Source organism: Azospirillum baldaniorum, assembly GCF_003119195.2.
GTDB classification, from domain to species: domain Bacteria; phylum Pseudomonadota; class Alphaproteobacteria; order Azospirillales; family Azospirillaceae; genus Azospirillum; species Azospirillum baldaniorum.
The window spans coordinates 458,272-514,989 of record NZ_CP022255.1 but is presented as its reverse complement, the minus strand read 5'-3'; the positions used below and the strand labels follow the sequence as shown (position 1 = coordinate 514,989).

Genomic DNA, 56,718 nt, shown 5'->3' with positions numbered 1-56,718 from the left:
GGAAGGATAGGGTGAGGGCAGCCGCTTGGGGCATCCCGCTCAAATACACCGTTGCGCTGACAGTTGGCGCGCGTTACATTCTCGATGAAAAATGACTCATGGTTCATTCAAAAAGGCGAGGCAGCACGCTCCGCCGCATAAGGGAGGGAAAAGCGCCATGCACCGTCGTTCCGTCATCCGCTTGCTCGGGGCCGCCGTCACGCTGACCTCGGCGCTCGCCCTGTCCGCCGGTTCCGCCGCCGCGCAGGACACCATCAAGATCGGCATGACCTCGGCTCTCACCGGCCCCTACAACGAGTATGGCGAGGGCGGGCGGCGCGGCGTCGAACTCGCCATCGAGAAGTGGAACGCCAAGGGCGGCATCAACGGCAAGAAGGTCGAGCTGGCGATGCTGCTCGACGACCAGCTCGTGCCCGACCGTGCGGTGCAGAACATGCGGCGGCTGCTCGACAACAAGGAGCTGGTCGCCATCATCGGCCCGGCGGGCAGCGGCCCGACGCTGGCGGTGATCGAGATGGCCGCCGCCGACGGGCGCCCCTACATGAACCCGGTGGCGCAGACCCCGACCGTCACCTACCCGGACGGCGGCAAGCCGCGCCCGAACGTCTTTTCCTTTGCGCTTCAGAACGACGTCGAATCGATGGTGCTCGGCCGCTACGTCGCCACCCAGTTCAAGAAGCCGGGGCTGGTCCACGAAAGCACGGCCTACGGCGTGTCCGGCGCCGACATGATCGCCAAGGAGCTGAAGGCGGCGGGCGGTGCGGCTGTGGCGACGGAGACCTACAACCAGCGCGCCCAGGACGTGACGGCGCAGATCGCCCGTCTCCAGCGGGCCGGGGCCGACGTGGTGGTCTGCGTCGGGCTGGGCGCCGATCTGGCGGTGATCCGCCGCACCATGGCGCGGCTGAATTTCAACGTGCCGCTGGTGGCCTCCAACGGCGCCCTGTCGATTCCCTACCAGGAGGCCGCCGGGGATCTGGTGACCGGCACGCGCGGTTCCATGGTCTACGTCTTCGGCGAGGAGACGCTGAACCCGGCGGCCCAGGGCTTCGCCGACGCCTACAAGGCCAAGTACGGCACCGACCGCTGGTGGGGCAACGACCCGCAGCGCCCGCAGATCTTCATGTCGCTGTCGGTCAGCAACGCCTACGACGCCGCCGACGTGCTGTTCGAGGGCATCAAGCGCGCCAACTCCACCGATCCCAAGGCCATCGCGACGGCCATCGAGGGCATCCAGGGCCTGCGCGGGGTGAACGCGACCTATTCCTTCTCCGCCACCAAGCACCACGCCATCGCGCCGGAGGATGTGGCGATCTTCGAGTACGTGAAGACCGGCGACAAGATCGGGCTGACGATCGTCAAGAACTGATTGGGTTCCCCTCTCTCCTTCTTTCGTCTCCGGAGCGATCCCCCTCTCCCCTCTGGGGAGAGGGTCGGGGTGAGGGGGATATCGGGGGACGGAAAGCGCAGGCGATGCGGGCCCCCCTCACCCTAACCCTCTCCCCAGAGGGGAGAGGGGACTCAAAGGCGGGTGCTGCGACGGGGGAGAGGGAAGAAAAAGGACGACGCCATGCATTTCGTGCTGCAACTCGTTTTCGCCGGCGTCTGCGTCGGCGCGGTCTACGCGCTCATCGCCATGGGGCTGTCGCTGACCTTCTGGACCACGCGGACGCTGAATTTCGGCCAGGGCTCGCTGCTGATGACCGCCTCGGTCGCGACGGTGGCGATGCTGGCGGCCGGGATGCCCGCGGCCCTCGCCGTGCCGCTGGGCATCCTGCTGGCCGGCGGGCTGATGGTGGTGGCGGAGCGGATCGCCATCCGCCCGCTGCTGAAATCCGGCGACAGCATGGGCTGGGTGGTGTCCACGCTGGGGCTCGGCATCTTCCTCCAGGGCTTCGTCTCCACCGTCTTCGGGTCGCAGGCCATCGCCTTCCCGTCGCTGGTCTTCGACAGCCTGGATTCGGTGGACGTCGCCGGGGTCCAGGTGTCGTCGCAGTATCTTGCCGTGCTCGCCCTGTCGCTCTCCCTGATGGTGGCGATGGAGCTGTTCCTGCGCCGCTCCGCCTGGGGCCGCGCGGTGCGGGCGGTGTCGCACGACGCCGACGCTGCGGCGCTGGCCGGCATCCCGGTGCGCCGGGTGATCGTGCTGTCCTTCGTCGCCAGCGGCGTGCTGGCCGGCATCGCCGGGGTGATGGTGGCGCAGATCACCGGCACCGTCGATCCCAGCTTCGGCTTCAACCTGATGGTGCTGGGCTTCGTCGCCGCGGTCTTCGGTGGCATGGGCAACACCGCCGGCGCCCTGGTCGGCGGCATCGCTCTCGGCGTCATCGAGAAGCTGGTCGGCGGCTACGTCTCCACCGCCGCCGAACACGGCATGGCCTTCGCCATCCTGATGGTGATCCTCGCCATCCGCCCGCAGGGCCTGTTCGGCCGCAAGGAATTCACGAAGGTGTAAGGGCCAGCGATGCGGAATCTCCTCTCCTTCCTCACCCGGACCCCGGTGGTCGCGGCCCTGCTGGTGGCGCTGGGCGTCGCGGCGGAGTTCGTCAGCGGCGCCACCGTGCAGATCTGGTCCTTCCTCCTCGTCAACGTCCTGCTGGCCCAGAGCATCAACCTGCTGACCGGCGTCGCGGGTCAGATCTCGCTGGGCCACGCCGGCTTTCTCGGCATCGGCGCCTACGGCTCCGCCCTGCTGATGAAGAACTTCGGTCTTCCGCTGCCGCTGACCCTGCTGGCCGGGGCGGCGATGGGGGCGGTGAGCGGCTGGCTGCTGTCCTTCGCCGCCGGGCGGGTGCGCGAGTTCTACCTCGCCATGATGACGCTCGGCTTCGGCATGATCTTCTACGAGGTGGTGCGCGAGTGGACCTCGGTCACCGGCGGCATGATGGGGCTGAGCGGCGTGCCGTCGCCCGGCCTGCGGACGCTGACCCTGTTCGGCTGGTCCGTCGGCCCGACCGCCTATTTCCAGATCATGCTGGCGGTGGTCGCGGGGGTGGTGTGGCTGCTGCGGAACTTCGTCACCAGCCCCTTCGGCCGCGCCTTCTTCGCCATCCATGTCAGCGAGGTCGCTGCCGGCAGCATCGGCGTGCCGCGCGCCCGCACCAAGCGCAACGCCTACATGCTCAGCGCCGCGCTGGCCGGGCTGGCGGGGGGCTTCTACGCCCATCTCGTCGGCTATCTCGGGCCGGAGACCTTCGGCCTGCACCGCTCGGTGGAGGTGCTGGTGATGGCGGTGGTCGGCGGGCTGGGCACGCTGGCCGGGCCGGTGCTGGGCGCCGTCGTCTTCACCTACCTGCCGGAGAAGCTCCAGATCTTCGCCGAGTACCAGTTCATGGTCTACGGCCTGATCCTGCTGCTGTCCTTCGTCCTGCTGCCGCGCGGACTGGCTGGGCTGCTGCTGCCGCGTCCGCGTTTCGCCAAGGACGTGACGCCGCTGCCCGCCGCGCCGCCCGCCGCGCCGAAACCATCGGGGAGCGGGCCGCTGCTGAGCGCGGAGGGGGTTTCCATCAGCTTCCTCGGGCTGCGGGCGCTCGACAACGCGTCGGTCACCGTGGGGGTGGGGGAGATCCTCGGCCTCGTCGGGCCGAACGGGTCGGGCAAGAGCACGCTCGTCAACATCATCAGCGGCATCTACCGGCCGGGCGACGGGCGCGTGACTTTCGACGGCGCCGCCATCACCGGACTGCCCGACCACGCGGTGGCCCGGCGGGGCGCGCTGCGCACCTTCCAGGACCCGCGGCTCGTCCCCGCCTTCACGGTGCGCGAGAACGTGCTGCTCGGCGGGCACCGGCTCTACCGGCAGAACCCGCTGGCGGCGGCGCTGAACCTGCCGGGCGCCCTGCGCGAGGACGCGGCGATGCTGGGCCGCGCCGACGCCATCATCGCCATGGCCGGCCTGTCGCATCTGGCCGACACGCCGGTGCGCGACCTGCCCTACGGCGACCAGCGGATGACCGAGTTGTCGCGCGTCATCCTGGCCGACCCGCGCCTCGTCATGCTCGACGAGCCGGCGGCGGGCCTGTCGGAGGTCGAACTGCAACGGCTGGGCGGGCTGGTCCGCCATCTGAAGGAACGGGGTGTCGGCGTGATCCTGATCGAGCACCACATGGATTTCCTCAACGAGCTGGTCGACCGCGTGGTCGTGCTGGACAGCGGGCGGGTCATCTACCAGGGCGGCATGGCCGGCATGTACCGCGACCCGGCGGTGGTCGCCGCCTATCTCGGCACCGAAACCCACCCGGGGGAGGCCGTCCATGCCTGACATCACGGGACTTGAGATCCACGGGCTGGAGGTCCGCTACGGACCGGTGGAGGCGGTGCGCGGCGTCACGCTACGGGCCGAGCCGGGGACCATCACCGCCATCCTGGGCGCCAACGGGGCCGGCAAATCCTCGCTGATGAAGGCGATTTCCGGCTTGGTCCCGGCGACGGCGGGGCGCATCACGCTGGACGGCGACGACATCACGCGGCTTCCTCCGCACGAGCGGGCGCGCCGCGGCCTGTCGCATGCGCTGGAGGGGCGCCGGCTGTTCCACCGCATGACGGTGGAGGAGAACCTGAAGGTCGCCTGGGACTTCCGCAACCGCGGCGGCAACTTCCGTGCGGTGGCCGACCGCGTCTACGAGCAGTTCCCCATGCTGGCGCCGCGGCGGCAAACCCCGGCGGGCATGCTGTCGGGCGGCCAGCAGCAGATGGTCATCCTGTCGGCGGCGCTGATCCACGAGCCGCGCTACCTGCTGCTCGACGAACCGTCGCTGGGGCTGGCCCCGGTGATCGTGCAGCAGATCTTCGGCTTCATCGAGTCCGTCTGCCGCGAGCGCGGCACCACCATCCTGCTGTGCGAGCAGGTGGCGGCCATCGCCCTGCGCGTCGCCCATTCCGGTTGCGTGCTGCGGCGCGGGCAGGTGGTGCGCGGCGGTCCGGCGGTGGAACTGGCCGCCGACCCGGCGCTGTCGGCGGCGTATTTGGGCGGGTGAAGGTGCGGCAGCCGCGTGCCCCCACCCCGGCCCTCCCCCGCTGACGCAGGGGAGGGAGAATGGTCCCCTCCCCTGCGCAGCGGGGGAGGGTTAGGGTGGGGGCCAGTGTGCCCATGCCGGATCAATCAACGACGGGAGGGAACCACCATGCAGTCGGGTGTCTACGAGTTCCTGGCGCAGGATCGCGTCATCTACGGCCGCCCGGCGGCGGAGGCGGTGTCGGAAACCATCGCCAAGCTGGGAAAGCAGCGCGCGCTGATCGTGGCGAGCCGGACGCTGAGTCGGGGAACCGGCGTCGTCACTGCCATCCGCGGCGCGCTGGGCGCGACTTGCGCCGGTGTCTTCGATTCCTGCGTCGAGCATGTGCCGCGCGCTTCCGTCCTGGCGCTGGCCGCGGAGGTGCGGCGGCTGGAGCCGGACCTGATCGTCACGGTCGGCGGCGGCACGCCCATGGACACGGTGAAGGTCGCCCTGGTCGCGCTGGCCGAGGACATCACCGACACCGCCGGATTCGACGCCGTGCGCATCCGCGTCGCCGAGGACGGAACCCGCATCGTTCCGGCGGTGAAGGACCCGCCGCTGCGCCAGATCATCGTGCCGACCACCCTGTCGGGCGCCGAATTCTCCAACCTGGGTGGCGCCACCGACCCGGCGCGGCAGGTCAAGGACCTCTACACCGGGCGGTACATCGGCGGGCAGGTGGTCATCCTCGACCCCGCCGTGACCGTCCACACGCCGGAGCGGCTGTGGCTGTCCACCGGCATCCGCGCCGTCGACCACGCGGTGGAGACGGTCTGTTCGCGCAAGCCCCAGCCCTTCACCGACGCGACCTGCCTGCACGGGCTGGCGATGCTGGCGCGCTCCCTCCCCGCCAACCGGGAGAGGCCGGACGATCTCGACGCGCGGCTGGACAGCCAGCTCGGCGTCTGGCTGGCCTCGACCGGGCTGGGCCGGGTGGAGTGGGGGGCCAGCCATGGCATCGGCCACCAGCTCGGCGCCGTCGCCAACGTGCCGCACGGTCATTGCTCCTGCGTCATGCTGCCCAGCGTGCTGCGCTGGAACCACCCGGTGAACGCCGACCGCCAAAGGCTGGTGGCGCAGGCGCTGGGGCGGGAGGACGGCGACGCGGCGGCGGCCGTCGCCGATCTGGTGCGCGCCCTGGGGCAGCCCGACAGCCTGCGGGCGGTCGGCGTGACTCGCGACCATTTCGCCGCCATCGCCGCCGGGGCCATGCAGAACATGATGGTCCGCAGCAACCCGCGCCCGGTCACTGGGGAGGATGACGTCCGGGAGATCCTCGAACTGGCCTGGTGATCCGCAGGCGCCACCACTCTGCGCCGCCACCCTGCGGCCCGAACGGCCCCGCCCCTCCCGGCGGGGCCGTTTTGCGTTCGGGACGCGGAGGGGAGCAGCCGTGCAAAATGACTATGGGGGTATGCATTCCAAACAATGCCAAGGACAGATAATTCGTTTGACCAACAATATTTGCGCACTCATAATCTTCATAGAAAATAGAATTCTCAATAGAGAACGGAGAGCGCGCCATGCTCACCGATGACCAGGACCGGGAGTCCTTCACCCTTTCCACGACCTTCAACGCCGGCAAGCCGGTCGGCGCGGTGGTCAGCGCCTTCGCGATCCTGCGCCATCTGGCGGCGCAGGACGGGGCGGTGTCGAGCGCGCAGGTCGCCCGCGCGCTCGGCCTCAACCCGAGCACCTGCTTCAACATCCTGAAGACCCTGGCCGCGGAGCGGGTGGTCCAGTTCGAGGAGGTCGGCAAGGCCTACCGGCTGGGCGCCGGGCTGCTGGAACTGGCGGGCAGCGCGCTCGATCAGGTCGGCTACACCCGGCTGCTCCATCCGGAGCTGGAACGGCTGGCCGCCGCGTGGCAGACGCCGATGACGGCGTGGCTGCGGGTCAGCGACCACCGCGTCATGCTGGTGGATCAGGCGGTGTCCAGCTCGGCCATCCAGATCCACATGCGGATCGGCCACCGGCTGCCGCTGCTGGTCGGCGCGCTCGGCCGCTGCATGGCGGCGCACGCCGGCCTGCCGGTGGAGGAGATGCGCCGCCAGTACGCCGCCGTCCGCCAGGACAACCCGCCGCCCTTCGAGCAATTCCTGGCCGAGGTGGAGGAGGCGCGGACCGCCGGCTACGCGGTGGACCGCGACGGCTTCACGCGCGGCGTGACGACGGTGTCCAGCCCGATCCTCGACGCCGAGGGCCGGCCCTTCCTGGCCCTGTCGGCGGTCGGGCTGACCGCGCAGTTCTCCGACGAGCGGGCCGCGGCGATGGCCGCCGACCTGCGCGACACCACGCGGCGCATCGGACGGCAGCTCGCCGGGCCGGGCCGGGCCGCCCCCCTTTCCCCACGGGAGACCACGCGATGACCCCGGTGATCTCCGGAGCCGCCGACACCGCCGTCGGGCGGCTGGACGGCAGCGGCTGCATGGCGCTTCACGCCGAAGCGGCGTCCGCGGCGCTGGCCGACGCCGGCCTGCGGGCGGACGAGGTGGACGGCGTGCTCTGCGCCTATTCGCTGGCCGAGCCGCATCTGATGCTGTCGTCGGTCTTCAACGAGTATTTCGGAATCGCGCCGTCCTACAGCGCCGCCGTCCAGGCCGGCGGGGCGACCGCCTGCGCGCTGGTGATGCAGGCGGCGGCGTTGGTGCGGGCGGGCATCTGCCGCAACGTCCTGGCCGTCTGCGCCGACAACCGGCTGACCGGGCTGGGGCGCAACGGCGCCGTCGCCGCGCTGGCCGAGGTCGGGCATCCGCAGTTCGAGCGCCCCTACGGCATGTCGATCCCGGCGGCCTACGCGCTGGTCGCCCGGCGCTGCATGCATGAGCGCGGCGTCACGGCGGAGCATCTCGCCGCCATCTCCGTCACCCAGCGCGGCCACGCGCGCCGCCACCCCAAGGCCCAGGCCCGCGACCCGCTGACCATGGAGCAGGCGCTGTCCGCCCGCATGATCGCCGACCCGCTGCGGCTGTTCGACTGCTGCCTCGTCTCGGACGGTGGCGCCGCCCTGGTGGTCAGCGCCGCCGACGCGGCGGCCGACCATACGGACCGCGCGGTGTCGATCCTCGGCTACGGCCAGATGAACACGCACGAGCACGCCTTCGCCATGCCCTCGCTGACCGATTTCGGCTGCCGGCAATCGGCGGCGCAAGCCTTCGCCATGGCCGGGCTGACCCCGGCGGACATCGACGTGGCCGAGATCTACGACAGCTTCACCATCACCCTGCTGGCCGAGCTGGAATCCATCGGCTTTTTTCCGAAGGGGGAGGCCGGTCCGGCGATCCTCGACGGCGCGCTGGAGCTGGACGGGGTCCTGCCCTGCAACACTCACGGCGGGCTGCTGTCCTACGGCCATTCGGGGGCGGCGGGCGGCATGTTCCACATCGTCGAGGCGGTGCGGCAATTGCGCGGCGAGGCCGAGGCCCGGCAGGTGGCGGGGGCGGAAACCGCCTTCGTTCACGGCGACGGCGGCATCCTGTCCGCCCACTGCTCGCTGATCCTGGGGAGGGCGTGAAATGACCTCGACCGATGCAGCTCCCGCAAAGCCCGTTCCGCTGGTCACCGCGGACACCCGCGCCTTCTGGGACGCCTGCGCGGAGGGGGCGCTGACCTTTCAGCGCTGCGCCGCCTGCGGCCATGTCCAGTTTCCGCCGCGGCCCTTCTGCACCGAATGCCGGGCCGCAGGGCCGGGGACGGAGCGGTCCGCCGGGCTCGGCACCATCCACAGCTTCACCATCGTCCACCGACCGCCGACCGCGGCCTTCAAGGCGGACACACCCTACGTCCTGGCGTTGGTCGATTTCGACGAGGGCTTCCGCCTGATGGTCAATCTGCGCGGTTGCCCACCCTCGGAGGCCCGCATCGGCCTGCGCGTCTGCGTCCTGTTCGAGCCGTTGGCCGGTGGCGGCGCGCTGCCGCAGGTCCGGCTCCTGGTGGAGTGAACCCAACCCTTCGGAAGGGACCATCCATGCATCTGTTCGACACGCTCCGGGAGGGCGCCGCCTTCGGCGCCGAGGAGCTTCACCTGTCCGACGCGCTGATGGAGCGCTGGACCAGCCTCTACCCCGACGACCCGCCGGACGGGCGAATGCCCGCCGGGATGATCGCGGTGGCCACCATGCGGGCCTATTCCAGCCTCGTCGTGCCGCGTCCGCCGGGGAATATCCACGGCTCCCAGCGTTACGAGATGCTGCGCCGCCCGGCGGTCGGGGAGCGTTTGACCACCCGCATCGCCTGCGCCGGAAAGGAGCTGAAGCGCGACCGCCGCTGGGTCCATTTCGACACCGAGACGGTGGGGGAGGACGGGACCCCCTGCTTCCGCGGCCGCATGACCATCCTGTGGGCGGCCTGACCATGGCGGACGGGACGATCACCATCGACCGCCTGACCCCGGTCACCAAGCGGATCGACCGCGCGGCGATCCGGCTCTACGCCGAGCTGACCGACGATTTCAACCCGATCCACGTCGATCCCGACTTCGCGGCGACGACGCCGATGAAGGGCATCATCGCCCACGGCCTGCTGTCGGTGAATCTGCTCTGGCAGTCGGTCCGGCACAGCCTGGGCGAGGCGGCGGTGTCCGACGCGACGCTCGACATCCGCTTCCTGCGCCCGGTGCGCGAGGACGACGTGGTGACCGCGGGCGGCCAGCGCCGCGCCGACGGCGACGGCTACGACGTCTGGATCGACAACCAGCATGGTGAAACGGTGATCGCCGGACGCATCCTGCACGGGCCGGGGAGGGCTGCGTCATGACCGGCACGCTTCTCGTCCGCGACGACGGCGATCTGCGGCGCATCACTCTGAACCGCCCCGCGAAGATCAACGCGCTCGACACCGCGACCCTGCGGGCGCTGGCCGAGGCCGTGGACGGCGCGCCCGCCGACGGCGCGGCCCTGGTGGCGATCGATGGCGCCGGACCGCGCGGCTTCTGCGCCGGCGGCGATGTCGCCGAGATGAGCCGCGGTGCCGAGGCCTTCGCCGCCCAGGAGGAGGCGCTGCGGGCGGCGATGCAGGCGCTGCATGGATCGGCGGTGCCGGTGATCAGCGTGGTCCACGGCCGGACGCTGGGCGCTGGCTGCATCGTGGCGTGCCTCAGCGACCTCGTGCTGGGCGCCGACGATGTGCAGTTCGGCTTTCCGGAGATGCGCTTCGGCCTCTACCCGGCCTTCGTCCACGCCGCCCTGACGGAACGGCTGCCGGCGGCGCTGGCCTTCCAGATCCTGGCGGGGGGTCGGATGATGGACGCGGCGCAGGCCTACGGCTTCGGCTTCCTGACGGAGATCCTGCCCGCAGACGGCTTTGCCGAGACGGCGGAGGCGCGCATCGCCTACTACCGCGACCGACTGGACGCCCTGGCGGCGGGCCGGCGCATCCTGCGGATGGAGGACCGCCCATCGATGGCGGAAAAGACCGCGCGGCTGGCCCCGCTGCTGGCCGAGAACCACGCGGCGCCGTCCGTCCGGCGGCTGCTGTCCGGGCTGTCTTTTGCCCGCTGATTTCTTTTGAAACGGCAACGAGTCCCGCCAACGGGACCGCGTCACCCCCGAACAACGGATTCCTGGGAGGGAACGATGTCGAAACGCACCCTGTTCGCCGCGCTCGTGCTGAGCAGCGCGCTCACCAGCGGCGCCGCGCTGGCCGCCGACCCGGCGGTCTACAAGATCGGCGGCATCTTCGCGATGACCGGCGCCTCGCCCCATTACGGCAAGGTGATGAGCGCCGGGGCGCAGCTTGCGGTGGACGAGATCAACGCCCAGGGGGGCATCGACGGCATCAAGCTGCAGCTGGTCATCGAGGACCACAAGAGCGGCAGCGCCCAGGCGGCGGTCGCCGGCATGAACCGGCTGGTCGACGTCGAGGGGGTGAAGGCGGTACTCCCCTCCTTCTCCACGGTGACGCTGGCCACCATGCCCATCGGCGACCAGAAGAAGGTGATGATGATCAACGGCGGCGGGGTCAGCGCCCAGACGGTCGGCACCTCCCCCTACATGTTCAACATCCGCTCCATGGCGTCCGATCTGGCCGCCGGCATCGCCCACCGCGCGGCCGAGCAGGGGGCCAAGAAGCTCGCCCAGATCGCCATCAAGTCGGAGTTCGGCGACGCCACCATCGCCGCCACCACCAAGGCGTGGGAGGGCATGGGGCTGAAGATGGTCGCCGCCGAGCAGTTCCAGGCCGATGCCGCCAACATCGACACCCAGGTCGCCAAGCTGCGCGCCTCCCAGCCCGACGCCATCGCCAACTGGCCGACCACGCCGCAGGCCGGGCTGGCGGTGAAGCGGATGCGCGAGCTGGGCATGAAGCAGCCGGTCTACTGCATGGAATGGACCGCCGAGGACACCAAGGTCGCCGGCAAGCACGCCGAGGGGGTGGAGGTCGTCACCGACTATTTCGCCGCCACCGACGAGAATCCCTGGTCCAAGCGCTTCGCCGACGCCTACCGGGCCAAGTTCGGCGAGATGCCGGACTTCTACGCCGCCAACTACTACGAGGGCGTCTACGTCATCGCCGAGCTGATCCGGCGGGCGAAGGCCAAGGGCGGCGACTATTACAGCGGCGAGCGTCTGGTCCAGGCGCTGTGGGAAAACCCGACCTTCGACAGCGTCTACGGCAAGACGCTGACCTTCCGCAAGAACGGCGTGGCGCAGAAGCCGGTCGCGGTGTTCCGCCTGGAGAACGGCCAACAGACATTCGTGAAGTTCACCTCGGGCGAATGACCGCGGTTTCAATGCGTTAGCCCTCTCCCCTCTGGGGAGAGGGTGGCCCGTAGGGCCGGTGAGGGGGTTGCGCTTTTGCCGGACGCTCCGACACGCGCAACCCCCTCACCCCAACCCTCTCCCCAGAGGGGAGAGGGGGACATAGACAGGAGCGCCATTCCATGGATTTGCTCATCCAACTGACCCTGAACGGTCTGTTCAACGGCGCGCATTTCGCCCTGCTGGCGATGGGCTTCGCGTTGATCTTCGGGACGACCGGCGTCGTGCATTTCGCCTACGGGCCGGTCTATGCGGTCGGCGCCTACGCCATCTGGGCGCTGGCGGCGCTGGTCGGGCTGCCGTTTTGGGCGGCGGTGCTGCTGGGGATCGCCTTCACCGCGGCGCTGGGCGTCGGCTGCTACCTGTTCATCTACCGCCCGTTCGAAATCAGCGGCAGCCCGCCCTTCGTCGTTCTGGTCGCCTCGCTCGGCCTGTTCATCGTCATGAAGAACCTGATCGGCATCGTCTTCGGCACCGGGGTCAAGACGGTCGACAGCGTCGCCTACGACGTGCATTTCGTCGGCAACGCCTTCTTTACCACGGTTCAATTGGGGCAGGTGGCGGCGGCGCTGCTGGTCGGCTGCGGCATCGCGCTGTTCCTGCGGGCCAGCCGCTACGGCAAGGCCATCCGCGCCATGGCCGACAACCGCGAGATGGCCACCGTCATCGGCATCGACACCACGCGGCTGTCCATCCTGGTCTTCGCGCTGGGATCGGCGGTGTCGGCGGTGGCCGGGGCGCTGGTCCTGCTGCGCGACGGGCTGAACCCCAACATGGGCTTCGGCGCGGTGTTCGTCGCCTTCGTCGCGGTGATCGTCGGCGGGGTGGGATCGCTGCGCGGGGCGGTCATCGCCGCCTTCCTGCTGGCCTTCGTGCAGAGCCTGGGCATGTGGCAGATCCCCACCGAGTGGCAGAACACCATCGTCTTCGTGGTGCTGTTCGGGTTCCTGCTCGCCCGCCCCTCCGGCATCGTCCGCCGGGCGTGAGGAGAGGGACACAGCCATGGAGTATCTCGCCCACATCCTCGTCATGGTCTGCCTCTACGGCATCCTGGCGACCTCCTTCAACCTGTTGATCGGCTTCGGCGGCATCTTCGCCCTGGCGCACGCCACCTTCTACGCCAGCGGCGCCTACGCCGCCGGCATCCTGGCGACGAAGCTCGGCATCGGCTTTCCCCTCACCCTGCTGGCCGGGATGGTGGTCACCGCCGGCATCGGCCTGCTGGTCGCCTTTCCCGCCATGCGGGTGGGCAGCCACTATCTGGTCGTCATCACGCTGGCGCTCCAGGCCATCACCATCGACGTGCTGATGAACAGCAAGCCGCTGACCGGCGGACCGGACGGCATCGCCGGCATTCCCCCGGTGTCGCTGTTCGGCACGGCGCTGACCAGCCCGGTGACCTTCCTGCCGCTGGCCGTGGTGATGGCGGCTCTGTGCTGCGCGGTCGCCTGGAGGCTCGGCGCCTCGCCCTTCGGACGCTCCCTGCGCGCCATGCGGGAGAACGAGGCGGCGGCCCAGGCGGTCGGCAAGAATCTCGTCCGCATGAAGCTGGTGGTCTTCGCGATGTCGGCGGGGCTGGCCTCCGTCGCCGGCACGCTGGTCGCCCATTACATCGCCTTCGTGAACCCGGAATCCTTCACCATCGAGGAGACCATTCTCATCCTCGCCATGGTGATCCTGGGCGGCATGGGCAATTTGTGGGGCTCGCTGGCCGGGGCGGCGATCCTCGTGCTGTTGCCGGAGGGGCTGAAGTTCGTCCATGTGCCGGGCGACATCGCCGACATGGTGCGGCAGGTGATCTACGGCGTCGTGCTGATCGTCATCCTGCGCCTGCGCACGGAGGGGCTGTTCCCCGAGACGGTGTTCCGCACCCCGACCGGGGCCGCGCGCTCCAGCGTTCCCGCCAACGGCCAGCTCATGGGCGCGCTGGAGCGCGCAGGCGGCACACCGGGGGAGGTGGTGGTCTCCGCGACCTCGCTGTCCAAGCACTTCGGCGGCATCCAGGCGGTGAAGGACCTGACCATCGACCTGAAGCGCGGCGAGATCGTCGGGCTGATCGGCCCCAACGGCGCCGGCAAGACGACCGCCTTCAACCTGCTGTCCGGTTTCCTGCGCCCGACCGGCGGCACCATCCTCTACCGGGGCCGCGACATGACGACGCTGAAGCCGCACGAGGTGGTGGCCGCCGGGCTGGCCCGCTCCTTCCAGGACCTGAAGCTCTTCACCAAGCTGACGGTGGTGGAGAACATCCTGGTTTCGCTGCCCGCACAGCCGGGCGACCGCCCGCTGGACGTCTATTTCCGCCCCGGCCTGGTTCGCCGGGCCGACCGCGAGAACGTCGCCCGCGCGCTGGAGATCGCCTCCTTCGTCGGGCTGCTCGCCAAGGCCGACGAGACCGCCGCCAACCTCTCCTACGCCGAGGAGAAGCTGCTGGTCATCGCCCGGCTGCTGGCGACCGGGGCCGACGTGCTGCTGCTCGACGAGCCGCTGTCCGGCCTCGACACCGTGACGGTGGAGCGCATCTGCGGGGTGATCCGCGACCTCGCCCGCGCCAACAAGGCCGTCTGCATCATCGAGCACAATCTGGAGGTCATCCGCGGCGTCTGCGACGAGATCGTCTTCATCGACGAGGGCCGCGTGCTGACCAAGGGACCGCCGGACACGCTGATGCGCGACCGCGAACTGGCCGAGAGGTATTTCGGATGACCGAGATTCACACCATGCCGATCGCCGAACCCGTCCTGGAGGTGCGCGGCCTCAGCGCCGGCTACGGCAAGCGGGCGGTGGTCCACGACGTGGACCTGACGGTGCGGGCCGGCGAAATCCGCGTGCTGCTGGGCCACAACGGGGCCGGCAAGACGACGCTGGTGCGCTCCGTCTTCGGGCTGCTGCGCCCCTCCGCCGGGACCGTACGCTACCGGGGGGAGGATATCACCCGGCGGCGCTGCGCCGACAACGTGAAGGCGGGGATCGCGCTGGTTCCGCAGGGGCACGGCATCTTCCGCAGCCTGACCGTGCGCGAGAATCTGGAACTTGGCGCCTACACGGCGCAGGACCCGGCGGAAATCCGGGCGAACCGCGACGCGGTGATGGACCTGTTCCCGATCCTGCGCGAACGCGCCGGCCAGATCGCCGGCACCATGTCCGGCGGCCAGCAGCAGATGCTGGCGATGGGCATGGCGCTGATGCACCGGCCCGACGTGATGATCCTCGACGAACCGTCCATCGGCCTCGCCCCCAACCTCGTCCAGCGCGTCATGGAGGCCATCGCCGAGGTGAACCGGGCGCTGCGCATGGCCGTGCTGATGGTCGAGCAGAACGTCGTCCACGCCCTGCCGATCGCGCAGAGCGTCACCGTGCTGCGCACCGGCCGCAAGATTTACGAGGGCCCGCCCGAACCGCTGGGCGACCGCCAATACCTGATGACCCTTTTCTAAGAATTCCGCACAGAAGGATCGTGTTCATGGCCCGTCAGAAGATGCTGATCGTGGGTGCGCTGGGGACCGTCGGCCGCCCGATGCTGGAGCATTTCGAAGCCTCCCCGGAATGGGACGTCTGCGGCGTGTCGCGCCGCACTCCGGATTTCGAGACCACCGCCGAATGGGCGGCCGTCGATCTGCGCAACCCCGACGACTGCCGCAACCTGCGCGAGATCAAGGGCGTCACCAACATCTGCTACACCGCCGTCTACGAGAAGCCCGACGTGACGCGCGGCTGGTCGGAATGGGACCATGTCGAGACCAACCTCGCCATGCTGAAGAACGTGGTCGAGAACGTCGAGGCGGTGTCGTCCAACCTGCGCCACATCACGCTGTTGCAGGGCACCAAGGCCTATGGCGGCCATCTCGGCCCCTTCCGCCAGCCAGCGCGGGAGAGCGACCAACGCTACATGCGCCCCAACTTCTACTACGACCAGCAGGACTGGATCAGCGAACGCCAGCAGGGCAAGGAGTGGAGCTGGAGCGTGCTGCGCCCGCAGATCGTCTGCGGCCTCGCGGTCGGCAGCCCCTTGAACATCATCACCGCCATCGGCGTCTTCGCCGCGGTGTCGCGCGAATACGGCCTGCCGCTGCGCTTCCCCGGCGGGGCGTCGCGCATCGGCGAGGCGACCGACGCCCGGCTGATCGCCAAGGCCGCCGAATGGGCCGGCACCAGCCCGCAATGCGCCAACCAGGTCTTCAACATCGCCAACGGCGACGTCTATGTCTGGGAGAACGTGTTTCCCAAGGTGGCGGAGCTGTTCCGCATGGAGCTGGAGCCGGCGCAACCCTTCTCGCTGGCCCGCATCATGCCGCAGAACGAGCCGATCTGGGACCGCGTGGTCGCCAAGCACGGTCTCAAGCCCTACAAATACACCGAGGTCGTGCCGTCCTGGCAGTTCGCCGACTTCCTGTTCGGCTACGGCCAGCGCCCCAACCCGCACCACATGAGCACGATCAAAGCGCGCAAGCTGGGCTTCCACGACTGCGTGGACAGCGAGGAGATGTTCGTCGATCTCCTCCAGGAACTCCAGAAGCGCCGCATCCTGCCGGAATGAGAGAGGCCCGCCGCATGACCATCACGCGCAGCATCCACGGCGTTCCGGTGCAATGGGAAACCTTGCCGGCTCTGGTCGCCGCCCGCGCGGCGCAGCACGGGGAGGCGCCCCGGCTGACCGTTGCCGGACGGGCGATGAGCTATCGCGAGCTGGACGGGGAGTCCAGCCGCGTGGCCGCGAACCTGCACCGGCTGGGGGTGGGCCGGGGCGACCGGGTCGCCTGCTTCCTGCGCAACGCGCCGGAGCATCTGCTGACCTGGGTCGCCGCCGGCAAGCTGGGGGCGATCTGGGTGCCGCTGAACGCCGGTCTGGTGGGGGAGGATCTCGTCCACACCCTGACCAACGCCACGCCTGCCGTCCTGGTGGTGGACGGGGAACTGGCGGAGCGGGTCGAGGCGGTCGCGGACCGGCTGCCCCGCATGCGCGTCTACACGGTGGAGGACGGCGAGGGGAGGGGAGGCGGTCGCTTCCCGCCCTTCGCCGAGCTTCTGGAGCCGGGGCATCCGATGCCGACGGTTGAGGTGTCCGGTGGCGATCCCGCGGTCATCATCTACACCGGCGGCACCACCGGCCTGCCCAAGGGTGCCCTGCTGCCGCATTTTGCCTGGATCGCGGCGGGAATGCGCTACGTCGAGGCGTTCGAGACGCGGCCGGACGATGTGCATTACTCGATCCTGACGCTGTTCCACGTCGGCGGTCTGATGCTGGGGGTGATGGGACCGATGGTCGCCGACATCCCCACGGTGATCGACCGCCGCTTCAGCGGCAGCAACTTCTGGGCGCGGGTGAGGGAGACCGGTGCGACCATCGTCGATCTCATCGGCACCATGATCACCGTGCTGACCGAACAGCCGGAGAGCCCGACCGACCGCGACCACCGCGTGCGCGTCTCGCTGGGGGTGACGGGTCAGATCCCGCCCGCCGTGGCCGACCGTTTCGTCGAACGGTTCGGCATCGGCTTCGTCAACGTCTATTCGCTGACCGAGACCGGCGGCGTGCTGATCGTCAACAACCGGATGGACTCGCCCAAGCCGCGCGCCAACGGCCTGACCCACGGCTGGGCGGAGGTGACCATCCTCGACGACGACGACCAGCCGGTACCGCCGGGCGTCACCGGCCAGATCGCCCTGCGCCCCCGCTATCCGCACATCTTCATGTCGGGCTATTTCAACGCGCCGGAACGCACGCTGGAATGCCTGTCGAATTTGTGGCTGCACACCGGCGATCTCGGCCATCTGGACGCGGACGGCTTTCTGCACTTCACGGGCCGTCAGGCCCACTGGCTGCGCCGCCGTGGCGAGAACGTCTCGGCCTATGAGGTGGAAAGCGTGCTCAGCCAGTGTCCGGGCGTGCGCGAGGTCGTGGTGGTCGGCACGCCGTCGGAAAAGGGGGAGGAGGAGGTGAAGGCCTTCGTCATCCGTGAACCGGGCAGCGGCGTGGAGCCGGCCGCCATCGCCGCGTGGTGCGAGGGCCGCATGGCCGCCTTCAAGATCCCGCGCTTCATCGCCTTCGTGGAGAGCTTCCCCCGTTCCGTGACGAAGCGCGAAGTGGAGCGTCACAAGCTGCGCGCGTTGCCGAACGACGGAATCTGGGACCGCGAGGCGGTGCCCTCGGGGCCAGGTCCTGTTGCCAAAGGTCCTGTTGCCAAAGGGACTGGCGTCAACGGGCCGGTCGTCAACGGGTTGGCGGGTTAGAGCGCGGATCAAAACCCCGTCTCCATAGGCTCAAGCCATTGATTTTACTCGGCCCGGCGGAGGTTTTGATCGGCACTCTTAGCAGGACGAGGCCACCGTCCCGTGATGGGCTTGGCGCGCTCCGGCACGCGGAGGCGGCACGGATCCGGCGATGCGCGGCCCCAGCCCGTCAAGCGGGTGCCTCGGTGGATCGCACGTCCTGCCTTGCGGCCCGCCGCATCGCCTGGGGCGGCTGGCCGAAGGCGCGCAGAAAGGCGCGCCGCATGCGCTCCGGATCGGCAAAGCCGCTTTCGCGGGCGATAACCTCGACCGGGTGCCGCGTCTGCTCCAGCATCAGGCGCGCGCTTTCCAGCCGCAATTGCTCCACCGCCTTGGCCGGGGACTGCCCGGTCTCGGCGCGGAAGGCGCGGCTGAACTGGCGGGGGCTCAAGGCGGCGGCACCCGCCAACTCCTCCACCGACAGCGGATTTTTCAGGTTCTGCCGCGCGTAGGTCAACGCCGCCTCGATGCGGTCGGACTTCGCCGCCATCTCCAGCAGCTCCGAATGCTGGGTCTGGCCGCCGCCCCGGCGATGATACATGACCAGCTTACGGGCGACCGACCGGGCGATGTCGCTGCCGAGATCCTTCTCCACCATCGCCAGAGCCAGATCGACGCCCGCGGTCATGCCGGCGGAACTCCAGACCGGCCCGTCGATGATGAAGATGCGGTCCTCCTCGACCTGGATGGCCGGAAACCGCGTCCCCAACTCGCGCGCCAGAAGCCAGTGGGTGGTGGCGCGCCGCCCGTTCAGCACACCGGATTCGGCGAGCACGAACGCGCCGGTGCAGATTGCGCCCAGGCGTCGCACGGCGGGCAGACGGCCGGCGATCCAGGCGCGCAGCCCGTCGCTCGGCCGGGGCACCTCCACACCGCCGCCCACCAGCACCGTGTCGAAGTCCTGTCCGGCAAAGGACTCGCTGTCCACCGCCATTCCGGTGGAACTGCGCACCGCCCCTCCATGCTCCGAGACGGTGACCAACTCATAGATCTCTTCGCCCGCACAGATGTTGGCGAACTCGAACACCGAACCCGCGGCCAGGCTCATCATCTGGAAGCCCGGGTAGATGACGAAGCCGATGCGCATGGCGGAATCCTCTGGTGGCTGAAAAGGAGGGATATACGACATTCAGGCCAAGAGCCAAGTGTTTTACACATGTCCTCACCCCGGGCGGCAACGACGCGGCCCACAGACAGGACACGGACCCATGAGCCTTTCCCCTCTCGGCACCGCGCTCGTCACCGGCGCATCCTCCGGCATCGGCGCGATCTACGCCAACCGGCTGGCCGACCGCGGCCACGATCTGATCCTGGTGGCCCGCAACCGTGGCAAGCTCGCCGGCCTCGCGGCGCAGATCGTCGACCGCACCGGCCGCTCCGTCGAGGTCGTCGCCGCCGATCTGGGCGACAAGGCCGACCGGCGCGCGGTGGAGACGGTGCTGGCGACCGACTCCAGCATCACCATGCTGGTCAACAACGCCGGAGTCGGCGCAACGGCCCCGCTGCTCTCGGCCGACGTCGATGCCATGGAGCGGATGATCGACCTCGACGTGACGGCGCTGATGCGGCTGACCTACGCGGCCGCGCCGGCCTTCGTGGCGCGCGGACGCGGCACGATCGTCAACATCGCCTCCATCGTCGCGATCGGGCCGGAAATCCTCAACGGCGTCTATGGCGGGGCCAAGGCTTTCGTCCTGGCGCTGACCCAATCGCTGCACCACGAGCTGGCCGCCAAGGGATTGCGGGTCCAGGCGGTGCTGCCCGGCGCCACGGCCACCGATTTCTGGGGAACCGCCGGCACGCCGGTGGAGCATCTGCCGGGCGAGATCGTCATGCCCGCCGCCGCCATGGTCGACGCGGCGCTGGCCGGACTCGACGCGGGCGAACTGGTGACCATCCCGGCCCTGCCGGATGCCGCCCAGTGGCACGCCTACGAGGCCGCCCGTCAGGCGATGCTGCCCAACCTGTCCCGCAGCGAACCCGCCGCGCGCTACCGCGTCGCGCCGCTCTCCGCCTGACCTCCGCTGCCTTCCTTCCTGACGCTCGGCACCCTCACCGGCGTGTCTGAGCTGATCGCCCTCGCGCTCAATCGCCACGCCGTCCGGCGATCATCATCCCAAGGTGAGGCTCAGAGACCACGCCGTGCCAGCGCGCCCTGTGGGTGGTCGACGCTCCGGGGTGCCGCACGGAGGCGGCGCCAAGCCAACAGCGCGAACAGGCCGCCCGTCGCCAGGGCGGTCAGGTCGATGCCGGCCACACCCCACAGCCCGCGCGCCAGCGTCACCCCGAGATGGGCGTTGCTGGTCAGGGCGTTCATCAGCGGCAGGGCGGCCCACAGCAGAGCCGCCGCCGCCAACTGCTCGCCCCAGGCGCGCTGGACGCCGCGCAGCGCCGGGTGCAGGGCCGTGAGAAACCACGCGGCGAAGAAGGCGAGGGCCTCGAAGGTCTCCCGGCCGGGCAGCCCGGCGGGCAGCAGCCGGTTGGCCCAGAAATAGGCGGCGATGGCGATGGGCAGACCGATCATCACCGCCAGATTGGCGCCGTCGGCCAGACGCAGCCCGAAGGACGGGGTCGCCTCCCGTTTGCGCCGCTTGATGATCCAGTAGACCTGTCCGGTGCCGATCATCGCGGTGCCGGCCAGCCCGCACAGGGTCATCGCCAGCCGCAGCGGCGTGTCGGCGAAGCGCATCATGTGCAGGCCATAGGCGCCGGCCCGCGTCGCGGCGGCTCCGCCCGTCCCGTCCCAGACCTCGCGCACCACGCCGGTCATGCCGTCGAACAGGATAGCTTCCGGCGTGATCACCACCCGGTCGGAGTCGGTGCGCTTGAGAAGAATGGTGGCGGCGGCGTCGCCCGGGTTGTCGATGACGATCCATCCCGGCCGCCCGCCGTCCCAGCGCCGCTCCGCCTCCGCCAGCAGCGGCGCGATGGCGGTCAGGGGGCCGGCCCGCCCCGCGGCGGCCGCCGGCGGCGGCTCGGCGTAAACGGCGGTGTTGAAGGCGGCCGGCCGGTCACCGAAGGCCGCTTGCAGGCCCCAGGGCATGTAGAGCAGCATCAGCGGCACCAGCCCGGTCACGGTGATCAGCGCGTGGTAGGGCAACACGATGATGCCCAGGGCGTTGTGGACGTCCATCCACAGCCGTGTGCGCGACCGTCCGGGGCGGAAGGCGAAGAAGTCCCAGAAGACCCGCCGGTGGATGACGAAGCCGGTGGTCAGCGCCACCAGCAGGGCCACCCCGGCGGCGCCGATCAGATAGCGTCCCACCAGGCCGGGAACGCGCAGGTCGAAGTGGAAGTAATAGAGGAAATCGCCGCCGAAGGTCGCCCGCGCCTGCAAGGGGCGCCCGTCCGCCGGCTCCAGCGCCAGCTTGCGGAAGGCGGGCTGTATCCCCGGCGGGTTGTAGACGTAGACCTGGGTCGCGGTCCGCCGCTCGTCCGGCAGCGTGATCAGCCAGCGGCGCGCCTGCGGCGCCTCGCGCCACAGGCTGGCGATCGCCGCCGCCGCGGCGTCGGGGCTGTTGGTCGCCTCGACCCGCTCGGGCTGCATCCAGCGGGTGATCTCGAAGCGGGCGTAGGCGGTGGTTCCGGTCAGGAAGACGCAGAACAGCAGCCAGCCGACCACCAGCCCGCCCCAATTGTGCAGCCACGTCATCGACAGGCGAAAACTGCCGTTCATACCCCGGTTCCCGTCATGCTTTTCAACAATGAGACCGCCGCCCAGATTGCCGCCGTCAGGCCGGCGGTCCAGGCCAGGGCGCGCCGGGCGCTGGCCGCGGCGAACACCATCACCACGGTCAGGACGCAGGGCAGCAGCGCCGCCATGGTGGCGGTCAGCACCGCCTCCGCCCGGTCCTGCACGGCCGGTAGCCCCAGGGACAGCGCCGCCGCCGTTCCCGCCGCCAGGGCGTAGCCGCCGACGACGGCGGTCACGACCCGCAGCGCGATCTCGGTCTTTCGCCTCACCAGGAGTACTTCAGCGAGCCGATCACGGTGCGGCGCAGGCCGTAATAGCAATTGGTCGCCCGCGAGCAGGCCGCGACATACTCCTTGTCGAAGAGGTTGCTGGCGTTGATCGCCGCCTGAATGCCCTGAAGCTGCGGGTTCAGATAGGACAGGTCGTAGCGCAGGGCGGCGTCGACCAGCGTGTGCGCCGGCACCTTGAAGCTGTTGGCCGGATCGCCGTAGGTGAAGCCGACGTAGCGCAGGCCGACGCCGCCGCCCAGGCCGGCCAGCGGGCCGTCCTGCACCGTGTAGTCGCCCCAGGCCGAGGCCGAATGGGTCGGCACGGCCACCGGCCGCTTGCCGCGGTCGGCGCCGTTGCTCTTCGTCACCTCGGCGTCGAGGAAGGTGTAGCTGGCCACCGCGTTCAGTCCGGCGGCGAGGCTGACGCGCGCCTCAGCCTCGAAGCCGCGCGAGCGGACCTCGCCGGTCTGGATGTTGTAGTTGGTGTGCAGCGGATCGGGCGTGGTGACGTTCTGCTGGGTGATGGTGAAGGCCGACAGGGTGAACAGGCTGCCGGAGCCCGGCGGCTCGTATTTCAGACCGGCCTCGTACTGCTGGCCGGAGGTCGGCTCGAACGGGTTGCCGAAGAAATCGCTGCCGGAGGTCGGCTCGAAGGATTCCGAATAGCTGGCGTAGGGCGCCAAGCCGTTGTCGAACAGGTAGAGCGCGCCGACGCGGCCGGTGAAGGCGTCGTCCTGCTGCGACGTCTGCCCCTGGTTCAGCCGGTTGCGCTGCTGCGTCTCGGCCCAGTCCTTGCGCCCGCCCAGCAGGACGGCGAGCCCGCCCCACTTGATCTGGTCCTGGGCGTAGACGCCGGTCTGGGTGATGCGGGTGGCGGTGCTCTGGTAGATCGGCGGGGTGGCGATCGGCAGCCCGTAGACCGGGTTGAACAGGTCGAGGTTCGGCGCCGCCGCCTGCCCGCGCAGCGTGTCGCTCCGCAGCCGCTGGTGATCGACGCCGGCCAGCACGGTATGGCGCAGCGGGCCGGTGTCGACCGTCACCTGGACCTGGTTGTCGACGGTCAGGTCGTAAGCGCGCTCGCGGGCCGAGAAGGTGGTGCGCCGCGTGGTGCGCAGGTCGGGCAGCAGGCCGGACGCGTAGACCTGCTTGAGGTCGAGGTCGTTGTGCAGGTAGCGGGCGTTCTGCCGCACCGTCCAGCGCTCGTCGAACCGGTGTTCGAACCGGTAGCCGACGCTCATGGTCTTGCGGTCCCAGGTGTTGAAGTTGGGATCGCCCGTGAAGAGCTTGGTCGGCAGCGTGCCGTTGGGGTTGGGCAGCACGGTGCCCTGGGCCGGCAGGTAGTTCAGCGGCGAATCGTCGTAATTGTCGCGTTGGTAGAGGCCGATCAGGGTCAGGCTGGTGTCGTCGGTCGGCCGGATGGTCACGGTCGGGGCGGCGGCCAGCCGGCGGCGCTCGGCGATGTCGGTCTGGGTGTCGGTGTCCAGCGCGACGCCGGCGAACCGGTAGGAGAGCCGTCCGTCGCCGGTCACGTCGCCGCCGACATCCAGCGCGGCCTGCTTGCGGCCCTGGTTTCCGGTTTGCAGCAGGATTTCATGCCGGGCGTCGGGGGAGGGCTGCTTAGTCACCATGTTGACCAGACCGCCGGGGCTGGTCTGGCCGAACAGCACCGAGGCCGGGCCCTTCAGCACCTCGACCCGCTCGAACAGGTACGGGTCGATGCCGGAGGTCAGGAAGCCGCTGCCCTTCAGCCGCAGCCCGTCGAGATATTCGTTGAAGGACACGCCGGTGGTGCCGTTGCCGCCGAAGCCGCGCACCGAGATGCCATCGCCGCCGAAGGAGGAGGAGCCGCCGTTGCGGGCGGTGGTGACGCCGGAGGTGTAGTTCAGGACGTCGGCCAGACTCCGCACCGCCTGGGCGTCCATCTGGTCGCGGGTGACGACGGAGATCGACTGCGGCGTTTCCAGGATCGGCGTGTCGGTCTTGGTGGCGGTGGCGCTCTGGCGGGCGGCGTAGCCCATGACCGGGCCGGTCGCCCGCTCGCGCGTGCCCTCGACGGTCACCGGGTCCAGCACCACCCCGCCGGTTTGCGGCCGCGACAGCACGGCGCGGCCGGGGCCGGTCATCTGGTACGACACGCCGGTGCCGGACAGCAGGCGGCGAAGCGCCTCGTCGGCGCTCATGGTGCCCGACACGCCGGGCGAGGACAGGCCGCGCGCCACCTCGGCCGGGAAGCCGACCTCCCAGCCGCTGGCCGCGCTGAAGGCGTTGAGGGCCGTCACCAGCCCCTGCGGGGCGATGTCGAAGCGCTGCCCCGCCGTTTGCCCGGAAGCCTGGGCAACCTGCCCGTCGGTCTTCGCCGGCGCTGCCAGGGCGTAGCCCCCAGCCGCCACACCGATGCCGGCCACCGCCGATGACAGCAGCGCCGCCCTCAGCAGGGCCGTCCCCCGACGCCCCCGCGCACCCCTATCCATGATCCCCGCACCCATCGTAACGCTTTCCCCATGATCGCGACGCATCGACCGGCCGGACCGCATCGCTTTTTGCAATTGCGACGCATTCCTAAGTGCCGTGCCGACCTGACGTTTGGGGATCACGGAAAGCGGAAATTTTTTTGGGGGCGTCCCGTGAGCAGAAAACCGGCGGATCAGGGGCGCGGGCGTAGGATCAGCAGGGCGTCGGACAGCCGCAAGGTCTCGGCCCGCACCAGCCCGGCCAGGGCCGTCGCCGTCCGCACCGGGTCGTCCAGCCGGTAATTCCCGGTGATCCGCCGGTCGGCAAGGGAATCGGGGACCACGATCAGGCCCGGATAATAGCGGTCCAGCTCTTCCAGAACCTCGCGCAGGGGGCGGTCCTCGAAGACCAGCCGGCCATCGACCCAGCCGAGCGCCGCGGAGAGGTCGGCGGGGTGCCCCGCGCCGACGCCCGACGCGGTGACCACCACCTCCTCGCCCGCGCGCAGGCGGACGGCGGGACCGTCGGGACGCGCCACGTCCACGGTGCCGTGGCGCACCGTCACCGTCACCCGGTCGTCCAGATAACGGACGGCGAAGGCGGTGCCGACCACGGTCACGACGGCGGAACCGGCGGAAACCCGGAAGGGGCGGGCGGGGTCGGGCGTCACCTCGAAGAAGGCGGCCCCGCGCAGCAACCGGGTCCGCCGCTCGCTGCCCACGATGTCGGTGGCCAGCGCCGTCCCGGTGTCCATCAGCACCTGCGATCCGTCGGCCAGCATCACACGCTCCTGAACGCCGGTCGCGGTGCGATGGTCAGCCTGCAGGCGCAGCGGCAGGTCGGCGGCCCAACCCAGCCCGACCGCCACCATCACCGCCGCCGCCCACGCCATTGTGCGACGTCGCACCGGATGGCTGGGCCGGGCGCGCGATCGCGTTCGGTCGCGGGCTGGCGCTCCGGCGGTGGGCCACCGGGCTGTTTCCGGCGGTTTGGGCGCCGGTGCGTGGGGTTCCGGCGCGACGTCCGGAGTTGCGGTTGCCGCCAGCGCGTCGGTCAGGAGGGGCGAGACCCACATGGCCTGCGCCAGGTCCCAGGCGCGGGCGTTGCGGGGGTCGGCGGTGCACCAGGCGGCGCAGGCTTGGCGGCACTCCTCGTCCGCGTCCTCCGCCTGCAGACGGATGAACCAGTCGAGCGCCTGCTCCAGCGGCAGGGAAGGGTCGGTGTCGTCAGGCATGGGACCCGCGTGTGGTGCCGTCACGGTCTTTCACCTTGTAAGACGTTCGAGCCGGCGGAAACCCGCAACCCTTCACGAACAGGCCGGCCTTCACGATCAAGCCGGGCAAAAATCTCCAGGCACGCGAGCAGGGCGGTCTTCAGGTCCTTCTGCACCGTGCTGACCGAGACGTCGAGCCGTTCGGCGATCTGCGCGTGGGACAAACCCTCCATCCGGTTCAGCAGAAGGATGCGGCGCTGCCGCTCGCTCAAAGCCGCCAACGCGGTCTCCATGCGGGCCAGCCGCTGGCGGTCGCCGGCCTCGGTTTCCGGGGAGGGCAGGGGGGCGGCGACCGCCTCCATGCCTTCGGCGGTGATGTCCTGAGTCACGACGACGGCGTTCCGGCGCTCCCGCCGCAAATGGTCGAGGGCCAGATTGCGCGCCGTCTGGAACAGGAAGGGCGCCGGATACTCCACCGGCCGGTCGCGTTCCGCCGCCCGCACCTTGAGATAGGCCTCCTGTGCCAGATCCTCGGCGGTGGCGGCGCTGCCGACCATGCGGGACAACAGCCGGACAAGCGCCCCCCGGTGTCCGATGAAAACGGCGTCGAGCGTCGGCTTGGCGGCGTCAACCATGCGCCACCAAGCGAGGAACCGGTGCGTTCGTGCGATGCTGATCGGGCATGGCCAGCCCCGTTCCTCCACAGACAACCGGCTTGGCCACGCCATGGCCGGTGCATGGCGGCGCACTATAGTTAGAATGCGTATCATTCGCAATGATCGGCGGCTTTGCCGACCCCCGTCCGTGCCCGGTCCGCCGGGATGACCGCAACAGGGGTGGACTTGCGGTCCTCATCCCGGCCAGCGGCGCTGCCATCGCCTATGGGCGACCCTCCATGGCTTTCAACGTGCGGTCGCGGGTGGCGATCAGGTGGTCGCGCATCGCCGCCGCCGCGGCCTCGGCGTCCTTGGCGCGCAGCGCTTTGCAGATGGCGATGTGTTCCTCCAGCGAGGGGTCGAAGGCGTTCGGCACCTTCTCGATCACCGCGTTCCGGCACCAAGCCACCGAATCCCGCAGCGTCGCCATGATGCGGGCCAGCCGCTGGTTCGGGCAGTGGGCGAGCACGAAGTCGTGGATGACCTCGTCCACCTCCTGCAGGCGGGCCTGCCGCTCCTCCTCCGGGGCGGGCCGGCCGGCGGCGATGTAGGCTTCGGTCATCGCCTCCACCTCCGCCTCCGGAGCGTGGGGGGTGGCCAGCTCCGTCACCAGCGGCTCCAGGGCGATGCGGAGCTGGAACACCTCCATCAGGGCGTTGCGGTCGATCTCCGCCACGAAGATGCCGCGCCGCGGGTAGATGTGGACCAGCCCGTCCGCCTCCAGCCGCTTGGCGGCGTCGCGCAGCGGCGTGATGCTGATGTTCCACAGGGCCTTGTATTGGTCCAGCATCAGCCGCGACCCCGGCGCCAGCCGGCCGGAGATGATCTCGCTCCTCAACCGCTCGGTGACCTGCTCGCCGATGGAGGCCGTGTCGAGGGGACCGCTGCCGTCGAGCATGGAAGACCGTTCCTCAGTGAATCGCCGCAGACGGAGGCGCCGCGTCAGGTCCGACATTTTAACACCGCGCCTCCCCCGCCTTCAAACCCGCCTTCACGTCCTTGGGGCATCGGGGGCCGTCACCGCGCCGTGAACCAGGCCAGCGGCGCCATCACCAGCTCCGGGAACAGCACCAGCAGGAACAGCACGGCGGTCTGCGCCAGCAGGAAGGGGCCGACGCCCTTCATCAGGTTCGACATCGACATGCGTCCGACGCCGCAGACCACGTTCAGCACCGTGCCGACCGGCGGGGTGATCAGGCCGATGGCGTTGTTCATGATGAAGAGGACACCGAAATAGACCGGGTCGATGCCGGCCTGCTTGATGATCGGCATCAGCACCGGGACCATCAGCAGGATGGTCGGCGCGAAGTCCAGCGCGGTGCCGACGATCAGAACGATGACCATCAGCGCGAGCATCAGCAGCAGCCGGTTGTCCATCACCGGGGCCAGCAGATCGGCGAGCTGGGCCGGGATGTTGGACGCGGTGATCAGCCAGGCGGAGATGCCCGCCGCCGCCACCAGGAACATCACCACCGCCGTCGTCTTCGCCGCCGACAGCATCAGCCCGTACAGGTCGGCGATCCTCAGCTCGCGGTAGATGACCAGCCCGACGAACATGGCGTAGACCGCGGCGACCACCGCCGCTTCGGTCGGCGTGAAGACGCCGGTCTTCAGCCCGCCGATGATGACCACCGGAAGCAGCATCGCCCAGAAGGCGTCGGCGGTCAGCCGCAGCCGCTCGCGCAGCGGCACCTTGGGCGGCGTGGTCAGGATCTCGCGGCGGGCCAGCCACCACCAGGTGATCAGAAGCGCCACACCCATCATGATTCCCGGCACGATGCCGGCCAGGAACAGCTTGGTGATCGAGACCTGCCCGGCGACGCCGTACAGGATCATGCCGATCGACGGCGGAATGACCGGCGCGATGATGCCGCCCGCCGCGATCAGCCCGCCGGAGCGGTGGATGTCGTAGCCCGCCTGCCGCATCATCGGCAGCAGGATGGACGCCAGGGCCGCCGTGTCCGCCACCGCCGAGCCGGAGAGCGAGGCCATCAGGATCGCCGCGAACACCGCGACGAATCCCAGCCCGCCGCGCAGGTGGCCGACCCAGGCCATCGCCATGGCGATGATGCGCCGCGACATGCCGCCGGCGTTCATGAACTCGCCGGCCAGCATGAAGAAGGGCACGGCGAGCAGCGGGAAGCTGTTGGCGCCGTCCCACATGCTCTGAACGACGATCTGGGGGTCGAGCATCCCCATGAAGGCCATCAGAGCGAGGCCGGAGACGATCAGCGCGAAGGCGATGGGCAGCCCCAGCGCCATCGCGCCCAGCAGGCTGCCGACGAAGATGACAATGGTCACGGCGCCGTTTCCTTCAGCGTGTTTGGGCTCGCGAGCGGGCCTGGGCCTTTCAGCCGGTTCGGGTCCACCTCACCCATGCCCTCCTCCTCGACCTGGATCAGCTCGTCGTCGCCGACCTTGCCGAGCGCCAGCCGGACGAGGTTCACGATGCACATCAGCCCGATCACCCCGCCGGTCAGATAGGTGACGCCGAAGACCCAGATCATCGACAGGCCGGTCACCGGGGCGTGGTTCGTCGCGTTCAGATCGTGCTGGAGCAGCGTGCCCTGGACGATGACCGCGCAGCAGACCAGCATGATGACCTGATTGATCGCCCAGCAGACCTTCTTGCCGGCGCGCGGCAGCAGACGGACCAGCGCGTCCACGCCGAAATGCGCCCCTTCACGGAAGCCGATCACGGCGCCGATGAAGGTCATCCACACGAACAGGAAGCGCGGAAGCTCCTCCGACACGTCGATGCCGCTGTTGAAGACGGCGCGCAGCACGACGTTGCCGAACACCATGACCAGCATCGCGGCGATGCACACCACCAGGATGCCGTCGAGGATTCTGAAGAAGAGGGTGCCGTTCCACATCACGGATCTCCGGCGGGACGTCTCCAACCCGGTCACGCGCTGCGCGACCGCACGGTGTAGCGGGCGAGCTGGTCGGGATCGACCTCCACACCCAGCCCCGCCCCGCCGGGCAGGGCGAGGCACCCGTCCACCAGCGTGAAATTGTCGATCAGCAGGTCGTCGCGCAGCGGGTTGTGGGTGCGGTCGAACTCCACCATCGGCTCGTTCTGCAACGGCACGCCGAGCGCCGTGTAGGGAACCAGGGGCGCCGTCGCCAGCGCCTGGAGCGCCGCGGCGAGCGCGATACCGGACCCCCAGATGTGCGGGACGGTCATCACGCCGTGGGCGGTGGTCAGCGCCAGGATCTTCTGCCACTCGGTGAAGCCGCCGGCGCAGCACAGGTCCGGCTGGGCGATGTCGATGCAGCCCCCGGCCAGCAGTTCGCGGAAGCCGTAGCGGGTGTATTCGCACTCGCCGCCCGCGATGGGCACGTCGATGGAATCGCGCACGCGGCGGTAGCCCTGGCGGTCTTCCGGCGGCACCGGCTCCTCGAACCAGCGGACGTCGAACCGCTCAAGCGCCCGCCCGATCCGGATGGCGCCCGCCGTGTTGTAGGCGTGGTTGGCGTCGACCATGATCAGGGTATCGGGTCCCAGCACGTCGCGGACCAGCGCCACCCGCTCGATGTCCTGGGCGATCGGCAGCAGGCCGATCTTGATCTTGATCGCCGGCAGCCCGGCCTCGCGGTAGCGCTGCGCCTCCTCGGCCAGCGCCGCCATCATGCGCGGCGTGTCGCGGAAATAGTCCGGGTAGTAGCAGCCGGTGCCGTAGGCCGCGACCTTGTCGCGGAAGGCGCCGCCCATCAGCGCGTGCACCGGCCGGTTCAGCGACTTGCCCCACAGGTCCCACAGCGCGATGTCGATGGCGCTCAGCGCCTCGATGTAGGTGCCCTTCTGGCCGAAGTCGCGGCAGAAGGAATAGAGATCCTCGAAGACCCGCACCGGCTGGTCGGCGCGGCGGCCGATCAGCCGGGGGGCCAGCACGTCGATGATGCAGCTTTCCGGCGGCTCCGCCGGGCCGTACTGCCCGCCTTCGCCCCAGCCGACCAGACCGTCGTCGGTGGTGATGCGGACCAGCAGGCTGTTGCGCTCCGGGAAAGCCGCCTGGGAGGAATAGAAGGTCTTCGCGTTCAGCGGAGTCTTCAGGACGAAGGTGTCGATCTTTTTGATGAGCATCGGGGTTCCCACGGGGAGATCGGGCGTCGGGCGGGCGCACGGTCCCACGGGCGGACTCGCGGCCCGCCCGCGGGGCACGGGACGTGCGTTACGGGTTGGCCTTGCGGAGCTGGCCGAGTTCGGATTGCAGCAGGGTCATCGTCTCGGCGCCGATGGTCGCGGCGTGCTTCTCGTAGACCGGCGCCACCTTCTGGAGCATGCGCTTGCGCTCCTCGGCGGACAGCTCGTTCACCTGCATGCCGAGGTCCTTCAGGCGGGCCAGCGACTTCTCCGACTGCTCGCGGTTCACCCGGCGTTCCTCGGTGCGGGCCACCGCGGCGCAGGACTGGAGCACGTCCCGCTCGGCCGACGACAGGCCGTCCCAGATCTTCTTGGAGTAGAGGATCACCGCCGGCGTGTAGGCGTGGTTGGTGACCGACAGGTACTTCTGCGCCTCGTAGAACTTGCCGGTCTCGATGTTGGCGTAGGGGTTCTCCTGCCCGTCGACCGCGCGGGTCTCCAGCGCCGTGAACAGCTCGCTGAAGGCCATGGGGACGGCGTTGGCGCCCAGCGTGGAGAAGGTGTCCATGAACACCGGATTCTGCATCACGCGGATCTTGGTGCCGCCCAGATCCTCCCATTTCTGGATGGGCCGGCGGGAGTTGGTGAGGTTGCGGAACCCGTTCTCCCAATAAGCGAGATTGACCAGCCCGACGCCCTGGAGCTTTTCGGACAGCTGCTGGCCGACGGCGCCGTCGAGGATGCGGTCGGCCTCCGTCTCGTTCTCGAACAGGAAGGGCAGGTCGAAGACGCCCATGGCCGGCACCAGCGAGGCGAGCGGCGAGGTGGAGGCCACCACCATGTCCAGAGAGCCGCCGCGCACGAGCTGCACGGCCTGCATGTCGCTGCCCAGCGCGGCGTTCCAGAAGCTCTGGATCTTCATCTTGCCGCCGGACTTCTCGGCCGCGCAGGCGGTCAGCGCCGAAACCCCGGCGGCGAAGGGGTGGTCCTGAGCGACGGCGGCCGAGAGGCGCATGGTGCGCTCCGCGGTCTGCGCCTTGGCCGGGGCCGCGGCGAACAGCGCCGCCACGGCAACCGTCAGGATGATGGAGAATTTATCGACGTTCATAGGGGCGTTCCTCCGATCCGCATTTTTCAGGGTCACGGTTCTGTGCCGGACCCAAAAGGTTGATGACGCGCACAATGCCTGATGCATCAGGCATTAGCAAGGCCGTTCGCGTGCGAAATCGAACCGCCCCGTTGTCGACGGGGGAGTGGTCGGTGCGGCCACGGCACATCGGCGCCGCTGCGTGGCGTTGGGACGATCAAGGCAGGTGGTGAGCGTTCTCTTGCGGCGCGGTGCCGTCTCGATCCGGCGTCAGGGCGCCGCGCCGCCTTCCGCCGCGCCGCCTTCCGCTGCACCGCCTTCCGCTGCGGCGAGCGCCGCCTCCGAGGCCACCGCGGCGTACCGGAAGCGGCGGGCGTCTTTCCTGGCGCCGGCCAGCAGGGCCAAGCCGCTGTCCATATCCCGCCGGCCAGCGGCCCAGCGGTCCGCGATGGACGATGGCGAGAAGTCGAAACCCTTGGCCGCAAGCTCGTGGCTCGCCGCCTGATAGGCCATGTGGATCAGCGTGGCGGCCGCTCCCTCCGGCTCGATCCTCTCGCGCAAGGCGAACTCCCGCTGCAGCGCCTGCACGCTCCGGCGGGCGTGGCTGGCGAACAGCAGGTCGTTGGTGCGCTCCAGAATGGCGTCCAGCGAGGCCGGCCGGGCGCTGCGCAAGCTGAAAAGCTCGACCGCGAAGCAGAGGATGTCCTGGTCGAGCGGTTCCATGAAGGGCAGGTCGAGCGGCAGATTGTTGGTGTAGCCGGGATCGCAGAACAGGCGGCCATCGATCTCCACCGGCGGAAAGGCCGGGGTGATGGCGGCGCTCGCCATGATGTGTTCGGGCCGGATCTCGTCCCGGCTGCTGTCGAAGTAAACCTCGTCTCCGGTTTCGATGTCGATGCAGCCGGCGGAAAAGCGGACCTCGGCGCGGTTGAGCAGGTCGAAGTCGATCAGGCGTTCAAGGGTGTCCCGCAACGGCGACTGATCGTAGAGCGCCACGTCGTTGGGCACCCAGGGGAGCACCGACCACAAGCCGGGGAAGCGGTGCCGGAAGATGCTCGGCCGTCCGAAGAGCGTGGCCATGACGGCATGGGCGCCGTTGTAGACCTGCCGGGCTTTCGCATGGCTGTGGGGCAGCAGCCCGGAGGTGTGGAGGGTCGCCTCCCGCCAGAACTGGCGAAGGCGTTCGAGGCGCCGCTCGGGGGGATTCCCGGCCAGGATCGCTCCGGTGATCGCGCCGATGGAGGCGCCGATGATCCAGTCCGGCTGGACGTCACGGCTGTGCAGCTGTTCGTAGGCTCCGGCGTGATAGGCACCGAGCGCGTTGCCACCGCCCAGGACGAGCACGATCCGGGGCCCTTCCTGGCGGAGGCGGGATGGCGGCGCCTCGACGGCGCTCGGTCCTGGCCCGGAAACCGCGGATCGAGACATCAGCATCACCCTCCCGTTGGCTGTTTGCGGTCTTCAGCATTTCGCACTTGCGAAATGGCCGCTCCGGCGGTGTCCAGCAAGGCCCGACATTCTCCCCATTGGGGATTTCATGGTATGAACCGCGCCGACTTTTTCTCTGGCTGGTTTGGTCGAGGCAGGCTCGTCGCGGCCGGTTCCGGATGCTCCGGAGCCGTGCCATGCATCGATGGAATGACAAGGGGCGGGTGCGTGACGGATCGGGCGGCGGGCATCGAAGCCCTGAGAGCCATCGAGGCGGACATCGGGCGTTTGCAGGCCGAAGCCGCGACGTTGCGCGCGCGGCTGGGGCTGCCCCACGGCATCCCCGCGCCATCCGAAGCGGATCAGGCGCCTGCCGTCGTGCAGAGCGCCAGCGAGCATGCCATCGTCACGACCGATCTGGAGGGCCGCATCACCGGCTGGAATCCCGGTGCGGCCAACAGTCTGGGCTGGAGCGCGGAGGAGGCGCTCGGCCAGGACGCCGGCACGCTGTTCTTCACCGCCGAGGACCGGGCCGCCGGCCAGCCCGAACGCGAAATGACCTTGGCGCGCACCCAAGGCCACGCCACCGACGAGCGATGGCGCACGCGCAAGGATGGCCGCTTTTTCGCGCAGGGAGAGATGACGCCCCTGCTCAACATCCGGGGCGAGCACATCGGCTATGTGAAGGTGTTCCGTGACCGCACCGGCCAGCGGCTTGCCGAGGACGCGGCCAGCGCGGCGGCCACCGAATTGCGCCTGCTCGCCGACGCCCTGCCCCTTCTGGTTGCCATCGTCGGTCCCGACCACCGCTATCGCTTCGCCAACCGCTTCTACGAGGCGTGGTTCGGCGTGCCGCGTGAGCGTCTGGTCGGCATGCACGCGCGCGATCTGATCGGCGAGGCCGCCTATCAGGCCCGCTTCGCCCAGATGGAGCGCGCGTTCGGCGGCGAGGTGGTCGAGTATGAGGGCTTTCTGCCGAACCGGGACGGGGAGCGGCGGGACTGCCACATCCACTACCTGCCGCGGCGCACCGCCGACGGCGCCGTCGACGGCATCTATGTCCAGGTCATGGACATCACCGAACGCAAACGGGCGGAGGAGGCGAGGCGGCGGGCGGACGAGCGCATCCGGCTCGCTCTCGACGCCGACGCGGTCCTCGGCACCTGGGTGTGGGATCTGGTGGAGGATCGTTTCACCGGCGACGCCCGCTTCGCCCGCACCTTTTCCCTCGACCCGGCGGCGATGGAGCGCGGCCTGCGGCTCGCCGACGTCGTTCGATCGATCCATCCCGACGACGAACCCCGGGTCCAGGAGCTGATCGCCCGGGCGTTGCGCGACGGAGGGCCTTACAGCGCGGAATACCGCGTGCGCCAGTTCGACGGCGCCTATCGATGGATCGAGGCCAACGGTCACGTCACCCAGGACGACGCGGGTCGCCCCCTGCGCTTTCCCGGAGTCCTGCTGAACATCCACAGGCGCAAGATCAACGAGGGTTATCAGGCCGCTCTTCTCCAACTCGGCGACCGCCTGCGCCTGCTCGACGAGTCGGCCGGCATCGCCGCCGCCGCCGCCGAAATCGCCGGCCGGACGATGGAGTTGCTGCGCACCGGCTATGGGACCACCGACCCGTCCCGTTCCGCGATGACGGTCGAGCGCGACTGGTGCCGCTCTCCGGAGGTCGTGAGCACGGCCGGCCGCCACCGCTTCGCCGATTACAGCTCCTGCATCGAGAATCTGAAGCGTGGAGAGGTCGTCGCCATCGCCGACATCACCGCCGACCCGCGCACCGCCGGCAACTGCGGCACCTTTCTGGCGCTTGGCGTCCGCGCCCTGCTGAACGTGCCGCTGATGGAGGAAGGCGGGCTGACGGGTGTCTTCTTCCTCCATCACGATTCGCCGCGTGTGTGGAGCGAGGAGGAGATCGCCTTCGTGCGCGGGGTGACGGACCGCACCTGGGCCGCGATGAGCAAGGCCGAGGCCGCCCAGGCGCTGCGGCGGCTGAACGACACGCTGGAGCAGCGCATCGATGCCGCCATCGCCGAACGCGACCAGCTGTGGCACAGCTCCCGCGATCTTATCGTGATCACCGATCGAACGGGATGCGTCACGCTGACCAACCCGGCCTGGAACCGGGCCTTCGGCCATCCCGAGGGCATGACGGCCCGTGTCCCTCTTACCGATTTCGTCCATCCCGACGACCACGGCGTGTTCCGGCGCGTGCACGCGACGATGGGCATCGGCGAGACCGTCACGAACGTCGAGGTGCGGATGCGCGCCGCCGACGGCGCCGAGCGGCTGATCGACTGGTCGGTGGCGGCGCTGGAAGGTGGCTTTTCGGCGACGGGACGCGACGTGACCGAACAGCGCCGTGTCGAGGAGCAGCTTCACCAGTCGCAGAAGATGGAAGCGGTCGGACAGTTGACCGGCGGCATGGCGCACGATTTCAACAATCTGCTGCAGGCGATGTCGGGCTGCCTCCACCTGATCGAGCGGCGCGCCGGCGAGGTCGCCGGGGTCCGGAAGATCCTCGACGCCGGCCGGCAGGCGGTCGACCGCGGGGCCAGCCTGATCCGCCAGCTGATGGCCTTCTCGCGCCGCCAGAGCCTGCAGCCGGAAGCCTTCGACGTGCGCGACCGGCTGCTCGGCATGCGCGTTTTCCTGGACCGCGCGCTGCGCGCCGACATCCAGCTGGAATTCGACCTGGAGGATGGATTGTGGCCGGCCATGGCCGACCCGGTGCAGTTCGAGCTGGCGGTGCTGAACCTCGCGACCAATTCGCGCGACGCCATTCCGGCGGCCGGACGGGTGGTGATCGGCGCCGGCAACCTCCCGCTCTCGGGCGAGCATGGCCTGCATGGGGACTTTGTGCGGGTGTGGGTCCAGGACAGCGGCCATGGCATCGCGCCGGAGTCGCTCGGGCGCGTGTTCGAACCCTTCTTCACGACCAAGGCGGTGGGCCAGGGCACCGGGCTCGGCCTGGCCCAGGTCTACGGCTTCTGCCGGCAGTCGGGCGGGACCGCCACGGTGGAGAGCACTGTGGGAAAGGGCACCACGGTGGCCTTGCTGCTGCCGCGCGCCGAGGCGGTTCAGGCGGAGGACAGGACGACACGGCGGTCCATGGTGGACGGGGGCGGCGCCCGCATCCTGCTGGTCGAGGACGATCCCGTTGTGGCTCCGGTCATCACGGCCGCGCTGGAGAATCTGGGCTACCGGGTCACGCGCGCCGCCAACGGGGAGGAGGCCTTGCGCCGCTTGCAGGCGGGGGAGGAGACGGATCTTCTGTTCAGCGACGTGGTGATGCCGGGCGACGTCGACGGCATCGCCTTGGCGCGCGTGGCGCGTGCCCTGCTGCCTGACCTGTCGGTGGTTCTGACCACCGGCTACAGCGAGAACCAAGCCGGGCTGGAGGGCCTGCCGGTGTTGCCCAAGCCCTACCGGATCGAGGATCTGGCGACGGTCTTCCGGGAGGAGCTGAACCGCCGGAAGGGACCGCAACCACCGCCGCGGTAGCGTCTGCCGTCATGGCGCCCTGACGGCGGAGGAAGCCTCCCTCCGTCAACACGCGGGTGGATAGGGCCTGTGGCATCACCACAAAAAAAACTCTCTTGACCCTGTAGTGACTCCAGGGTCCAGGATGGCGCACGACAGGCAGCCGCGCGTCCTTCCCCACCGCGGCCCCTCACATCGCCGGTCGGAGTGGAACATGCAGGACGAGACGATGGAGGCCGCCCCGCCAGTCACCGGGCAGGCCTTGCGCTACAAGGTGGCGGGCATGGATTGCCCGAGCTGCGTCGGCAAGATCGAAACCGCGTTGCGCCGTCTGCCGGGGGCGTCCGGCGTTGGGCTCAATCACCATTCACAGATCCTGCGGCTGACGCTGAACGAGGCGACGACGCCGCGCGCGACGGTCGAGGCGACGATCCGCGGGCTCGGCTTCGGGGTGGAGCCCGCCGACGCGATCCACATTGCCGAGGGCGGCGAATCGTTCGATCCCACCGCCCGGCCGGAGCCCCGCTGGTGGCAGACCGGCCGGGGCCGCATCGCCATCCTGATCGCGCTGCTGGTCGGGGGCGGTTGTCTGCTGTCCTGGCTGGCGCCGGGCGTGGCGGATCACGCGCCGATGCCCGCCGCCCTGTTCGGGCTGGCCGTCTTCGGGCGCCGAGCCCTCCGGCTTGCCCGCTCCGGTTCGCCCTTCAGCATCGAAATGCTGATGTCGGTGGCGACCCTGGGCGCGTTCGCCATCGGCGAGGCGGAGGAGGCCGCTGTGGTCGTCCTGCTCTTTGCCATCGGCGAGCTGCTGGAGGGCGTCGCCGCCGGGACCGCCCGGTCGGGCATCCGGGCGCTGTCGGCGCTGGTCCCGCGGACCGCGCTGCTGATCGAGGGGGAGAGCGCTCGCGCGGTGCCGGTGGAGCGGCTGGAGGTCGGGCAGCTCGTGCTCGTCCGGCCCGGCGACCGCGTGTCCGCCGACGGCGTGGTGGAGGAAGGCGAGTCCGACATCGACGAATCCCCGGTGACCGGCGAGTCCGTGCCGGTCGCCAAGGCCGTGGGCTCACCGGTCTTCGCCGGCGGCATCAACGCCACCGGGGTGCTGCGCGTCCGCGTCACCCGCAAGGCGTCGGACAACACCATCGCCCGCATCGTCCAGCTCGTCGAGGAGGCGCAGGCCGCCAGATCGCCGACCGCGCGCTGGATCGAGCGGTTCAGCGCCCGCTACACCCCCGCCGTCATCGCGGTGTCGGTCCTGACCGTCCTGGTGCCGCCGCTGGCCTTCGGTGGGGACTGGCACAGCTGGATCTACCGCGGTCTGGCGCTGCTGCTGATCGGCTGCCCCTGCGCGCTGGTCCTCTCCACCCCGGCGGCCATCGCTTCCGGGATCGCCGCGGGCGCCCGGCGCGGCCTGCTCATCAAGGGCGGCGCCGCGCTGGAGGCGATCGGCAAGGTGCGGACCATCGCCTTCGACAAGACCGGCACGCTGACGCTGGGGCAGCCGCGGGTCACCGACATCGTCCCGCTCGACGGAAGCGAGCGCACGCTGCTCGGACTCGCCGCCACCGTCGAGAGCGGCTCGGCCCACCCGCTGGCCCGGGCTATCCTGGAGCGCGCGATGGCGGACGGCGTGCCGCTGCGCCCGGCCCGCGACCGCAAGGCCGTTCCGGGGCGGGCGGTGCAGGCCGTGGTCGGCGGGCGCCTGATCGAGGTCGGCTCCCCCCGTCACGCCGTCGAACGGGGCGGTGCCGGTGCCTTGCCCGCCGACACCATCGCCGCTTTCGAGGAAGAGGGGAAGACGGTCGCCGTGGTTCTGGCGGATGGCCGGCCCATCGGCCTCCTGGCGCTCCGCGACGAGCCGCGGCCCGACGCCGTCCAGGGGATCGCCGCCTTGCGCGGGCTGGGTGTGCGCAGCGTCATGCTGACCGGCGACAACCGCCGCACCGGACAGGCGGTCGCCCGGACGCTCGGCCTGGCGGTCGAGGCCGAACTTCTGCCGGAGGACAAGCTGCGCGCCATCGCCGGCCTGAAGGGGCAGGGAACGGTCGCGATGATCGGCGACGGCATCAACGACGGTCCGGCCCTGGCCGCCGCCGACGTCGGCATCGCCATGGGCGGCGGCACCGACGTCGCGCTGGAGACCGCCGACGCCGCCCTTCTGGGCAACCGGGTCGAGGGGGTGGCCGAACTCGTCACCCTGTCGCGGGCGACCCTGGCGAACATCCATCAGAACGTCGCCTTCGCCCTCGGCCTGAAGGCGGTTTTCCTGGTGACGACCCTGTTCGGCATCACCGACCTGTGGCTGGCCATCCTGGCGGACACCGGCGCCACCATCGTCGTCACGCTCAACGCGCTTCGCCTGCTCCGCCGCAACGGCGGAAGCCTCCCGGCTTCACAGCCGTCTGCTTGAAGGCCATCGGATTGAAGACCATCCGCGTGAAGGCCATCCGCTTGAAGGAAAGAATCATGAAGACGACATGGGCGGCCCCGTCCGCCGGCCTGAGACTGGCGGGTGCCATCGGCGCCATCGTCCTGGTCCTCGACCAGCTCACCAAATGGGCCGCGCTGGAGCATCTCCTGGAACCGCCGCGGCTGGTCGAGGCGGCGCCCTTCCTGAATCTGGTGCTCGGTTTCAACACCGGCGTCAGTTTCGGGCTTCTGGAGAACGACAGCGCCTACGGACCCTGGCTGCTCTCCGGGACCGCGCTGCTCGTCGTCGCGGTTCTGGTGGTGTGGGCGGCCCGCTCGGACAGCCGCGCCGAGGCGGCGAGCTTCGGCGCCATCGCGGGTGGTGCGGTGGGCAACGTCGTGGATCGCCTGCGCCAGGGCGCCGTCACCGACTTCATCGACCTTCATGCCTTCGGATGGCACTGGCCGACCTTCAACGTCGCCGACATCGGGATCACCGGCGGCGTCGGGCTGCTGCTGATCTCCGGGCTGTGGCCGCGCCGCGCCGGAAGCGAAGAGGCCGGCGAGCGGAACGGCAAGCCGCTTTGAGTGCCAAGCTTCACCGGCAAACAGCGAGGAGAAAACGACAATGACCGTCCTTCCGTTCAACCGACGCCGGGCGGTGACGCTGCTCGGCGCCATCGGCCTGCTGGCCGGCGCGCCCATGGCCCTGGCGCAATCCCCGGCCGCCGCCCCGGCTCCGGCGGCCCCCGCGACGGCGACGACCCCGCGCGTCCTGGGCAGCCCCGACGCGCCCGTCGAAGTCGTCGAATACGCGTCCCTCACCTGCCACCACTGCGCCGCCTTCCACAACGAGGTGCTGCCCCAGGTGAAGAAGGAATTGATCGACACCGGCAAGATCCGCATCGTCTACCGGGACTTTCCGCTGGACCGGGCCGCTCTCGATGCCGCCGTCCTGGCCCGTTGCGTGCCGCCCGGACGGTACTTCGCCATCCTGTCGGTGCTGTTCGCCAAGCAGGACGACTGGTCCCACGCCAAGGACCCGCGTGAAAGCCTGAGCCGCTACGGCCTGCTGGCGGGATTGCCGAAGGAGACCTACCAGGCGTGCCTGGACGATCAGGCTCTCAGCGACGCCATCCTCCAGTCGCGCCTCGACGGTGCGGAAAAGCACCAGATCGATTCGACCCCGTCCTTTGTGATCGACGGCAAGACGCACAAGGGGGTGCTGAGCTACGAGGCGTTCCTGAACGCCGTGCGGCCGCTCCTCCCGCCCTCCTGATGACACGGCGCAGCGTTCGCTTCAACGGTTCCTCGGACTGACACACGGCATCGGACTGAACACATGGCACATCATCACAGTCACGATCATGGGCACGATCATGGGCACGATCATGGGCACGGTCACACGCATGACCACGGGCATAACCACGGGCATAACCACGGGTATGGCGAAGCGGGCCACAGCCACGACATGCCGACGGTGACCGAGAGCAGCGAGCGCAAGGTCTTCTGGGTGATGCTGCTGACCGGCGGCTTCATGCTGGCCGAGGTGGTGGGCGGCATCGTTTCAGGCTCGCTGGCGCTGCTCGCCGACGCCGGGCACATGCTGACCGACTTCGCGGCGCTGGCGCTCGCCTGGTTCGCCTTCCGCCTCGGCCGCCGCCCGGCCGACCCGCTGCGCTCCTACGGGTACCACCGCTTCCAGGTGGTGGCCGCCTACACCAACGGGATCAGCCTGTTCGCCATCGCGCTGTGGATCGTCGTCGAGGCGGTCGGTCGCCTCTTCGATCCGGTCGAGGTGATGGGACCCCAGATGCTGGTCATCGCCACGCTGGGGCTGCTGGTCAACATCCTCGCCTTCTGGATCCTGAGCCGCGGCGGGGACGGGAACCTCAACGTCCGCGGGGCCGCCGTCCACGTCCTCGGCGACCTTCTCGGTTCGGTCGGCGCCATCGCCGCCGCTCTGATCATCCTGTGGACCGGCTGGATGCCCATCGACCCGATCCTGTCGGTGGTGGTCGCCCTGCTCATCCTGCGCAGCGCCTGGAGGATCACCAAGGAAGCCGGGCACATCCTTCTCGAAGGTACCCCGCCGGGCATCGACGCGGCCAGCGTCGGCGCCGCCCTGGGCGAGGTCGCCGGGGTGTCGGACGTTCACCATGTCCATGTCTGGTCGCTCAACACGGAACGACCCCTGCTAACCCTGCACGCGGTCGTCGAGGACGGCGCCGACCGGAACCGAGTGCTGCGCGACGTCAACCGGGTTCTGGAGGAACGGTTCGGCATCCGGCACGCCACGGTGCAGCTGGAGCACGGCGGGTGCGCCCACGCCGACCAGGGACACCGGTGACGCCGCTACCGCGGATAGCCGGCGAATTTGTTGACGGAAATGGAGGTCGCCGCCACCTGCACATGCCGGGCGAGTTCCTGCTCGGCCGACTCCGGCGTCCAGCGGGTGGTCGGGACGGAAATGTTCAGGCCGGCAACCGCGTGCCCATGCTCGTCGGTGATGGCGGCGGCGACCGAGATGTCGCCCATCACCGTCTCGTTGGTCACCACGGCATAGCCTTTTTCCGCCGCCTCCTGGACGCGGGCGCGCAGGCGGCCGGGGTCGTTTACGGTGAAGGGAGTGAGCGGGCGAAGATCGGTGCGGGCCAGGATCTCCTCCTGCTCCTCCTCCGACAGGCGCGACAGGATGGCGGTGCCCGACGCGGTGAAGTAGGCGGGCAGCCGGCTGCCGACCATGATGTCGATGTTCACCAGATGCCGGCCGGGGAAGCGGGCGACGAAGACGATCTCGTGGCCGTCCAGCTCCTGCAGATTGGCGGTCTCGCCGACGCTCCGGCTGATCTCCAGCAGGTAGGGCGACGCCTTCTCGATCAGCTCGTTCGCCCGCAGGTAATTGTAGGAGAACTGAAGCAGCTTCGGGCTGAGCGCGTAGTTGCGCGTGCCGTGGACGCGCCGCAGATAGCCCAGCGTCTCCAGCGTGTAGACCAGCCGCTGGGCGGCGCTGCGGTCAAGCCCCGCCGCCTTGGCGATCTCGGACAGCGGCATCTGCCGGTGCGGGCCGTCGAAGGCGTGCAGGATCTGGAAGGTCTTCTCGGTCGAGCCGACGAACAGCGACGACTCGCGCGGGTCGGCCTTCGGCTTCACGGTCGGCGCGGCATCGGCCTGCTGGGCGTCGCCGCCCGCCATGCCGTCCGCCATGCCGCCCGTTCTGGTGGTCTTTCCGGCCTTCATGGGTGCTCGTCCTCGCGTCGTCGGCATGGTGCGCCTACGCATAGCATCCGGCGCGCCGGATGCCACGCGCAAGCGTTGCCACCGGTCAGGCCACCGCGGCCGCCGGCAGCCCTTCATAGGTGGTCAGAAGGCGCGACAGCTCGCTTTTCAGCGCCTCGCGCAGTTCCGGCCGCGGCTCGCGCAGCGGCGGCAGCATCGCCGGGGCGTTCACGCCGATCAGGCCCATCACCGACTTCATCGGGCCGGGGTTGGTCTCGGCGAAGGCGAGGTTCATCATCGGGATGAGGGTGCGATGGACCTCCAGCGCCTCGGCGGTCTTGCCGGACGAGGCGAGGTCGAAGACCAGGCGCCAAGCGCGCGGCAGGAGGTTGGCCGTGACCACGATGCCACCCTTGGCCCCCGCGGCCACATGCAGCGGGAACAGCGTGTCCTCGCCGCTCAGCATGGCGAAGGACGGGTCCAGCCCGGCCATCGTGCGCAGGAAATGGTACATGTCGGTGTTGCAGGCCTTCATGCCGACGATCCGCTCGTGGCGCGACAGCTCGTGCAGGACTTCCGGATCGACGGCGATGCGGGTGCGATAGGGGATCTCGTAGATCAGGATCGGCACCGGCGACTCGTCGGCGTAGCGCAGGAAGTAGTCGCGGATGCCGGCCTGGGTCGGGTTGGTGTAGTAGGGCGTCAGGACCAGCAGGCCGTCCACGCCGGCCGCCGCGAAATCGCGGCCCGCGGCCAGGGCGTCGTGATAGCCGGTGTCGAGGACGCCGGCGATGACCGGCTTCTTGCCGTCCATCGCCTCGACCGTCAGCGCGGCGAAGCGGTTGCGCTCCGCCCGCGCCAGCGCGCCGTACTCGCCGGTGCCGCCCAGCGGAACCACCCCGTCGATCCCCTGGCGGTTTAGCCAGGAGAACAGCGCCTTCGAGGCCGCGACGTCGATGGTGCCGTCGGCGGTCACCGGCGTCGGGGTGGCGGGCAGAATGCCGCGGAGTTTGGTGGCGTCGAGCATGATGTATCCTTGGAAGTGCGAAGAGGTGGAGCGTCGGTTCCGGTGCGGATCAGGAGGCCAGGCTGCGCCGGCGCAGCCGGTCCGCGGCGTAGATCAGCACCGCGACGAAGACGAGGAGACCGGTGGACACCGCCGCGATGACAGGGGAGACCTGCAGCGTCACCTCGTCCCAGAACTGCTTGGGCAGGGTGGCGCTGAGACCGCCCGACGAGAACAGCGAGATGGTCAGCTCGTCGAAGGAGGTGGCGAAGGCGAACAGGAAGGACGACAGCATGCCGGCCCCTAGGATCGGGAAGGTGACGTGGCGCAGCGCCGCCAGCGGACGGGCGCCCAGGCTCTGCGCCGCGAGGTCGAGCCGGGTGTCGTAGTTGCGCAGAACCGCCGTCATCGTCATCACCACATAGGGGACGGCAACGACCGTGTGGCCGATCACCAGACCCAGGATGGTGCCGACCAGCCCCATCTGCGCGAACAGGTAGAACATGCCGACGGCGATGATCATGCGCGGCACGATCACCGGCGACAGGATGAAGGCCAGCATCGCGCCCTTGCCCCGCATCCGGCTGCGCACCATCAGGAAGGCCGCCGGCACGCCGATCGCCATCGACAGCAGGCCGGTGCCGAAGGCCACCACCAGCGAGCGGGTCAGCGCCTGCATCCACAGCGGCGACTGGAACAGCTGCTCGTACCATTGCAGGGAGAAGCCGGTGGGCGGCCAGGCCAGACCGGCCTTGCCGAAGGACAGCGGGATCATCAGGAAGGCCGGCAGGCTGACGAGCACCAGCATGGTCCACACCAGCGTCCGCAGGGTGGCCGACGGCATCTCGCCGGTGCCGCGCGGGCGGCGGCGCGGGAACAGGCCGAGCAGGGCGTCGCTCGCGGCACCCAGCAGTCCGAGCACCCGGCCGCCCAGACGCCGCATGGCGGTGTCGCGGTTGTGCGCGGCCCCCGCGGTCTCGCCGGTCAGCGTCGCGAAGCCGAAGACGCGGTCGTAGAGCACGAACACCGCCAGCACCACCGTCAGCAGCAGCACCGAGATCGCCCCGGCGAGGCCCCAGTTCAGCGTCTGCTGGATCTGATCGATGATGAGCTGGGTGATCATCGTCTCGCGCCGTCCGCCGAGCAGGGCCGGCACGATGAAGAAGCCGATGGCCGACACGAAGACCATGATCGCCGCGGCGGCGACGCCGGGCAGCGACAGCGGGAAATAGACGGTCCAGAAGGCGGTGCCGGGGCGCGCGCCGAGCGTGCTGGCGGCGCGGGGCAGGGTGCGGTCGATGTTCTCCATCACCGCTAGCATGGTCATCACCGCCAGCGGCAGCATGGCGTGCACCATGCCGACCAGCACGGAGCCGAAGCCGTAGAGCAGGTCGATCGGCCGGTCGATGATGCCCAGCGACATCAGCGTGCCGTTGATGACGCCGTTGCGGCCGAGGATGATGACCCAGGCGAAGGCGCGCACCAGGAAGCTGGTCCAGAAGGCCAGCAGCACCCAGAAGATCAGACGGCTCTTCGCCGGGCCCTTGGTGACGGAGATCAGGTAGGCGATGGGGTAGGCCCCGGCCACCGCGACCAGTGTCGTCGCCAGCGAGATCTTCAGCGTGATCCACAGCACGGTGACGTAGAGGCTGGACGAGAAGAGCTGCTGGTAGGGAGCCAGTGTGAAGCCCTGGCCGTTGTAGACGCTGAGCGCCAGGAGCTGGCCGACCGGAAAGACCAGGAAGACGGTGAGGAGCAGGACGATGGGGGCGCCCATCAGCACCGGCTTGCGCCAGGCCGGTGGGGCGCCGCGCCGTGGAGCGGCGTGGGGCATGGTCATGATCTGGTCGCTCATGTCAGGCCGCCTTGGCCGTGGTTGCGGGCATGGCCGCCGGGCCGCGGTCCGCGATCACCACGGCGTCGCGGCTGTCCCAGGACAGCGCCAGCACGTCGTCGATGCAGATCGCCTCGGCCTCGTTGCGGGTGGCGAAGGCGGCGACCAGCGGCGGCAGGGCGTCGTCGAGCGGCTGCATGTAGACCTTGGTCAGGCTGCCGGTCACCATCACGTCGGACACCCGGCCCATCACGGCCGGCTCATCCCCCGAGGGACGGGCGATGGTCAGGTTCTGCGGCCGCACCATCACCCGCACCGGGGAGCCCGGCGGCAGGTCCTGGCCGTTGGCCAGCGCGCGGCCCGGAAGGCCGGTGCTGCCCAGCCGGATCTCCGCCTCGTCGCCCAGCCGCGGCCCCAGCGAGGCCGGCAGCAGGTTGGATTCGCCGAGGAAGTCGGCGACGAACAGGGTGCGCGGGCGGAAATAGAGGTCGGCCGGCGTGCCGAGCTGCTCGATGCGGCCGGAATTCATCAGGCAGATGCGATCGGACATCGTCATCGCCTCTTCCTGGTCGTGGGTGACGTAGACGACCGTGGTGCCCAGCTCGCGGTGCAGATGCTTGATCTCAAGCTGCATGTGCTCGCGCAGCTTCTTGTCGAGGGCGCCCAGCGGCTCGTCCATCAGGATGATCGACGGCTTGTAGACCATGCAGCGGGCCAGGGCGACGCGCTGCTGCTGGCCGCCCGACAGCTCGCGCGGGTAGCGCCCGGCGATGTGCGGCAGGTGGACCATCTCCAGCGCCTCGCGCGCGCGCTTCTTCGCCTCGGCCTCCGGGATCTTCCGCATCTTCAGCGGGAAAGCGATGTTCTCGGCGATCGTCATGTGCGGGAACAGGGCGTAGTTCTGGAACACCACGCCGATGTCGCGCTCGTAGGGCGGGGCGTAGGTCACGTCCTGCGCGCCGATGCGCACGATTCCTTCGTCGGGCGGAACCAGCCCGGCGAGCAGACTGAGCAACGTCGTCTTGCCCGAGCCCGACGGGCCGAGCAGGGTCAGGAATTCACCGTCGGCGACCACGAGATCCGTGGGGGCGAGCGCCACGAAATCGCCATAGCGCTTGGCGAGGCCCTGGACGGTTAGGCTGGACGACGACATGGCAGGTCTCCTCGCGTCGAAAGGGGAATGGGGAACATGCGGGAGCCCCGCAACCGGCCACGTCCTGCGGGCGGGTCCGGTTGCGGGTCCTCAGTCGGGACGGAGCGTCCCGTCGCCTCAGCTCAGCAGCCAGGCGTTGTAGCGCTCGAGCGCCTTCTGCTGGTTGTCCAGCCAGAACTGCGCGTTGATCTTGACGCCCTTCTCGATGTTCGCCGGGAAGGTCGGGCAGTTGGGGGCGATCGCCGCGTCGATGTGCTTGAAGGCGTCGGGCAGGGTGACGCCGGCCGGGAAGTACTTCACCAGTTCCGCCTGGCGCTTGGCATCGCAGGTGAACTTGATGAACTGGCGGCAGGCGTCGGCGTTCGGCGTGCCGGCCAGGATGGCCCAGCTGTCGAGGCCCCAGATGTTCTGGTCCCAGACGATGCCGACCGGAGCACCGGCGGCGATCGCCGCCTGCGGACGCGACACCCAGGTCGGGACGAGATCGACCTCGCCGGAGATCAGCATCTGCTCGACCTGCGCGCCGCTGGTCCAGAAGATCGGAATGTCCTTCTTGATGCGGTCCAGCGTCTTGAAGGCACGGTCGAAGTCGCAGGGATAGACCTCGCCGGTGGGCACGCCGTCGGCCATCAGCGCCTGCTCGATGGTATCGAAGGGATGCTTGCGCAGGGCGCGGCGGCCGGAGACGCCGGCGACGTCGTAGAAATCCTTCCAGGAGGCCGGCGCCTTGCGGCCCTTGAAGGCGTCGGTGCGGTAGGCCAGCACGGTGGTGTAGACGTTGGTGCCGACGCCGTATTCCGACATGTACTGCTTGGGAATGGCGGCGACCGCCGGATCATTCTCCAGCCCGTGCTTCTCCAGCATCGGCTTGTCGCCGGCGGTCAGCATGAGGATGGCCGGCTCGCTGATCTTGGCCATGTCCCAGGTGTAGGACTTCGCCTCGACCATCGAGCGGATCTGCGCGGTCGGCTCGGCGTTGGCCTGGACGCCGACGACCTCGATGCCGGTGGCCGCGGTGAAGGGCTTGTAGAAGACCTCGCCATAGGCCTTGGTGTAGATGCCGCCGTCGTCGCGCACGACGATGCGCTTGTTCTGCGCGCGGGCCGGGCTCCAGATCGCCGGCATGGCGAGCGCCGCGGTGCCGGCGGCGCCGGCTTTCAGCAGGGTGCGGCGGGACCAGCCGGATTGACGTGTGCTCATGTCGGAACTCCTCAAGGATGGGCCGGGACGGCGGATGGGCTGGGGACGACGGGAAAATCAGCCGGGCGGCAGGAGCCGTCCGGGATTGAGGATGTTGTGCGGGTCGAGCGCCCGCTTGACGGCGCGCATCAGCGCCAGCTCCGCCGGCGGCTTGTAGCGGGCCATCTCGGCGAGCTGGACGCGGCCGACCCCGTGTTCGGCGCTGAAGGTGCCCTTGAGCCGGGCGGCCTCGTCGTTGACGGCGTGGCGCAGCGCGGCGGCGAGCGCGTCGCGGTCGCCCGATCCGGCGGCCTCCCAGGCGTCGAAGGTGAAGAAGGGGATGAAGTGGACGTTGCCATCGCCGAGATGGGCCACCACGATCACCGGCAGGTCGGGCACCAGGGCGCGCACCGCCGCGGTCGCCGCCGCGATGAAGGCCGGCACCGCCGACAGCGGCACCGCGCAGTCGGTGGTCAGACCGACGCCGGCCTTCTTGTTGGCCTCCGACACGCTGTGGCGGATCTCCCACATGGCGTGGCGCTGCGCTTCGCTGGACGCCAGCGCCGCGTCGCTCAGCAGGCCATCGGCGAAGGCGTCCTCAAGGATCGCCTGCAATTCGTCGTCGAGCGCCTCGCCGGAGCCGTTGTCCGACAGCTCGATCAGCACATGCCAGTCGGCCTCGCTCTCGATCGGGCTGCGGCGGCCGGGGACATGGCCGATCACCAGATCGAGCTGCAGGCGGTTGATCATCTCGAAGGCGGACAGCCGGGCCGCGCTGCGCTCCTGCACGCGGGTCAGCAGGGTCAGCGCGTCCTCCGGCGAGGCCATCCCGACCCAGGCCACCGCGTGGCGCGTCGGCAGCGGGTGCAGCTTCAGCGTCGCCGCCGTGATGACGCCGAGCGTGCCTTCCGAGCCGATGAACAGATGCTTCAGATCGTAGCCGGTGTTGTTCTTGCGCAGGCCGTAGAGGCCAGACCAGACGGTGCCATCGGCCAGCACGACCTCCAGCCCCAGCACGTTCTCGCGCGTGTTGCCGTAGCGCAGGACCGAGGTGCCGCCGGCGTTGGTGGCGATGGTGCCGCCGATCTGGCAGGAGCCCTCGGCGCCCAGGCTGACCGGGTAGAGCCGCCCGGCGGCGGCGGCGGCCTCCTGGACGGTGGCGAGGACGCAGCCGGCCTCGACTTCCATCGTGCTGTTCACCGGGTCGATGGCGCGGACCGCGCGCATGCGGGTCAGGCTGAGGATGACCGGGGCGGGGCCGGACTCCGACGGGACGGCGCCGCCGCACAGGCTGGTGTTGCCGCCCTGCGGCAGGACCGGCACCCCGTGCCTGGCGCAGCACCGCACCACGTCGGCCACCTGCCCGGCGTTGGCGGGGCGCGCGAGGCAGAGCGCCGGGCCGCGGTAACGCCCACGCCAGTCCTCGGTCACGGCGTCCAGATCGGCGGGGTCGGTCAGGACGGCGTCGGCGCCGATCAGGCTCGTCAGTTCAGCGATCACGTCCACGCGCGATCTCCTTGATCTATCCATTATTCAATCGCTATGCGATTGCTTCAACTGGAATATGATAACTTGAGATTTGTGCTCCAACAAACTTCTTTTTGCAGAGAGGACGAATTTTCGGTGTGCGGAAGGGTCGGCGCAGGCGCCGTCAGGCCATGCCGGCCCGAGGAAAGCCCGCTCCCCACCTGTTGCGAAGGCCCAGGGTTCCGGCGGTCATGGCTATGCGGTGGGCGGCGGCTCCAGCGGCCGGCCAGACGGCGCGCCGACAAAGCCTACGACGCCCAACCCGCATCGAGCGTTGCCGCCGCAGCCACGGGTGGAAGTCGTTGAATGCTCGCCGGAAGCGTGCGACACCGACCATCGGAACGCTGGTTTCGAATGCGGCGTGGCGGTTGGGAGAGGCGCATGCGTGTTGTCGCGGTGGCCAGATGCAAGGATGAGGAGGACATTATCGAGGCCTTCGTCCGCCATACCTTGTGCTTCGCGGATGATCTCGTCGTGCTCGACAACGGATCGGTGGACCGGAGCGTCGATATCCTGAAGGCTTTGCGCGGCGAAGGCCTTCCGCTGCACCTGTTCCAGCACCGCGACGAGGTGCTCGTTGAAGACCTCCATTCCAACTGGCTGTTCGAGGCGGCGATCAGGCAGTTCTCGGCCGACTGGGTGCTTTTTCTCGACGCCGACGAGTTCGTCCACGTCCGTACGCCCAACCTCGTGTTTCGAGACTGGCTCCTCTCCACGCCGTCAGACCTCTGCGGCATCAACGTGCTTCTGGAGAACTATCACCCGCTGCCGGAGGCTGCCGCCGCGCCGGTCGGCAACGTCGCTGAGCGGCTCACGCACCGTTGGCCGTCCATGCCGCCGGTCCCGAAGATATTCTACCGCCACCGCGGTGGGCCGCGGCCATCAATCTCGGCGGGACACCACTATCTCTCCGCGGATGGTGTCGTTCTGCCGTGCCACACCCAGGCCGACGTCGTCCTGGCCCACTTCAACGCTCGGAGTCCGTGGCAACTGGCGCGCAAGGCCATGATCGGCTGGCTCCGGATGGAGGCCAGCGGGACCGACGCCAGGAACACCGGGATCGCGGCGAACTACCGCCATATGTTCGATCTCCTCATGGACAATCCCGACGTCTTCATGGCCCAGGTGATCGATCGCCGCGATGATCTGGTCTTCGATCCGCTGCCATACGCGGGAGGGCCTCTGAAATACACGGCGCCGACCGACGAAACGGCGCTGTTCATCAAGGCCACCAGCGAATTCGCGCTGCGGATCGCGCGTCAGCACGGCGCTCGGGTCGACGCCGACACACAGGTGCTGCACCGCCTCAGGGCGCGCATCGCGGACGTCATGCCGGTGCCGTGATCCAAGGCCCGTGTCCGCGGCCACCCGCTGGGCGGACTGGTTGTAACGCTGCGCACAATCACCGTAACCGCTGCCGTCCTGGCCGAAAGACGTCCAGGTGATCGTGTGGGTTCCGCCTTCAGCGCCGCGGCTTGGGAGACGCGCCGGATGTTCGGCGTGAAGACGGTGACCTGGAACTCCCCGCCGACGGTTGCGCCGGCGGCGTAACGCTGTCCGTCAACACCCGGCTGTCGAAGGCGTCGGGGTTGAGCAGACCCGGCAACTGCGCGCCGTCGTGCCGCGTCGGTGACGATAAAGCGTCGGATCTGGCGGAACCGGCGGTAGAGTTAAGTCGCCGCGCTCCTTCAATGCCGTGTCGAAGCGGGCGAACAGGCCTTCCATCGCTCCCGCCGTTACCAGCGCCTCGCGGAACAGCCAGACCGTCGTGCGGTCCGGAACCCGGTCGCTCAACCCCAGCCCAAGGAAACGCATGAACGGCAGCCGGTCGCGCACCTGATACTCCGCCTGCTCGTCCGACAGCCCATACAGCGCCTGCAGCACCAGGATCTTGAACATCATCACCGCGTCCAGCGGCGGCCGGACCATTTCGAAGTCTACCACCGATGACAGACGTTCCAGTGGATCGCCGCACTTTGCTCAGATCCGCGCAGCGGTCCTGAAGCTCGAACAGCCCAGCTTGCCCGGCCATGTCCCGTCCTCCTTCGCCCTTAAGTAAAGGGAATAACCAGAACGCCGGTCGCGCTATGGTTTTTCGAGGCTTCCACCTGACGGAACCCTGTCCGGCGCGTCGCGCTCCGGTCCCCAATGCCTGCATGCGCATGTTCATCCGAGCACAAACGCTGTTCAATTTTGGACGATTGCGCGAACTCAACAAGCAAATAGGATGAATAAAAATGATTTAGCGAAATAAATTGGTGATTGGGTGCCGCCGGTGGTCCCATCACCCCTGCCGTGGAGAGAATCATGGATCGCCGTGCCTTCCTGGGTGCGATGGCCGGGCTGGTGCCCGCCGCCGCCTTCACCCGCACCGCCGCCTTCGCCCAGAGCAACCCCGCGGCCTCCTCCGGCTCCCGCCCGCTCTCCATCGGGGCGATCTCGGCCCCGAACTCGCTGGACCCCCATTTCTACCAGTCGCCGACCAACAACCAGACGCTGCGGCAGATCTTCGACCCGCTGGTGACGGAGGACGCGACGGGAACGCTGCGCCCCCTGCTGGCCGAATCCTGGCGGGCGCTGGACGAGACCACCTGGGAATTCAAGTTGCGTCCGGGAATCCGCTTCCACGACGGCACGCCGCTGACTCCGGACGACATCGCCTTCACCATCGAGCGGGTGCCCAACGTCCCGAACAGCCCCGGCTCCTTCGTGCCTTACGTGCGCAACGTCGCGGCGGTGGAGGTGATCGACGAGCGGACCTTCCGCATCCGCAGCAAGACGCCGAACCCCTTCCTCGACCGCGACTTTACGAACCTCTACATCCTGTCGCGCAAGATCCACGCGGGCGCCGAGACGGCGGATTTCACCTCGGGCAAGCTGGCCGTCGGCACCGGGGCCTTCCGCTACGCCGGCTTCACCGTCGGCCAGCAGATCGAGCTGGAGCCCAACCCCGCCTATTGGGGGCGGACGCCGGGCTGGAGCCGCATCCGCACCCGCTTCATCCCCGACGCCGGGGCGCGCGTCGCCGGGCTGCTGTCGGGCGACCTCGACCTGATCGACGGCGTGCCGGTGCAGGACGTGGCCCATCTGACCGCCGACAAGACTGTGGACATCTTCAGCGTCGCCAGCGCCACCAGCGCCTATCTGTTCCCCGACGCCAGCCGCGACCAGGCGCCCTTCGTCACCGACCGCGCCGGCCGGCCGCTGGACCGCAATCCGCTGAAGGACGTGCGGGTGCGTCAGGCGCTGTCGCTGGCCATCGACCGCAAGGGCATCGTGGAGCGGCTTCTGCTCGGCCAGGGCACGCCCGCCGACCAGTTCGCCCCGCCGCCCGCCCCGGACCGGCTGCCCAACCGCGCGCCCATCGCCGTGGACGTCGCCCGCGCCAAGCGGCTGCTGGCGGAGGCCGGCTATCCCGAGGGCTTCGGGCTGACCATCCACGGGCCGAGCGGCTTCTTCACCGGGGACGTCGCGGTGCTCCAGGCCATCGCCCAGGGCTTCTCGCGCATCGGTGTGGAGACCAAGGTGGAGACTCTGCCCATCGCCACCTTCTTCTCCCGCGCCACCAACCGGGAGTTCGCCCTGTTCCTGACCACCTACGCCACCACCAACAGCGCGGAGCTGCTGCGGCAGGTGGTGCTGACCAAGGATCAGGAAACCGGGGCCGGTCCCTTCAACCGCCAGCGCTATTCCAACCCCAAGCTGGACGCGCCGCTGCTGGCGGCACTCGGCGACTTCGACGCCGAGCGGCGGGTCGCCCGCATCCGCGACGCGCTGGCCGCGCTGGAGGAGGACGTGGGGGTCATCCCGGTCTTCTACCCGCGCTTCAACTGGGCGGGGCGCAAGGGCTACGTGCGCTTCGTTCCCGGCAACGCCTTCGGCCACACCAACGCCGTCTTCGCCGAGCCGGTCTGAGGAATCCCGCCATGTCCCTGTTCTCCGACTATCAGGCCCACGACGCGGTGGGCCTCGCCGCCCTCGTCCGGCGCCGCGCGGTGTCCCCGGTCGAACTGCTGAAGTCCGCCCTGGCCCGGCTGGAGGCGGTCAATCCGCTCATCAACGCCGTCGTCGACCAGTTCGCCGAGGACGCCTTCGCCCAGGCCCGGAGCCTGACGGGGGAGGAGCCGCTGGCCGGCGTGCCCTTCCTGCTGAAGGATCTGAACATCCAGGTGCTCGGGCGGCGCACCAGCAACGGCAGCCGCCTGTGGCGCGACCATGTGGCGGTCAAGGATTCCACCGTCACCGCGCGCTACCGCGCCGCCGGGCTGGTGCTGTTCGGCTTCACCAACACGGCGGAGCTGGGTTTGGCCTGCGAGACGGCGCCGGCCCTGTTCGGCCCCACCCGCAACCCGTGGAACCGGAAGCGCAGCGTTGGCGGCTCCTCCGGCGGGGCGGCGGCGGCGGTGGCGGCGGGCATCGTCCCGGCGGCCCACGCCACCGATGGCGGCGGCTCCATACGGATCCCGTCCTCCAACACCGGGACCTTCGGGCTGAAGCCGACGCGTGGGCGCAACCCCTTCGGCCCCGACCTGGGGGAGGGCTGGAACGGCCTGTCGGTGCACCACGCGATCACCCGCTCGGTGCGCGACAGCGCCGCCCTGCTCGACGCCACCCACGGGCCGGAGCCGGGCGACCCCTACGCCGCGCCGCGCTTCGACGGGCGCTACCTCGACCTCGTGGAGCGCGATCCCGCGCCGCTGCGCATCGCCTTCCAGACCGTGGACCATGAGGGGCGCGCCGTCGATCCCGCCGCCGCCAAGGCGGTGACCGACGCGGCGGCGCTGCTCGAATCGCTCGGCCACCGGGTGGAGGAGGCCAGCCCCGGCGTGGACGGCGCCGCGCTGAAGCGGGCGACGCGCATCATCGTCGCCTCCAACATCGCCAACGTCCTGCGCGCCCGCGAAGAGGCGCTGGGGCGGCCCATCGAGCCGGACGAGCTGGAACCGATCACCCGCCTGTGGGCCGGGGAGTCCGCGAAATACACCGGCGCCGACCTTGCCCGGTCCATCTGGACGATCCACGGCCTGTCGCGCCTGTTCGGGCGCTTCTTCCAGAGTTACGACGCGCTGCTGACCCCGACCTTCGCCGCCCCGCCGCTGCCCATCGGGACGGTGGACATGCAGAGCGCGGATCTCGACGGCTATTACGAGACGCTGCGCCGCTACAGCGCCTTCACCTCCGTCTACAACAGCGCCGGCATCCCGGCGGCCAGCGTGCCCTTCGCGCTTGCGGACGGGCTGCCGGTCGGCGTGCAGATCGCCGCCCCGCTGGGCGAGGACGGTCGGGTGCTCCAGCTCGCCGCGCAGATCGAGCGCGCCCGGCCCTGGGCCGGCCTGTACCCGCCGCTTCCGGTGTAGGCGCCCGATGACCGGAACGATGGCCGGTTGGCTGGTGCGACGGTCGGCGCAGGCCGCCCTTGTGGTCCTGGCGATGACGGTGATCGTCTTCGTCGGCCTTCACGTCGCGGGCAACCCGGTGGACATCCTGGTCCCGCCCGAGGCCGACGCGGCGGAGCGGGCGCGCATCGCCGCGTCCTTTGGCTTGGATCAGCCGCTGTGGCGGCAGTATCTGCTGTTCGTTGGGCGCGCGCTCCAGGGCGATCTGGGGCGCAGCTTCATCTACAACCAGCCGGCCCTGACGCTGGTCGTCGAGCGGCTGCCGGCGACGCTGGAGCTGTCGCTGGCCGCCCTGGTCCTGGCCGCCGGGCTGGGGATCGGCCTTGGCCTCTACGCCGGGCTGCGCCCGCGCGCGGCGGCGGCGCGTCTCATCATGGCGGGCAGCGTGGTCGGGCTGAGCCTGCCCGGCTTCTGGGTCGGGCTGATGCTGGTGATCGGCTTCTCGGTGCGGCTCGGCTGGCTGCCCAGCTCGGGGCGGGGGGAGACGGTGGCGGTGCTGGGGGTGGGCTCGTCCTTCCTGACCGCCGACGGGCTGGCCCATCTGATCCTGCCCGCCGCCAACCTCGCCTTGTTCAAGCTGGCGCTCATCCTGCGGCTGACCCGCGCCGGGGTGCGGGAGGTGGTGCATCTCGATTACGTCCGCTTCGCCCGTGCGCGGGGGTTGGCCCCGTCGCGGGTGGTCGGCGTGCACATCCTGCGCACCATCCTGATTCCCATCGTTACGGTGATCGGGCTGGAATTCTGTTCCACCGTCGCCTTCTCCATGGTGACCGAGAGCATCTTCGCCTGGCCCGGCATGGGGCGGCTGATGGTGGAGAGCATCCATGTGCTCGACCGGCCGGTGATCGTCGCCTATCTGGTCGCGGTGGTCCTGCTGTTCGTCGCGGTGAACCTGCTGGCCGACATCCTCTACCGGCTGCTCGACCCGCGCGTCGGCACCGCCGGGGCGGAGGGCGGAGCATGAGCAGCCTCGCCGAAGAGGGTCCACCGTCCGCCCCGGCGCTTGCCGCGCCCGAATCTTCCCCGTCGCCGTCCTTATCACCCATGCGCGTCCTGTGGCGCGATTTCGCCGCCTCGCGGGTGGCGCTGGGCAGCCTCACCGTCGTCCTGCTGCTGGTGGCCGCCGCCGCTCTGGCGCCCTGGATCGCGCCGCAGAATCCCTTTGACCTGACCCAGCTCGACCTGCTCGACGGGCGGTTGCCGCCGGGGGCGGAAGGGGCGCTGGTCGGCACCTACTGGCTGGGTACCGACGACCAGGGGCGCGACATGTTGTCGGCCATCCTGTTCGGGCTGCGGCTGAGCCTGCTGGTCGGCATCGGCTCGGCGGTGGTCGCCGGCGCGCTCGGCACGCTGGTCGGGCTGGCCGCCGCCCAGTCCAGAGCCCAGGCGGGCGGGCACGCCGACACGGCGCTGATGCGGCTGGCCGACCTGCAACTGTCCTGCCCATCCATCCTGATCGCACTGATGGTGATCGCCTTCCTCGGGCGCGGCACCGGCAACGTGCTGCTGGCGTTGGTGCTGGTCGAATGGGCCTATTACGCCCGCGCCGCCCGCTCGGCGGCGCTGGTGGAGCTGAAGGCGGAGTATGTGGAGGCGGCGCGCGGACTCGTCCTGCCCTCCTGGTGGATTCTGCTGCGCCACGTCCTGCCGAACTGCCTGCCGTCGCTGGTGGTGATCGCCACGACCCAGGTCGCCCGCGCCATTGCGCTGGAGGCGACGCTGAGCTTCCTCGGCCTCGGCGTGCCGGTGACGGAACCGTCGCTCGGCCTGCTGATCGCCAACGGGCGGCAGTATGTGCTGTCCGGGGAGACCTGGATCAGCCTTTACCCCGGCGTGGCGCTCCTGCTGCTGATGGCCGCGATCAATCTGGCCGGCGACCGCTTCCGCGACGCCCTCAATCCAAGGCTCGGCCAATGACCGCCACCCTTCCGTTGCTGGAGGTGCGCGGCCTGCGCACCGAGCTGCCCGCGCGCCAGGGCGCGCTGAACGTGCCCCTGAACGTGCTGGACGGGGTGAGTTTCTCCCTCGGGCGCGGGCGCATCCTGGGTCTGGTCGGCGAGTCCGGGTCGGGCAAGTCGGCCACCGCCTTTTCCATCATGGGGCTGCTCGACCCGCCGGCGCGGGTGGCCGGCGGATCGATCCGCTTCGCCGGACGGGAGCTGGCCGGCCTGCCGGAGCGGGAGCTGCGCCGCCTGCGCGGCAACCGCATCGCCATGATCTTCCAGGACCCGATGATGACGCTGAATCCCGTGCTGACCATCGGCGCCCAGATCGTCGAGACCGTGCTGGCCCACGCCCGCGTCGGCCGGGCCGAGGCGCGGCGGCGGGCGCGCGACGCGCTGGGCCGGGTCGGCGTGCCGGGGCCGGAGGAGCGGCTGGACGCCCACCCCCACGAGCTGTCCGGCGGCCTGCGCCAACGGGTGGCGATCGCCATCGCGCTGCTTCACGAGCCGGACCTGATCATCGCCGACGAGCCGACCACCGCGCTTGACGCCACCATCCAGGCGCAGATCCTGCGGGAGATCCGCGGGCTTGTGGAAGGAGGGCGGACGGCGGTGCTGTGGATCACCCACGACCTGTCGGTGGCCGAACAGCT

General features: G+C 69.6%; 48 protein-coding genes and 1 pseudogene (1 of these 49 only partly in view). 29 read left to right on the top strand and 20 right to left on the bottom strand.

The annotated features are described in order from the left end of the window. Positions 1–157: 157 nt before the first annotated feature. From Sp245p_RS24595 to Sp245p_RS24515, 17 genes are all read left to right on the top strand, one after another. A complete protein-coding gene (locus Sp245p_RS24595; protein ID WP_014198880.1) occupies positions 158–1,369 on the top strand; it encodes an ABC transporter substrate-binding protein in 1,212 nt (403 codons plus the stop codon). A 201-nt stretch (positions 1,370–1,570) separates the two neighbouring features. Next, a complete protein-coding gene (locus Sp245p_RS24590; RefSeq protein ID WP_014198881.1) occupies positions 1,571–2,455 on the top strand; it encodes a branched-chain amino acid ABC transporter permease in 885 nt (294 codons plus the stop codon). A gap of 9 nt (positions 2,456–2,464) precedes the next feature. Continuing rightward, positions 2,465–4,261 (top strand): branched-chain amino acid ABC transporter ATP-binding protein/permease, encoded by a 1,797-nt coding sequence (locus tag Sp245p_RS24585; RefSeq protein WP_014198882.1) that lies wholly within the window; start codon positions 2,465–2,467, stop codon positions 4,259–4,261. Further along, the gene (locus Sp245p_RS24580; protein WP_014198883.1) at positions 4,254–4,976 is read left to right on the top strand and encodes an ABC transporter ATP-binding protein; all 723 of its coding nucleotides are present in this window, start codon (positions 4,254–4,256) and stop codon (positions 4,974–4,976) included. The genes Sp245p_RS24585 and Sp245p_RS24580 overlap by 8 nt, the downstream gene beginning before the upstream one ends. A gap of 147 nt (positions 4,977–5,123) precedes the next feature. Then, positions 5,124–6,290 (top strand): iron-containing alcohol dehydrogenase, encoded by a 1,167-nt coding sequence (locus Sp245p_RS24575; protein ID WP_014198884.1) that lies wholly within the window; start codon positions 5,124–5,126, stop codon positions 6,288–6,290. 230 nt (positions 6,291–6,520) lie between these two features. Beyond that, positions 6,521–7,366 (top strand): IclR family transcriptional regulator, encoded by an 846-nt coding sequence (locus Sp245p_RS24570; RefSeq protein ID WP_014198885.1) that lies wholly within the window; start codon positions 6,521–6,523, stop codon positions 7,364–7,366. Next, positions 7,363–8,511, top strand: a complete 1,149-nt coding sequence (locus Sp245p_RS24565) for a thiolase family protein (protein WP_109138975.1) — start codon at positions 7,363–7,365, stop codon at positions 8,509–8,511. The genes Sp245p_RS24570 and Sp245p_RS24565 overlap by 4 nt, the downstream gene beginning before the upstream one ends. 1 nt (position 8,512) lies before the next feature. Further along, positions 8,513–8,938, top strand: a complete 426-nt coding sequence (locus Sp245p_RS24560) for a Zn-ribbon domain-containing OB-fold protein (protein ID WP_014198888.1) — start codon at positions 8,513–8,515, stop codon at positions 8,936–8,938. Positions 8,939–8,964: 26 nt separating this feature from the next. Continuing rightward, complete coding sequence (locus Sp245p_RS24555) at positions 8,965–9,348, top strand: MaoC family dehydratase (RefSeq protein WP_014198889.1); 384 nt, start codon at positions 8,965–8,967, stop codon at positions 9,346–9,348. Positions 9,349–9,350: 2 nt separating this feature from the next. Next, positions 9,351–9,752, top strand: a complete 402-nt coding sequence (locus Sp245p_RS24550; protein WP_014198890.1) for a MaoC family dehydratase — start codon at positions 9,351–9,353, stop codon at positions 9,750–9,752. Continuing rightward, positions 9,749–10,495 (top strand): enoyl-CoA hydratase/isomerase family protein, encoded by a 747-nt coding sequence (locus Sp245p_RS24545; RefSeq protein WP_014198891.1) that lies wholly within the window; start codon positions 9,749–9,751, stop codon positions 10,493–10,495. Before Sp245p_RS24550 ends, Sp245p_RS24545 begins: the two co-directional genes overlap by 4 nt. A 75-nt stretch (positions 10,496–10,570) precedes the next feature. Next, a complete protein-coding gene (locus Sp245p_RS24540) occupies positions 10,571–11,716 on the top strand; it encodes an ABC transporter substrate-binding protein (protein ID WP_014198892.1) in 1,146 nt (381 codons plus the stop codon). A gap of 161 nt (positions 11,717–11,877) precedes the next feature. Beyond that, positions 11,878–12,741 (top strand): branched-chain amino acid ABC transporter permease, encoded by an 864-nt coding sequence (locus Sp245p_RS24535; protein ID WP_014198893.1) that lies wholly within the window; start codon positions 11,878–11,880, stop codon positions 12,739–12,741. Positions 12,742–12,757: 16 nt separating this feature from the next. Beyond that, positions 12,758–14,461 (top strand): branched-chain amino acid ABC transporter ATP-binding protein/permease, encoded by a 1,704-nt coding sequence (locus tag Sp245p_RS24530; RefSeq protein ID WP_014198894.1) that lies wholly within the window; start codon positions 12,758–12,760, stop codon positions 14,459–14,461. Next, positions 14,458–15,192 carry an ABC transporter ATP-binding protein gene (locus Sp245p_RS24525; RefSeq protein ID WP_014198895.1) on the top strand — a complete coding sequence of 245 codons (735 nt, stop codon included), beginning with the start codon at positions 14,458–14,460 and terminating at the stop codon, positions 15,190–15,192. The genes Sp245p_RS24530 and Sp245p_RS24525 overlap by 4 nt, the downstream gene beginning before the upstream one ends. Before the next feature lie 26 nt (positions 15,193–15,218). After that, a complete protein-coding gene (locus Sp245p_RS24520) occupies positions 15,219–16,292 on the top strand; it encodes an SDR family oxidoreductase (protein WP_014198896.1) in 1,074 nt (357 codons plus the stop codon). A gap of 14 nt (positions 16,293–16,306) precedes the next feature. Continuing rightward, complete coding sequence (locus Sp245p_RS24515) at positions 16,307–17,986, top strand: AMP-binding protein (protein ID WP_041813744.1); 1,680 nt, start codon at positions 16,307–16,309, stop codon at positions 17,984–17,986. A 169-nt stretch (positions 17,987–18,155) separates the two neighbouring features. On the opposite strand, the gene Sp245p_RS24510 is transcribed toward Sp245p_RS24515, so the two are convergent. After that, on the bottom strand, positions 18,156–19,112 hold the full coding sequence (locus Sp245p_RS24510) for a GlxA family transcriptional regulator (RefSeq protein WP_014198898.1): 957 nt from the start codon (positions 19,110–19,112) through the stop codon (positions 18,156–18,158). A 121-nt stretch (positions 19,113–19,233) separates the two neighbouring features. Between Sp245p_RS24510 and Sp245p_RS24505 the strand changes: the two genes are divergently transcribed. Further along, entirely contained in the window at positions 19,234–20,043 is an 810-nt protein-coding gene (locus tag Sp245p_RS24505) for an SDR family NAD(P)-dependent oxidoreductase (RefSeq protein ID WP_014198899.1), read from the top strand. 110 nt (positions 20,044–20,153) lie between these two features. On the opposite strand, the gene Sp245p_RS24500 is transcribed toward Sp245p_RS24505, so the two are convergent. The 11 genes from Sp245p_RS24500 to Sp245p_RS24450 all read right to left on the bottom strand — a co-directional run bounded on the left by Sp245p_RS24500 (position 20,154) and on the right by Sp245p_RS24450 (position 32,829). Continuing rightward, entirely contained in the window at positions 20,154–21,701 is a 1,548-nt protein-coding gene (locus Sp245p_RS24500; protein WP_014198900.1) for a PepSY-associated TM helix domain-containing protein, read from the bottom strand. Next, positions 21,698–21,988: a hypothetical protein gene (locus Sp245p_RS24495; RefSeq protein ID WP_014198901.1), complete on the bottom strand. Its 291-nt coding sequence runs from the start codon at positions 21,986–21,988 to the stop codon at positions 21,698–21,700. The genes Sp245p_RS24500 and Sp245p_RS24495 overlap by 4 nt, the downstream gene beginning before the upstream one ends. Beyond that, positions 21,985–24,459, bottom strand: a complete 2,475-nt coding sequence (locus tag Sp245p_RS24490) for a TonB-dependent siderophore receptor (RefSeq protein ID WP_109139034.1) — start codon at positions 24,457–24,459, stop codon at positions 21,985–21,987. Before Sp245p_RS24490 ends, Sp245p_RS24495 begins: the two co-directional genes overlap by 4 nt. Before the next feature lie 173 nt (positions 24,460–24,632). After that, positions 24,633–25,673, bottom strand: a complete 1,041-nt coding sequence (locus Sp245p_RS24485; protein ID WP_109138974.1) for a FecR family protein — start codon at positions 25,671–25,673, stop codon at positions 24,633–24,635. Positions 25,674–25,693: 20 nt separating this feature from the next. Beyond that, on the bottom strand, positions 25,694–26,287 hold the full coding sequence (locus Sp245p_RS24480; RefSeq protein ID WP_014198904.1) for an RNA polymerase sigma factor: 594 nt from the start codon (positions 26,285–26,287) through the stop codon (positions 25,694–25,696). A 244-nt stretch (positions 26,288–26,531) separates the two neighbouring features. After that, complete coding sequence (locus Sp245p_RS24475; RefSeq protein WP_014198905.1) at positions 26,532–27,206, bottom strand: GntR family transcriptional regulator; 675 nt, start codon at positions 27,204–27,206, stop codon at positions 26,532–26,534. Positions 27,207–27,325: 119 nt separating this feature from the next. Continuing rightward, positions 27,326–28,609: a TRAP transporter large permease gene (locus Sp245p_RS24470; RefSeq protein WP_014198906.1), complete on the bottom strand. Its 1,284-nt coding sequence runs from the start codon at positions 28,607–28,609 to the stop codon at positions 27,326–27,328. Further along, positions 28,606–29,184: a TRAP transporter small permease gene (locus Sp245p_RS24465; protein WP_014198907.1), complete on the bottom strand. Its 579-nt coding sequence runs from the start codon at positions 29,182–29,184 to the stop codon at positions 28,606–28,608. The genes Sp245p_RS24470 and Sp245p_RS24465 overlap by 4 nt, the downstream gene beginning before the upstream one ends. A gap of 32 nt (positions 29,185–29,216) precedes the next feature. After that, positions 29,217–30,398 carry a mandelate racemase/muconate lactonizing enzyme family protein gene (locus tag Sp245p_RS24460; protein ID WP_014198908.1) on the bottom strand — a complete coding sequence of 394 codons (1,182 nt, stop codon included), beginning with the start codon at positions 30,396–30,398 and terminating at the stop codon, positions 29,217–29,219. A gap of 88 nt (positions 30,399–30,486) precedes the next feature. Continuing rightward, positions 30,487–31,506 (bottom strand): TRAP transporter substrate-binding protein, encoded by a 1,020-nt coding sequence (locus tag Sp245p_RS24455; protein ID WP_014198909.1) that lies wholly within the window; start codon positions 31,504–31,506, stop codon positions 30,487–30,489. Positions 31,507–31,755: 249 nt separating this feature from the next. After that, a complete protein-coding gene (locus tag Sp245p_RS24450; protein WP_014198911.1) occupies positions 31,756–32,829 on the bottom strand; it encodes a patatin-like phospholipase family protein in 1,074 nt (357 codons plus the stop codon). 312 nt (positions 32,830–33,141) lie between these two features. On the opposite strand from Sp245p_RS24450, the gene Sp245p_RS36315 reads away from it, so the two are divergent. The 5 genes from Sp245p_RS36315 to Sp245p_RS24425 all read left to right on the top strand — a co-directional run bounded on the left by Sp245p_RS36315 (position 33,142) and on the right by Sp245p_RS24425 (position 41,158). Next, positions 33,142–36,423 carry a PAS domain S-box protein gene (locus Sp245p_RS36315; RefSeq protein WP_014198912.1) on the top strand — a complete coding sequence of 1,094 codons (3,282 nt, stop codon included), beginning with the start codon at positions 33,142–33,144 and terminating at the stop codon, positions 36,421–36,423. Positions 36,424–36,616: 193 nt separating this feature from the next. After that, entirely contained in the window at positions 36,617–38,809 is a 2,193-nt protein-coding gene (locus tag Sp245p_RS24440) for a heavy metal translocating P-type ATPase (RefSeq protein ID WP_014198913.1), read from the top strand. A gap of 56 nt (positions 38,810–38,865) precedes the next feature. Beyond that, positions 38,866–39,396 carry a signal peptidase II gene (gene lspA / locus Sp245p_RS24435; protein WP_041813984.1) on the top strand — a complete coding sequence of 177 codons (531 nt, stop codon included), beginning with the start codon at positions 38,866–38,868 and terminating at the stop codon, positions 39,394–39,396. Between the two features lie 40 nt (positions 39,397–39,436). Then, entirely contained in the window at positions 39,437–40,087 is a 651-nt protein-coding gene (locus tag Sp245p_RS24430) for a DsbA family protein (RefSeq protein WP_014198916.1), read from the top strand. Positions 40,088–40,279: 192 nt separating this feature from the next. Beyond that, positions 40,280–41,158 carry a cation diffusion facilitator family transporter gene (locus Sp245p_RS24425; protein ID WP_014198918.1) on the top strand — a complete coding sequence of 293 codons (879 nt, stop codon included), beginning with the start codon at positions 40,280–40,282 and terminating at the stop codon, positions 41,156–41,158. Positions 41,159–41,163: 5 nt separating this feature from the next. Here Sp245p_RS24425 and Sp245p_RS24420 read toward each other — a convergent pair whose 3' ends face one another. From Sp245p_RS24420 to Sp245p_RS24395, 6 genes are all read right to left on the bottom strand, one after another. Beyond that, entirely contained in the window at positions 41,164–42,048 is an 885-nt protein-coding gene (locus tag Sp245p_RS24420) for an IclR family transcriptional regulator (RefSeq protein ID WP_014198919.1), read from the bottom strand. An 85-nt stretch (positions 42,049–42,133) separates the two neighbouring features. Beyond that, entirely contained in the window at positions 42,134–43,054 is a 921-nt protein-coding gene (locus Sp245p_RS24415; RefSeq protein ID WP_014198920.1) for a dihydrodipicolinate synthase family protein, read from the bottom strand. A 49-nt stretch (positions 43,055–43,103) separates the two neighbouring features. Beyond that, on the bottom strand, positions 43,104–44,888 hold the full coding sequence (locus Sp245p_RS24410; protein WP_014198921.1) for an ABC transporter permease subunit: 1,785 nt from the start codon (positions 44,886–44,888) through the stop codon (positions 43,104–43,106). 1 nt (position 44,889) lies between these two features. After that, on the bottom strand, positions 44,890–46,020 hold the full coding sequence (locus Sp245p_RS24405) for an ABC transporter ATP-binding protein (protein ID WP_014198922.1): 1,131 nt from the start codon (positions 46,018–46,020) through the stop codon (positions 44,890–44,892). Positions 46,021–46,137: 117 nt separating this feature from the next. Then, positions 46,138–47,220 carry an ABC transporter substrate-binding protein gene (locus tag Sp245p_RS24400; RefSeq protein ID WP_014198923.1) on the bottom strand — a complete coding sequence of 361 codons (1,083 nt, stop codon included), beginning with the start codon at positions 47,218–47,220 and terminating at the stop codon, positions 46,138–46,140. A 57-nt stretch (positions 47,221–47,277) separates the two neighbouring features. Next, entirely contained in the window at positions 47,278–48,705 is a 1,428-nt protein-coding gene (locus tag Sp245p_RS24395) for an FAD-binding oxidoreductase (protein ID WP_211101779.1), read from the bottom strand. 402 nt (positions 48,706–49,107) lie between these two features. Between Sp245p_RS24395 and Sp245p_RS24390 the strand changes: the two genes are divergently transcribed. After that, positions 49,108–50,070, top strand: a complete 963-nt coding sequence (locus Sp245p_RS24390; protein ID WP_014198926.1) for a glycosyltransferase family 2 protein — start codon at positions 49,108–49,110, stop codon at positions 50,068–50,070. Between the two features lie 309 nt (positions 50,071–50,379). On the opposite strand, the pseudogene Sp245p_RS24385 reads toward Sp245p_RS24390, so the two are convergent. Together Sp245p_RS24385 and Sp245p_RS24380 are read right to left on the bottom strand one after the other, a co-directional pair. Continuing rightward, a pseudogene (locus Sp245p_RS24385) lies at positions 50,380–50,758 on the bottom strand (transposase); the annotation flags it as partial. Between the two features lie 19 nt (positions 50,759–50,777). Further along, positions 50,778–51,035, bottom strand: coding sequence for a hypothetical protein (locus Sp245p_RS24380; RefSeq protein ID WP_129557221.1), 258 nt, complete (start codon positions 51,033–51,035; stop codon positions 50,778–50,780). On the opposite strand from Sp245p_RS24380, the gene Sp245p_RS24375 reads away from it, so the two are divergent. The 5 genes in view from Sp245p_RS24375 to Sp245p_RS24355 are tightly spaced (at most 19 nt apart) and all read left to right on the top strand, a layout consistent with a single transcriptional unit that may run on beyond the window. After that, positions 51,034–52,641 carry an ABC transporter substrate-binding protein gene (locus Sp245p_RS24375; protein WP_014198929.1) on the top strand — a complete coding sequence of 536 codons (1,608 nt, stop codon included), beginning with the start codon at positions 51,034–51,036 and terminating at the stop codon, positions 52,639–52,641. The two genes, Sp245p_RS24380 and Sp245p_RS24375, sit on opposite strands and share 2 nt — an antisense overlap. Before the next feature lie 11 nt (positions 52,642–52,652). Beyond that, positions 52,653–54,083, top strand: a complete 1,431-nt coding sequence (locus Sp245p_RS24370) for an amidase (protein ID WP_014198930.1) — start codon at positions 52,653–52,655, stop codon at positions 54,081–54,083. A gap of 19 nt (positions 54,084–54,102) precedes the next feature. Beyond that, entirely contained in the window at positions 54,103–55,086 is a 984-nt protein-coding gene (locus tag Sp245p_RS24365; protein ID WP_041813749.1) for an ABC transporter permease, read from the top strand. Next, positions 55,083–56,039 (top strand): ABC transporter permease, encoded by a 957-nt coding sequence (locus tag Sp245p_RS24360; protein WP_014198932.1) that lies wholly within the window; start codon positions 55,083–55,085, stop codon positions 56,037–56,039. The genes Sp245p_RS24365 and Sp245p_RS24360 overlap by 4 nt, the downstream gene beginning before the upstream one ends. After that, positions 56,036–56,718, top strand: the 5' portion of a protein-coding gene (locus Sp245p_RS24355) for an ABC transporter ATP-binding protein (RefSeq protein WP_041813752.1). The gene runs 313 nt beyond the window's last position; only the first 683 of its 996 coding nucleotides appear in the window; its start codon is at positions 56,036–56,038; its stop codon lies beyond the right edge, outside the window. The genes Sp245p_RS24360 and Sp245p_RS24355 overlap by 4 nt, the downstream gene beginning before the upstream one ends.

What these genes read in the sequence shown, in the direction of transcription:
- Sp245p_RS24505 (WP_014198899.1), top strand. Translation starts at nt 19,234, where the DNA reads ATGAGCCTTTCCCCTCTCGGCACCGCGCTCGTCACCGGCGCATCCTCC.
- Sp245p_RS24460 (WP_014198908.1), bottom strand. Translation starts at nt 30,398, where the DNA reads ATGCTCATCAAAAAGATCGACACCTTCGTCCTGAAGACTCCGCTGAAC.
- Sp245p_RS24540 (WP_014198892.1), top strand. Translation starts at nt 10,571, where the DNA reads ATGTCGAAACGCACCCTGTTCGCCGCGCTCGTGCTGAGCAGCGCGCTC.
- Sp245p_RS24550 (WP_014198890.1), top strand. Translation starts at nt 9,351, where the DNA reads ATGGCGGACGGGACGATCACCATCGACCGCCTGACCCCGGTCACCAAG.
- Sp245p_RS24585 (WP_014198882.1), top strand. Translation starts at nt 2,465, where the DNA reads ATGCGGAATCTCCTCTCCTTCCTCACCCGGACCCCGGTGGTCGCGGCC.
- Sp245p_RS24545 (WP_014198891.1), top strand. Translation starts at nt 9,749, where the DNA reads ATGACCGGCACGCTTCTCGTCCGCGACGACGGCGATCTGCGGCGCATC.
- Sp245p_RS24515 (WP_041813744.1), top strand. Translation starts at nt 16,307, where the DNA reads ATGACCATCACGCGCAGCATCCACGGCGTTCCGGTGCAATGGGAAACC.
- Sp245p_RS24595 (WP_014198880.1), top strand. Translation starts at nt 158, where the DNA reads ATGCACCGTCGTTCCGTCATCCGCTTGCTCGGGGCCGCCGTCACGCTG.
- Sp245p_RS24370 (WP_014198930.1), top strand. Translation starts at nt 52,653, where the DNA reads ATGTCCCTGTTCTCCGACTATCAGGCCCACGACGCGGTGGGCCTCGCC.
- Sp245p_RS24455 (WP_014198909.1), bottom strand. Translation starts at nt 31,506, where the DNA reads ATGAACGTCGATAAATTCTCCATCATCCTGACGGTTGCCGTGGCGGCG.
- Sp245p_RS24565 (WP_109138975.1), top strand. Translation starts at nt 7,363, where the DNA reads ATGACCCCGGTGATCTCCGGAGCCGCCGACACCGCCGTCGGGCGGCTG.
- Sp245p_RS24570 (WP_014198885.1), top strand. Translation starts at nt 6,521, where the DNA reads ATGCTCACCGATGACCAGGACCGGGAGTCCTTCACCCTTTCCACGACC.
- Sp245p_RS24500 (WP_014198900.1), bottom strand. Translation starts at nt 21,701, where the DNA reads ATGAACGGCAGTTTTCGCCTGTCGATGACGTGGCTGCACAATTGGGGC.
- Sp245p_RS24375 (WP_014198929.1), top strand. Translation starts at nt 51,034, where the DNA reads ATGGATCGCCGTGCCTTCCTGGGTGCGATGGCCGGGCTGGTGCCCGCC.
- Sp245p_RS24440 (WP_014198913.1), top strand. Translation starts at nt 36,617, where the DNA reads ATGCAGGACGAGACGATGGAGGCCGCCCCGCCAGTCACCGGGCAGGCC.
- Sp245p_RS24420 (WP_014198919.1), bottom strand. Translation starts at nt 42,048, where the DNA reads ATGAAGGCCGGAAAGACCACCAGAACGGGCGGCATGGCGGACGGCATG.
- Sp245p_RS24480 (WP_014198904.1), bottom strand. Translation starts at nt 26,287, where the DNA reads ATGGTTGACGCCGCCAAGCCGACGCTCGACGCCGTTTTCATCGGACAC.
- Sp245p_RS24400 (WP_014198923.1), bottom strand. Translation starts at nt 47,220, where the DNA reads ATGAGCACACGTCAATCCGGCTGGTCCCGCCGCACCCTGCTGAAAGCC.
- Sp245p_RS24575 (WP_014198884.1), top strand. Translation starts at nt 5,124, where the DNA reads ATGCAGTCGGGTGTCTACGAGTTCCTGGCGCAGGATCGCGTCATCTAC.
- lspA (WP_041813984.1), top strand. Translation starts at nt 38,866, where the DNA reads ATGAAGACGACATGGGCGGCCCCGTCCGCCGGCCTGAGACTGGCGGGT.
- Sp245p_RS24580 (WP_014198883.1), top strand. Translation starts at nt 4,254, where the DNA reads ATGCCTGACATCACGGGACTTGAGATCCACGGGCTGGAGGTCCGCTAC.
- Sp245p_RS24525 (WP_014198895.1), top strand. Translation starts at nt 14,458, where the DNA reads ATGACCGAGATTCACACCATGCCGATCGCCGAACCCGTCCTGGAGGTG.
- Sp245p_RS24380 (WP_129557221.1), bottom strand. Translation starts at nt 51,035, where the DNA reads ATGATTCTCTCCACGGCAGGGGTGATGGGACCACCGGCGGCACCCAAT.
- Sp245p_RS24520 (WP_014198896.1), top strand. Translation starts at nt 15,219, where the DNA reads ATGGCCCGTCAGAAGATGCTGATCGTGGGTGCGCTGGGGACCGTCGGC.
- Sp245p_RS24475 (WP_014198905.1), bottom strand. Translation starts at nt 27,206, where the DNA reads ATGCTCGACGGCAGCGGTCCCCTCGACACGGCCTCCATCGGCGAGCAG.
- Sp245p_RS24490 (WP_109139034.1), bottom strand. Translation starts at nt 24,459, where the DNA reads ATGGATAGGGGTGCGCGGGGGCGTCGGGGGACGGCCCTGCTGAGGGCG.
- Sp245p_RS24360 (WP_014198932.1), top strand. Translation starts at nt 55,083, where the DNA reads ATGAGCAGCCTCGCCGAAGAGGGTCCACCGTCCGCCCCGGCGCTTGCC.
- Sp245p_RS24415 (WP_014198920.1), bottom strand. Translation starts at nt 43,054, where the DNA reads ATGCTCGACGCCACCAAACTCCGCGGCATTCTGCCCGCCACCCCGACG.
- Sp245p_RS24410 (WP_014198921.1), bottom strand. Translation starts at nt 44,888, where the DNA reads ATGAGCGACCAGATCATGACCATGCCCCACGCCGCTCCACGGCGCGGC.
- Sp245p_RS24485 (WP_109138974.1), bottom strand. Translation starts at nt 25,673, where the DNA reads ATGCCTGACGACACCGACCCTTCCCTGCCGCTGGAGCAGGCGCTCGAC.
- Sp245p_RS24465 (WP_014198907.1), bottom strand. Translation starts at nt 29,184, where the DNA reads ATGTGGAACGGCACCCTCTTCTTCAGAATCCTCGACGGCATCCTGGTG.
- Sp245p_RS24560 (WP_014198888.1), top strand. Translation starts at nt 8,513, where the DNA reads ATGACCTCGACCGATGCAGCTCCCGCAAAGCCCGTTCCGCTGGTCACC.
- Sp245p_RS24365 (WP_041813749.1), top strand. Translation starts at nt 54,103, where the DNA reads ATGGCCGGTTGGCTGGTGCGACGGTCGGCGCAGGCCGCCCTTGTGGTC.
- Sp245p_RS24590 (WP_014198881.1), top strand. Translation starts at nt 1,571, where the DNA reads ATGCATTTCGTGCTGCAACTCGTTTTCGCCGGCGTCTGCGTCGGCGCG.
- Sp245p_RS24405 (WP_014198922.1), bottom strand. Translation starts at nt 46,020, where the DNA reads ATGTCGTCGTCCAGCCTAACCGTCCAGGGCCTCGCCAAGCGCTATGGC.
- Sp245p_RS24430 (WP_014198916.1), top strand. Translation starts at nt 39,437, where the DNA reads ATGACCGTCCTTCCGTTCAACCGACGCCGGGCGGTGACGCTGCTCGGC.
- Sp245p_RS24390 (WP_014198926.1), top strand. Translation starts at nt 49,108, where the DNA reads ATGCGTGTTGTCGCGGTGGCCAGATGCAAGGATGAGGAGGACATTATC.
- Sp245p_RS24530 (WP_014198894.1), top strand. Translation starts at nt 12,758, where the DNA reads ATGGAGTATCTCGCCCACATCCTCGTCATGGTCTGCCTCTACGGCATC.
- Sp245p_RS24535 (WP_014198893.1), top strand. Translation starts at nt 11,878, where the DNA reads ATGGATTTGCTCATCCAACTGACCCTGAACGGTCTGTTCAACGGCGCG.
- Sp245p_RS24555 (WP_014198889.1), top strand. Translation starts at nt 8,965, where the DNA reads ATGCATCTGTTCGACACGCTCCGGGAGGGCGCCGCCTTCGGCGCCGAG.
- Sp245p_RS24425 (WP_014198918.1), top strand. Translation starts at nt 40,280, where the DNA reads ATGCCGACGGTGACCGAGAGCAGCGAGCGCAAGGTCTTCTGGGTGATG.
- Sp245p_RS24510 (WP_014198898.1), bottom strand. Translation starts at nt 19,112, where the DNA reads ATGCGCATCGGCTTCGTCATCTACCCGGGCTTCCAGATGATGAGCCTG.